The sequence below is a fragment of the Pseudomonas sp. A-R-19 genome (assembly GCF_019956575.1).
Taxonomy (GTDB): domain Bacteria; phylum Pseudomonadota; class Gammaproteobacteria; order Pseudomonadales; family Pseudomonadaceae; genus Aquipseudomonas.
Map to the genome: position 1 here is coordinate 1 of NZ_JAHBDR010000069.1, position 51,757 is coordinate 51,757.

At 52.5% G+C, this 51,757-nt stretch carries 46 protein-coding genes and 3 pseudogenes; 14 read left to right on the top strand and 35 right to left on the bottom strand.

All coding sequences use genetic code 11. The features are described from left to right. Positions 1-153: 153 nt before the first annotated feature. Positions 154-417, bottom strand: coding sequence for a DUF4404 family protein (locus tag KGA88_RS19585; RefSeq protein WP_110656704.1), 264 nt, complete (start codon positions 415-417; stop codon positions 154-156). A 112-nt stretch (positions 418-529) separates the two neighbouring features. Beyond that, positions 530-1,150, bottom strand: a complete 621-nt coding sequence (locus tag KGA88_RS19590; RefSeq protein ID WP_223593646.1) for an HAD family phosphatase — start codon at positions 1,148-1,150, stop codon at positions 530-532. A 201-nt stretch (positions 1,151-1,351) separates the two neighbouring features. On the opposite strand from KGA88_RS19590, the gene KGA88_RS19595 reads away from it, so the two are divergent. The 3 genes from KGA88_RS19595 (at position 1,352) to rssC (ending at position 4,145) form a co-directional block, all read left to right on the top strand. Then, complete coding sequence (locus KGA88_RS19595) at positions 1,352-2,041, top strand: VacJ family lipoprotein (RefSeq protein WP_110656708.1); 690 nt, start codon at positions 1,352-1,354, stop codon at positions 2,039-2,041. A gap of 440 nt (positions 2,042-2,481) precedes the next feature. After that, positions 2,482-3,663 (top strand): two-component system response regulator RssB, encoded by a 1,182-nt coding sequence (gene rssB / locus KGA88_RS19600; RefSeq protein WP_032829882.1) that lies wholly within the window; start codon positions 2,482-2,484, stop codon positions 3,661-3,663. Beyond that, entirely contained in the window at positions 3,663-4,145 is a 483-nt protein-coding gene (rssC, locus tag KGA88_RS19605; RefSeq protein WP_007978612.1) for an anti-sigma factor antagonist RssC, read from the top strand. The genes rssB and rssC overlap by 1 nt, the downstream gene beginning before the upstream one ends. A gap of 226 nt (positions 4,146-4,371) precedes the next feature. Here the strand turns inward: rssC and tal are convergent, their stop codons facing one another. Then, on the bottom strand, positions 4,372-5,298 hold the full coding sequence (gene tal / locus KGA88_RS19610) for a transaldolase (protein WP_223593648.1): 927 nt from the start codon (positions 5,296-5,298) through the stop codon (positions 4,372-4,374). A gap of 483 nt (positions 5,299-5,781) precedes the next feature. Here tal and KGA88_RS19615 point away from each other — a divergent pair, with 483 nt between their 5' ends. Further along, positions 5,782-6,144, top strand: a complete 363-nt coding sequence (locus KGA88_RS19615; RefSeq protein ID WP_223593725.1) for a hypothetical protein — start codon at positions 5,782-5,784, stop codon at positions 6,142-6,144. A gap of 70 nt (positions 6,145-6,214) precedes the next feature. Further along, a complete protein-coding gene (locus KGA88_RS19620) occupies positions 6,215-6,844 on the top strand; it encodes a hypothetical protein (RefSeq protein WP_411740857.1) in 630 nt (209 codons plus the stop codon). Positions 6,845-6,879: 35 nt separating this feature from the next. Here the strand turns inward: KGA88_RS19620 and KGA88_RS19625 are convergent, their stop codons facing one another. From KGA88_RS19625 to KGA88_RS19655, 7 genes are all read right to left on the bottom strand, one after another. After that, entirely contained in the window at positions 6,880-7,338 is a 459-nt protein-coding gene (locus tag KGA88_RS19625; protein WP_223593650.1) for a mannose-1-phosphate guanylyltransferase, read from the bottom strand. Positions 7,339-7,516: 178 nt separating this feature from the next. After that, entirely contained in the window at positions 7,517-7,906 is a 390-nt protein-coding gene (locus tag KGA88_RS19630) for a VanZ family protein (RefSeq protein WP_223593653.1), read from the bottom strand. After that, the gene (locus tag KGA88_RS19635) at positions 7,903-9,987 is read right to left on the bottom strand and encodes a YjbH domain-containing protein (RefSeq protein ID WP_223593655.1); all 2,085 of its coding nucleotides are present in this window, start codon (positions 9,985-9,987) and stop codon (positions 7,903-7,905) included. The genes KGA88_RS19630 and KGA88_RS19635 overlap by 4 nt, the downstream gene beginning before the upstream one ends. Beyond that, positions 9,984-10,751, bottom strand: coding sequence for a capsule biosynthesis GfcC family protein (locus tag KGA88_RS19640; protein ID WP_411740858.1), 768 nt, complete (start codon positions 10,749-10,751; stop codon positions 9,984-9,986). The genes KGA88_RS19635 and KGA88_RS19640 overlap by 4 nt, the downstream gene beginning before the upstream one ends. Continuing rightward, positions 10,748-11,407, bottom strand: coding sequence for a YjbF family lipoprotein (locus KGA88_RS19645; RefSeq protein ID WP_317851674.1), 660 nt, complete (start codon positions 11,405-11,407; stop codon positions 10,748-10,750). Before KGA88_RS19645 ends, KGA88_RS19640 begins: the two co-directional genes overlap by 4 nt. 13 nt (positions 11,408-11,420) lie before the next feature. Next, complete coding sequence (locus KGA88_RS19650; RefSeq protein ID WP_223593657.1) at positions 11,421-12,533, bottom strand: polysaccharide biosynthesis/export family protein; 1,113 nt, start codon at positions 12,531-12,533, stop codon at positions 11,421-11,423. A gap of 88 nt (positions 12,534-12,621) precedes the next feature. Further along, on the bottom strand, positions 12,622-12,891 hold the full coding sequence (locus KGA88_RS19655; RefSeq protein ID WP_223593659.1) for a hypothetical protein: 270 nt from the start codon (positions 12,889-12,891) through the stop codon (positions 12,622-12,624). Positions 12,892-13,685: 794 nt separating this feature from the next. Between KGA88_RS19655 and KGA88_RS19660 the strand changes: the two genes are divergently transcribed. Beyond that, positions 13,686-15,332 carry a hypothetical protein gene (locus KGA88_RS19660; protein ID WP_223593661.1) on the top strand — a complete coding sequence of 549 codons (1,647 nt, stop codon included), beginning with the start codon at positions 13,686-13,688 and terminating at the stop codon, positions 15,330-15,332. 1,035 nt (positions 15,333-16,367) lie between these two features. Here KGA88_RS19660 and KGA88_RS19665 read toward each other — a convergent pair. The 12 genes and pseudogenes from KGA88_RS19665 to KGA88_RS19715 all read right to left on the bottom strand — a co-directional run bounded on the left by KGA88_RS19665 (position 16,368) and on the right by KGA88_RS19715 (position 28,855). Continuing rightward, the gene (locus KGA88_RS19665) at positions 16,368-17,069 is read right to left on the bottom strand and encodes a WecB/TagA/CpsF family glycosyltransferase (RefSeq protein ID WP_317851675.1); all 702 of its coding nucleotides are present in this window, start codon (positions 17,067-17,069) and stop codon (positions 16,368-16,370) included. 53 nt (positions 17,070-17,122) lie between these two features. Next, on the bottom strand, positions 17,123-18,343 hold the full coding sequence (locus tag KGA88_RS19670; RefSeq protein ID WP_223593665.1) for a hypothetical protein: 1,221 nt from the start codon (positions 18,341-18,343) through the stop codon (positions 17,123-17,125). Positions 18,344-18,350: 7 nt separating this feature from the next. Next, positions 18,351-18,506, bottom strand: a pseudogene (locus tag KGA88_RS31810) (DapH/DapD/GlmU-related protein); the annotation flags it as partial. 102 nt (positions 18,507-18,608) lie between these two features. Further along, a pseudogene (locus tag KGA88_RS31815) lies at positions 18,609-18,839 on the bottom strand (hypothetical protein); the annotation flags it as partial. Continuing rightward, on the bottom strand, positions 18,839-19,957 hold the full coding sequence (locus tag KGA88_RS19680) for an O-antigen ligase family protein (protein ID WP_223593669.1): 1,119 nt from the start codon (positions 19,955-19,957) through the stop codon (positions 18,839-18,841). The pseudogene KGA88_RS31815 and the gene KGA88_RS19680, both read right to left, overlap by 1 nt. Further along, positions 19,948-20,826: a glycosyltransferase family A protein gene (locus KGA88_RS19685; protein ID WP_223593671.1), complete on the bottom strand. Its 879-nt coding sequence runs from the start codon at positions 20,824-20,826 to the stop codon at positions 19,948-19,950. Before KGA88_RS19685 ends, KGA88_RS19680 begins: the two co-directional genes overlap by 10 nt. A gap of 62 nt (positions 20,827-20,888) precedes the next feature. After that, positions 20,889-21,923 (bottom strand): SDR family oxidoreductase, encoded by a 1,035-nt coding sequence (locus KGA88_RS19690; protein WP_223593673.1) that lies wholly within the window; start codon positions 21,921-21,923, stop codon positions 20,889-20,891. 84 nt (positions 21,924-22,007) lie between these two features. Next, a complete protein-coding gene (tviB, locus tag KGA88_RS19695) occupies positions 22,008-23,285 on the bottom strand; it encodes a Vi polysaccharide biosynthesis UDP-N-acetylglucosamine C-6 dehydrogenase TviB (RefSeq protein ID WP_223593675.1) in 1,278 nt (425 codons plus the stop codon). A 53-nt stretch (positions 23,286-23,338) separates the two neighbouring features. After that, positions 23,339-24,607, bottom strand: coding sequence for a UDP-N-acetyl-D-mannosamine dehydrogenase (wecC, locus tag KGA88_RS19700; protein ID WP_223593678.1), 1,269 nt, complete (start codon positions 24,605-24,607; stop codon positions 23,339-23,341). An 87-nt stretch (positions 24,608-24,694) separates the two neighbouring features. Next, positions 24,695-25,813 (bottom strand): non-hydrolyzing UDP-N-acetylglucosamine 2-epimerase, encoded by a 1,119-nt coding sequence (gene wecB, locus KGA88_RS19705; RefSeq protein WP_223593736.1) that lies wholly within the window; start codon positions 25,811-25,813, stop codon positions 24,695-24,697. A 338-nt stretch (positions 25,814-26,151) separates the two neighbouring features. Beyond that, positions 26,152-28,377, bottom strand: coding sequence for a polysaccharide biosynthesis tyrosine autokinase (locus tag KGA88_RS19710; RefSeq protein WP_223593680.1), 2,226 nt, complete (start codon positions 28,375-28,377; stop codon positions 26,152-26,154). A gap of 37 nt (positions 28,378-28,414) precedes the next feature. Beyond that, on the bottom strand, positions 28,415-28,855 hold the full coding sequence (locus tag KGA88_RS19715) for a low molecular weight protein-tyrosine-phosphatase (protein ID WP_223593683.1): 441 nt from the start codon (positions 28,853-28,855) through the stop codon (positions 28,415-28,417). 635 nt (positions 28,856-29,490) lie between these two features. Between KGA88_RS19715 and rfaH the strand changes: the two genes are divergently transcribed. Next, positions 29,491-30,033, top strand: a complete 543-nt coding sequence (rfaH, locus tag KGA88_RS19720) for a transcription/translation regulatory transformer protein RfaH (protein ID WP_411740859.1) — start codon at positions 29,491-29,493, stop codon at positions 30,031-30,033. Between the two features lie 483 nt (positions 30,034-30,516). Here rfaH and KGA88_RS19725 read toward each other — a convergent pair whose 3' ends face one another. The 4 genes from KGA88_RS19725 to KGA88_RS19740 all read right to left on the bottom strand — a co-directional run bounded on the left by KGA88_RS19725 (position 30,517) and on the right by KGA88_RS19740 (position 34,504). Continuing rightward, positions 30,517-31,911 carry an undecaprenyl-phosphate glucose phosphotransferase gene (locus tag KGA88_RS19725; protein WP_223593686.1) on the bottom strand — a complete coding sequence of 465 codons (1,395 nt, stop codon included), beginning with the start codon at positions 31,909-31,911 and terminating at the stop codon, positions 30,517-30,519. Between the two features lie 364 nt (positions 31,912-32,275). After that, a complete protein-coding gene (locus KGA88_RS19730; protein ID WP_223593689.1) occupies positions 32,276-32,956 on the bottom strand; it encodes a transcriptional regulator in 681 nt (226 codons plus the stop codon). Between the two features lie 34 nt (positions 32,957-32,990). Beyond that, positions 32,991-33,734 (bottom strand): EAL domain-containing protein, encoded by a 744-nt coding sequence (locus KGA88_RS19735; RefSeq protein ID WP_223593691.1) that lies wholly within the window; start codon positions 33,732-33,734, stop codon positions 32,991-32,993. A 29-nt stretch (positions 33,735-33,763) separates the two neighbouring features. Continuing rightward, the gene (locus tag KGA88_RS19740; protein ID WP_223593694.1) at positions 33,764-34,504 is read right to left on the bottom strand and encodes a winged helix-turn-helix domain-containing protein; all 741 of its coding nucleotides are present in this window, start codon (positions 34,502-34,504) and stop codon (positions 33,764-33,766) included. A 523-nt stretch (positions 34,505-35,027) separates the two neighbouring features. Here KGA88_RS19740 and KGA88_RS19745 point away from each other — a divergent pair. Continuing rightward, entirely contained in the window at positions 35,028-35,861 is an 834-nt protein-coding gene (locus KGA88_RS19745) for an undecaprenyl-diphosphate phosphatase (RefSeq protein ID WP_223593696.1), read from the top strand. Between the two features lie 16 nt (positions 35,862-35,877). Here KGA88_RS19745 and dusA read toward each other — a convergent pair whose 3' ends face one another. Beyond that, on the bottom strand, positions 35,878-36,873 hold the full coding sequence (dusA, locus tag KGA88_RS19750; RefSeq protein WP_223593699.1) for a tRNA dihydrouridine(20/20a) synthase DusA: 996 nt from the start codon (positions 36,871-36,873) through the stop codon (positions 35,878-35,880). Positions 36,874-37,304: 431 nt separating this feature from the next. On the opposite strand from dusA, the gene KGA88_RS19755 reads away from it, so the two are divergent. Next, positions 37,305-37,655, top strand: a complete 351-nt coding sequence (locus KGA88_RS19755; protein WP_223593701.1) for a DUF6124 family protein — start codon at positions 37,305-37,307, stop codon at positions 37,653-37,655. Continuing rightward, a pseudogene (locus KGA88_RS19760) lies at positions 37,652-38,508 on the top strand (phage portal protein). Before KGA88_RS19755 ends, KGA88_RS19760 begins: the two are co-directional and overlap by 4 nt. 14 nt (positions 38,509-38,522) lie before the next feature. Here the strand turns inward: KGA88_RS19760 and KGA88_RS19765 are convergent. The 6 genes from KGA88_RS19765 to KGA88_RS19790 form a co-directional block, all read right to left on the bottom strand. Further along, the gene (locus KGA88_RS19765; RefSeq protein ID WP_223593703.1) at positions 38,523-39,338 is read right to left on the bottom strand and encodes a hypothetical protein; all 816 of its coding nucleotides are present in this window, start codon (positions 39,336-39,338) and stop codon (positions 38,523-38,525) included. Between the two features lie 95 nt (positions 39,339-39,433). Then, complete coding sequence (locus tag KGA88_RS19770; protein WP_223593705.1) at positions 39,434-40,336, bottom strand: DUF6236 family protein; 903 nt, start codon at positions 40,334-40,336, stop codon at positions 39,434-39,436. Positions 40,337-40,515: 179 nt separating this feature from the next. Next, positions 40,516-40,677 (bottom strand): hypothetical protein, encoded by a 162-nt coding sequence (locus KGA88_RS19775; RefSeq protein WP_223593707.1) that lies wholly within the window; start codon positions 40,675-40,677, stop codon positions 40,516-40,518. A 40-nt stretch (positions 40,678-40,717) separates the two neighbouring features. Then, entirely contained in the window at positions 40,718-40,945 is a 228-nt protein-coding gene (locus KGA88_RS19780) for a hypothetical protein (protein WP_223593710.1), read from the bottom strand. 69 nt (positions 40,946-41,014) lie between these two features. Next, complete coding sequence (locus tag KGA88_RS19785; protein WP_223593712.1) at positions 41,015-41,233, bottom strand: hypothetical protein; 219 nt, start codon at positions 41,231-41,233, stop codon at positions 41,015-41,017. A 911-nt stretch (positions 41,234-42,144) separates the two neighbouring features. After that, a complete protein-coding gene (locus tag KGA88_RS19790) occupies positions 42,145-43,842 on the bottom strand; it encodes a hypothetical protein (protein ID WP_223593714.1) in 1,698 nt (565 codons plus the stop codon). 532 nt (positions 43,843-44,374) lie between these two features. Between KGA88_RS19790 and KGA88_RS19795 the strand changes: the two genes are divergently transcribed. Both KGA88_RS19795 and KGA88_RS19800 read left to right on the top strand, forming a co-directional pair. Beyond that, positions 44,375-47,992: a beta strand repeat-containing protein gene (locus KGA88_RS19795; RefSeq protein WP_223593716.1), complete on the top strand. Its 3,618-nt coding sequence runs from the start codon at positions 44,375-44,377 to the stop codon at positions 47,990-47,992. 154 nt (positions 47,993-48,146) lie between these two features. Beyond that, positions 48,147-48,368: a hypothetical protein gene (locus tag KGA88_RS19800; RefSeq protein WP_110660628.1), complete on the top strand. Its 222-nt coding sequence runs from the start codon at positions 48,147-48,149 to the stop codon at positions 48,366-48,368. 54 nt (positions 48,369-48,422) lie between these two features. Here KGA88_RS19800 and KGA88_RS19805 read toward each other — a convergent pair whose 3' ends face one another. Beyond that, entirely contained in the window at positions 48,423-48,851 is a 429-nt protein-coding gene (locus KGA88_RS19805) for a DUF2628 domain-containing protein (protein WP_223593718.1), read from the bottom strand. A gap of 233 nt (positions 48,852-49,084) precedes the next feature. After that, positions 49,085-49,870: a transporter substrate-binding domain-containing protein gene (locus KGA88_RS19810; RefSeq protein WP_411740860.1), complete on the bottom strand. Its 786-nt coding sequence runs from the start codon at positions 49,868-49,870 to the stop codon at positions 49,085-49,087. A 371-nt stretch (positions 49,871-50,241) separates the two neighbouring features. Here KGA88_RS19810 and KGA88_RS19815 point away from each other — a divergent pair, with 371 nt between their 5' ends. Both KGA88_RS19815 and KGA88_RS19820 read left to right on the top strand, forming a co-directional pair. Beyond that, positions 50,242-50,400 carry a hypothetical protein gene (locus tag KGA88_RS19815; protein ID WP_223593721.1) on the top strand — a complete coding sequence of 53 codons (159 nt, stop codon included), beginning with the start codon at positions 50,242-50,244 and terminating at the stop codon, positions 50,398-50,400. After that, a partial coding sequence (locus tag KGA88_RS19820; protein ID WP_223593723.1) for a PAAR domain-containing protein occupies positions 50,393-51,757 on the top strand: 1,365 nt, incomplete at its 3' end. The genes KGA88_RS19815 and KGA88_RS19820, both read left to right, overlap by 8 nt.

Here is a 51,757-nt window from a genome sequence, read left to right on the forward strand (position 1 = left end):
CGCGAAGGCAGTGTGTCAGTCGACCACTTCATTGACTGACCCACTGCCTTCGCGAGCAAGCCCGCTCCCACAGGGGGATTTGCATTGCCAGTCGTAGAAACGAAAAAGCCCTGCTATCGCCAGCAGGGCTTTTTTGCATTCAGGGCAGGGGCGTCAGACACCCATGCTGACCAAGGCGTTCACGATGTTGCGCAAGGTGCCAGCGATGGCGGGGTGATCGACTTCAAAGCGCTCAACGGCCAGGTTCACCCCGTCGGCAAGGCTGGAGTCCTGGGTTTTGGTTTCAAGCTCAAGTTTCAATTCAATCTGTTGCATGAGCTCGTGCAGTTCGGCGCGCTCTGCTTCAGACAGCGGAGGATTCTGTTCCAATTGCTCGCGCAGGGTATTGAGCTGTTCTTGCAGTTCGCGGGCAGGCATGGCGTTCTTCCTTCTTTAATCGATAGGCACTGGCATAGACCACGGCGACAGGCCAAAGGTCGATGCCTGACCTTTAGATTAATCCACTCGCGCGCAACGTGCATGATCTCGATCAGGGCTTTTCGCCCTTGAGCCGACGCAAGCTGATATCGGCCAGGCAGGTGTCGAGTTCACCGAGGTGATCGATCACCGAATGCACGCCCAGGCCGAACAATTGCATCGTGGCCCTCGCGCGTTTGATGTCGCGCTCCTGTTGGGTCAACGTTTGCCATTGCCGGGGCGTCAATCCGCACAGCGAGCCGCAGGATGCCAGGCCGATGGTCCACAACCCGGCATTGAGCCCCGCTTGCAGCAGGCGGGGCTCACCGCTCACCAGCACACAACCGTCGAGTCGTTCGACGTTCAGGGTCATCAAGGCTTGCCAGCAGGCATTTGGGGCGGGCCATGGATTGTTTGTTGCTGGATGTTGCGAGGGTTTGATCCATTCCGGCAGCGCAGCGGCCAGGGATTGGCTGAGGGCAGGGGGCAGTTCATCGAGCCAGGCGCAGGGTATTTGCTGGCGCTGCAAGCTGCGCAGGCTATCCAGTGCACCGGGCGTGGCCTCGGCGTGTTCGGCCGTGTGGCTGGCGTGCCGGTGCGTGTGTGCGCCGAAATCCACCAGGCAGCCACTGAGGCCGAACAGTACGGCAGTCAGGCTGGGTGCGGTTTGCGGCAAGGCTTCGACGAGCGGCATATGGACGTCCCTGAAATAGCCTGAAGGCTAGCGGGCGACGGTGACAGTTGAGTGACATGGATATGAATCGCTCACAATTGGCACGCTTCCTGTGGCGCGGGTTTCGTGCAAAGTGCGTTAAACGGCGTTTACGTCTTATACTTGCTTACTTAATTGCCCGGGCCAGGCGCCCGAGCCGGTACAAACCAAGGAGTTTTTTCTATGCGCTGGAGCAATCATCTAGCCAGGATTTGTGTATGCGCCAGTGTGATGCTGGTTCCGTTCGTTGCCCAGGCAGCCTCGGAAGATGATCCTTGGGAAAGCGTCAACCGCCCGATCTACAGGTTCAACGACGTGATCGACACCTACGCGCTGAAGCCCTTGGCCCAGGGCTACCAGTACATAGCGCCGCAGTTTGTCGAGGACGGCGTCCACAACTTTTTCCAGAACATCGGCGATGTGCGCAACCTGGCCAACGATATCCTGCAGGCCAAGCCTCGCGCCGCAGGCGTTGATACCGCACGCATCATTTTCAACACCACCTTCGGCTTGCTGGGCGTGATTGATGTCGGCACCAAAATGGGCCTGCAGCGCAATGACGAAGACTTCGGCCAGACGCTGGGTTACTGGGGTGTCGGCAGCGGTCCTTACGTGATGCTGCCACTGCTGGGTCCAAGCACCTTGCGTGATGCGCCTTCCAAGTACGTCGACAGCTATACCGGCGCTTATCGCTACGTAAACGACGTGCCTGTGCGTAACTCGTTCTACGCCCTGGACATCATCGATACCCGTGCCAACCTGCTGTCGAGCGAGAAGCTGATCACTGGCGACAAGTACACCTTCATCCGTAATGCGTACCTGCAGAACCGTGAATTCAAGGTGAAAGACGGCCAGGTTGAAGACGATTTTTAACGTCGACCGGTAAATTGAAAAAGGCGGCCCTCAAGGCCGCCTTTTTTGTCTGCCGCGGTCCTGTTCCTCCACTCAAGCCACTTCGGTGTCGGCCTCAAGGCCTTTCAGGGGCGCATGCGGATGAAATCACGCTTTTCGCTGTAGTCCCGACCGGTTTGGCTCATGGCTTAGATCCTTCCATTGGGTTTCGGTTTTGACTGTTCTTATAACTCTCGGTGATTTGACAAGTAAAGTCGTCAAGCGACCATCGGCGTGAGCTTGAAACGCCCCGCGGATGGGAGTACCGTCTGCGCCTTAGAAGGGCACCTCTGGTGAACACGTGTGTAGGGCAAATGCCCGAAAGCGGTGCGACAGAGAGGCTAGAAAGCGAATCCAGTAGTGAGTGCCGGGTCTAAATCCCCGCCTGCTACGCCAACCTAATTCTGGCGCCGTTTGCCCACATGCCAAAAACCAGTGCCACGCTGCTGATAATCGATGATGACGAAGTAGTGCGCGCGAGCCTCGCCGCCTATTTGGAAGACAGTGGTTTCAGCGTCTTGCAGGCCAGCAATGGCCAGCAGGGTCTTCAGGTATTCGAGCAAGACAAGCCCGACTTGGTCATCTGCGATCTGCGCATGCCGCAGATGGGCGGACTCGAACTCATCCGCCAGGTGACCGAGCTGTCGCCGCAAACGCCGGTGATCGTGGTGTCGGGTGCGGGCGTGATGAACGACGCGGTCGAAGCCCTGCGCCTGGGCGCGGCGGACTACCTGATCAAGCCTCTCGAAGATCTGGCTGTGCTCGAGCACTCCGTGCGCCGGGCCCTGGATCGTGCGCGCCTGCTGCTGGAGAACCAGCGCTACCGCGAGAAGCTGGAAAAGGCCAACCGCGAGCTCGAGGCCAGCCTGAACCTGCTCCAGGAAGACCAGAACGCCGGTCGCCAGGTGCAGATGAACATGCTGCCGGTCAGTCCCTGGACCATCGACGAGTTCAAATTTGCTCACCAGATCATCCCGTCGCTGTACCTGTCGGGTGATTTCGTCGACTACTTTCGCGTCGACGAGCGTCGGGTAGCGTTCTACCTGGCGGACGTTTCCGGTCATGGCGCCTCTTCAGCCTTCGTCACGGTACTGTTGAAGTTCATGACCACGCGCTTGCTGTTCGAATCCAAGCGCAGCGGCACTTTGCCGGAATTCAAGCCTTCAGAGGTTCTTGGTCATATCAACCGGGGCCTGATCAGTTGTAAGCTGGGTAAACACGTCACAATGGTCGGTGGAGTCATCGACGAGGAGACCGGTTTGTTGACCTATAGCATCGGCGGTCATTTGCCGTTGCCTGTGTTGTACACGCCAGACAGTGTTCGTTATCTGGAAGGGCGTGGTCTGCCTGTGGGCCTCTTCAACGAAGCCACCTACGAAGACCACGTGCTGGAACTGCCGCCGACGTTCAGCCTGACGCTGATGTCTGATGGCATTCTGGATCTTTTGCCAGAACCCACACTCAAAGAAAAAGAAGCGGCGTTGCCCCAACGGGTCAAGGCTGCGGGCGGCACCCTGGATGGGCTGCGGCAGGTTTTTGGATTGGCCACGCTAGGGGAGATGCCGGATGATATCGCCCTGTTGGTGTTGAGCAGGAATCTTTGATGAGTACCGGTAGAATCCAGTTCGCCGAGCAGGATGGCACGTTCGTCCTGAAGTTCGTCGGTGAAGTTCGCCTGACCCTGTGTTCGGCGTTGGATGCGACTATTGAGCGGATCTTCAGCGCGTTGAATTTCAACGCGATCGTGATCGATCTGACCGAAACCCGCAGCATCGACAGCACCACACTCGGCCTGCTGGCCAAGCTGTCGATCCTGTCGCGGCAGAAGGTCGGCCTGCTGCCGACTGTCGTCACCACCCACGAAGACATCACGCGGCTGCTGCAGTCCATGGGCTTCGAGCAGGTCTTCAACATCGTCGACAAGCCGGTGCCATGCCCGGAATGCCTGGACGACCTGCCAGACCAGGATCAGTCAGAAGAAGTGGTGCGGATCAAAGTGCTCGAAGCGCACAAGATCCTCATGGGCCTGAACGACACCAATCGTGAAGCCTTCCATGATCTGGTGAATGCGCTCGAACGGCATTGATTGAGATAAATCTGTGGCGAGGGAGCTTGCTCCCGCTGGGCTGCGAAGCGGCCCCAAGGCCATTCAATCCATAGTGTCAGAAGAATTTGGTCAGCAAGATTTGCGGCTGCTGCGCAGCCGAGCGGGAGCAAGCTCCCTCGCCACAGTTGAATCTTCGACCATAAGAGCTGCACAAAAAAGGGCGAACCCACCAGGGTTCGCCCTTTTTGCATTACACCCGCTCAGATCACAGCTTGGCCTGCAACAACGCCTCAAGCTTCTCCTGATCCCGGGCGAACTGGCGAATGCCTTCAGCCAGTTTTTCGGTCGCCATCGCATCTTCGTTGGACTGCCAGCGGAACTGCGATTCGTTGAGGCTCAGGCGCGCTTCACCGGCATGGCCCGGCGCCAGTTTGCGCTCCAGCTTGCCGGTATCCGCTGCCAGCTTGTCGATCAGGTCCGGGCTGATGGTCAGGCGGTCGCAGCCGGCCAGTTGCTCGATCTGGCCCAGATTGCGGAAGCTCGCCCCCATGACCACGGTCTTGTAGTCATTGGCCTTGTAGTAGTTGTAGATGCGCGTCACTGACTGCACGCCCGGATCATCCGCGCCGGTGTAGTCGTTGCCGTTGGCTTTCTTGTACCAGTCGTAGATACGGCCCACGAACGGCGAAATCAGGAACGCCCCGGCTTCGGCACAGGCTGCGGCCTGGGCGAAGGAGAACAGCAGGGTCAGGTTGGTCTGGATGCCTTCCTTTTCCAGGATCTCGGCAGCGCGGATGCCTTCCCAGGTGGACGCGATCTTGATCAGCACGCGCTCGCGGCCAATACCGGCCTTGTCGTACAGCTCGATCAGGCGATGCGCACGCTTCAACATGGCGTCGGTATCGAACGACAGGCGCGCATCCACTTCGGTGGAAATACGGCCCGGGATCACTTTGAGGATTTCTTGCCCCACGGCCACGCCAAAACGGTCGCTGGCCAGGCCCACATCGCCCTTGCAGTCGTTGACGCTGGCGTTCAGCAGCTCGGCATAAGCGGGAATGGCCGCGGCCTTGAGCAGCAGGGAAGGGTTGGTGGTGGCGTCCACCGGTTTAACGCGAGCGATTGCTTCGAAGTCGCCGGTGTCGGCAACCACGGTGGTCATCTGTTTGAGTTGTTCCAGCTTGGAAGTCATGGGCGTGCTCTGTCCTATGGGTCTGATGACATTACCCGAGCGCTGACAGCCACTCAAGGGCGCGTACGTGTATCGGCGGCCCCTGCGGCAACAACCTGAAAACGGCTGTTTGAAAGGCGGGGCATGGTATCGATGAATTTGATGCCAAGCGGGCTCACAGGTTCAACTGATCTGACGGTTAACGCCTTGCAACCAGATCTTCTGGCTCCTGAATCCTCTGATAACTCTCGCGGCACCTTATGTGTAACTACCGATAATGTTGAAGTTTATATAGTTCGATTGCGCGCTGAATAATTGTTATAAAAAGTCAATTAACACCTTGGAAAGTTAGTCTTGGTGCTAACAGGTGTGATGTTATCTGGCAGAGGTCTTGATCGTTAGAATACGTCCAGTACATATATAGAATAAGGTGTAGTGTGATAATCAAGAATGTGTGTTTGTAGCATAACGTTCACTGCGTGAAGAGGAATATGTTTTTTGGATGTGTTTGATGATTTGATGCTTGGCTACGCACTAAAAAAATTGACCGGCGTGTTTGAAGAAATCGTGGAGGTTTCGAAAAGCACCGCTTCGGACAAGGCGACCTGCGTACGGGGTATCAGACAATCTAAAAACGCAAAAAAAATCCCCGTCTGGTTGGGGCGTCTGAGAGTCAACACCCCTTATCAAGTCACGCATGTTCTGATCGATCAGATGCACGCCTCTCGAAAACTCAACCTCGACCTGCGCTTCGCGGCACAAGTTGCCTTGCTGGAAGCCCTGATAGAGGACGGACTGGCAATGCGCATCGCGAGCTATTCGGTGGTTGTCGTAGAGAATCGCCTGAAGTGTTTTTTGGACCGCTGAATATCTTATCTATTGAGCACACGCTCAATGTCCAGAACACTAGAAAGCTGCATGAGGCGTGAGAAGCCGATTGGAATCAAAACTGTACATCACTCAATACGCCGGCATTACCGTCATGTTACCAGCAGCCCTGGTCGTAGGCGGTTGGCTGTGGTGCACAGCATCAAGAAAACTTGCGCTCTTATGGCTAGGCGTACTGTCAGTAGCCTATTTTGTCGTTGGCTTGAGCAAAGTGCTGTTCAAGGGCTGGGGAATCGGCTTGGAAAGCCTGGATATCGCAGTCATCAGCGGCCACGCAATGAATGCCTGCCTGGTCTCAACCGTTGTACTGAGTTTGCTATTGCGCCAACTGGACCATCGGCTTCGATGGCTGGCACTGGGTGCAGGGCTGCTGTCGACCTGGTGGTTCAGCGTCCAGTATGTCGGTCAGACGATTCATCCTCTGCCGGAAGCGATTGCCGGGGCGGTCGTGGGGTCAGCCGCGGCGTGCGTATTTCTTTTCAGGCTGGAGCGAAAGGAAATCCGCAAAATTCCCGGGATGGCCCTCATGCTAGGGCTCGCGATTATCATGCTGAGTACGAGCATTCCAAAATATACAGCCGAGAGGCTCTTGAACTCTTTCGCAGTAACTCTTTCGGGGGCAGAAAAGGCATTCATGCAACCTCACTGGCGCACTCGCGGAGAGTCGTCAAGGTTGTAGAGTTTGCTTCGATTGTGAGTTCTAGCGAAGTGGCGTCACCAGAATTCACTACTATTTTTTTCTTCGATCCGATCCAGAAGCTCTGCAGTTTTTTTCTGCATCAGTGCAACATCGCCACGACTCTCAACCTTCAACAGGATCTCGCTCTTCGATAGGCAGATCTTGAAGCGCCATTCAGTGAACGTCAGGCTCAGGCCGTCACTGTCATCCACATCCAGTGCTTCACTGGCATACAGGGTCCGCAAGTGCTCGAGTACCGTAATGGGGTCACCGACCATGCGCCGAATATCACCCGAGGAAGGAAAGATCCCGATGCGCTCCACCAACAACTTTGGCTGTGGGGTGATAGTGGAGGGGGTTCTTTCGTATGTCCGCAACCAGGCAATCAATCCACTGTTGCCTTCGGTGAGCTTCTGTCCAAAAACCATATTACCTGGTGCAAAAGGGTCCGGCGATTTATAGACGGAGTCGATCGGTGATCTGGAAGCGTTCATAGTGGTCTGCCTTAAAAAAGGTTTATGGCCGCTCAAAAAACGCGGCACCCAAGAGCTAAAAAATACCGTTTACAGGCCTTTCTTATAGAAGTTCGCATAATAGAAATGGGTTGCGTGGATTCAGTGCTTTGATGTTTGCACGCGTGTTGTCGCTATGCTCACGGATCAAGCCATAGTCTTAAGTGTCCGGGAACTCAGCGGACTGTTTGACTGGCTGCATCCAACGCCACGCAATCAAGCCGATCAACACACCGACAGCATTGGCCAGGGCGTCGTAAGGTGATGCCGTGCGCAGCGGCATCATTCCTTGTGCATATTCGATCAGGATCCCCGTCAGCAGACAGCCCAAGGCGATCCAGCGCGCCTTGACCCGCAGGAAGGCCAGCCGGCAACTAAAAGACAGCACGAAAAAACCAACCAGGTGATGCAGCTTGTCTTCTTGGGCAAAGGCCTCGGGAATCGGTTGCGCACGCAAAGCGGCAGTCAGCAGGACCACACTAACGCCGATGAAAAAAAGCGTGCGTATGCTTTGGGAAAGTTGTGTGGCACCCAGGAGTAACGAACTCATTCGGTGATTTTCTCAAAGTTTTTATAGAACGCATCTTTGTCGCGGCCATTGGTCATTGTGTACAGCGAATACTGGCGGTTAAGACGCGCGCCACCATCGCGGGTCAATGGAGCCCAGACCAGATTGGCGCGACGCATCGTGGAAACGCTCATCAACTCGTCGAAGGGGACCGAGATATAGATACCCTTGTCGAAGCTACCCTCGCCGTACTCTTCTTTCGAGGCCGTGGTGCGGGTGACCCAGCCACCGAACTTCACGCCGTTACTGAACTCATGCGACAGGTCGATCGTGGCACCCCAATCGCGCGCCAGGTAACGCCCAACACTGACCGCCGCCTGCAAATCGAACGGCAGTTCGGTATAGGTGGTGATGTGACCGGTCGCGGTGTTGTAATCGCGCAGACCAAAACCCTGATCAAAGTCACGCTGGCGTACAAAGTTCAAATCAGCACCCAGGGCCCAGCGCTCGCCCATGGGGCGGTACAGCAACTCACCGCCGACCCCGGCGAACATTGACTCCAGATAACCGCCATACACCATGCCAAACAAGTCTTGATCCAGTTGCTTGGCATGGTTGAGTTGAAATGTCGGCATTGTTACATCAGAGGTGGTGACGTACTGGCGCAAATCAGTTCGCACTCGGGGCAGGTTGCTCGGTGCGTCGTACTTGAACTTATCAAAGTTGTTCAGCAGATTGGTGCTGATGATCCCGCTGGTCCACGTGCTGCGGGTAAAGCGGTATTCTGCGTCCACATCAGCGCTCAGCTGGTACAGCAAGCCGTCAGGACCGCCAATGTTTTGCTTGTAACCCAAGCCGATACCATAGGTAAAACGCTCGAGGGCCTGGGTGTACAGCGTGTTTTCAATGTGTGGCGTGGCCCGATTCAATTCGGTAGTGCGGTGCAGGTCTGTAAGGTCTTGTTGGTTGTTCACCACGGCCCGGAAGGTTTCGCGCGGCACACTGGTTTCTTCCACGGGCATGTCGTAACGCTTGTTCACCATCGTGAACCAGTCAATTTCGTCATTCGCGCTGTTGTCCAGAATCCGGCTAGCCCGGCCCACGCCTTTGGCGGAGTAGAAATAGCGCGACTGCTCGCCATACACAATCAGCTCGGAATCGCGCTGAGCAATACGCTCGACCTTGTAACCTGCGTTGTTTTCCAGCCGTTTGGAAACCCCCGCCCAGTCGACCTGATCGAGCGGCGTAGTTGGCGCGTGTGCCGGCAGCGCTTCGACAGCGGGGTCGTAGCGTTTGGCCGGCGCCTTGCGGCTGGCGAAATTGGTATGAAAAGTGATACCGAACAACGCGGTGTTGCCGCGCTCCCAACCTGCGGTCAAATCGACAGAGTCACTTAGCTTGAACACCGCCCCGATGTTTATGGGCGAGTCCTGCTTCAGGCTACTGTCGAACGGCTCGTGCTTGTAGTCGTTACCGTCGAACTCGAGTTTCAAGCTCAAGGGCGACCAGGGTGTCTGATAGGACACGCCGCCAAACAACGCGGGCGAGCCTCGAAAATACGAACCGGTATTGACATCGCCCGCGTCCGCGCCCGTGTTTACCGGGCGAGTATCAAAGCGCTCATCAAGGTACCCCAGCGGGTTTTCGAGATCCCCGCGGTTACCGATGTAGCCCCAAGCAACGCCCAGGCTGAAATCCAGATCGTAGTAACGTTTGTTCGCCACAAAGTATTCGCTGGAGAACAGGCCGGTGCCCCCGACATCCCGAAAGCCGAGCGCAATCTCGGGCAACCAGTGGCTTTCTTGCAAGAGGCGCGCTTTGACATCGACCGCTTTGTCTTTATAGCTCTGGTCGCCGCTTAATGCTTCGGCCCCGTATTTATGGTTGCCGATAGCGGTATAACGGAAACTGCCTTCCAGCCAATCAAGGGGCTGTATTGAAATGCTATAGCGCGAGTATGGGTCTGTCCGGTTGGCGTTCAGGCTGAATTCGCCGGCGGGTGCCATCCGTGCGGTGGGGGTTTGCAGCAAACCCACGCCACCGAAATCATTCTGGGTAAAACGCGGCTCACCATGAGCCAAGCTGTAGGGCAACAACACTACGGCGGCGAAACGTAACTTCAAGGGGCCACCTCGGGCAGCGGTTGGGTGGCGAGAAACTGGGCAAGCTGCTCGTTCAAGTCGGGTGTGGACAGATCCGGATCATCGTTGCGCACGGGCACCAGAATTGTGCTGCCGGCGGCGGCAAACACCCCATCTTCGTGGTTCCAGGCTGCGATGCCGACTCGTTTGACTTGGCCATCGGGCTGAATCAACCAAAGGTAATCGGCATCTGCATCGGCCACCAGCAGACAGCTGTTGAGATACTCATGGGCTGGCTGCTGGGCTCGATAAGGCAGCGCGCAGGGCTGTTCAACGGCACCCAGGACAGTGACCGTAGTCGGGCGTAGTGGGTAAATCAGCTGGTCGCCGTCACTGAGCGAGTCATTGCGGGCGAACGCGACTTCCAGCGCCACGGGGTCGAGCACCGCGACTTTTCGGCCGGTAACGGGTAGTCGGCTGACCTCTTCGAACAGGCGCGCAGCCAAGGCCGCAAGGCTGCTTTTTTCTTCAAGCAAGGCCCCACGTTGAAGCAATTTCAGATCGAACAGCACACCTGCTTTAAGGCGCACTTGCTGCTCCACCAGTGGCTGGTGCAGCCAGGCGGCGGCCAGCCAGTAACTTTCGGCGTTCGGGCGTCCCTGGCTGACGGCATCGAGCAAGCGTGCACCTGGCACGAACGTGAAGGATCCGGCGTTTTTTACATCACCCGTGACCGTGACAGCGGCCTGAGTCATCGCAGAACTTGCCAGCAACAGGCAAGCCGACAGCATTTTCGAATATCTCACCGAGCCGTCTCCCGGTCAGGGCGCAATTGCACAATCTTCAAGAAAAGTTCCGGCGTGAGATGTTGTTCGCTCTGCAGGATCAAGCCATCGTCAGGCCTGACCCAAAAACGGTTGGTGGCCTTGAATCCCAGCTCGGGAATGTCGATGCGCTCGTCTACGCGCAGCAGCGCATAGTCCTTGTCCAGAATGGTGACGGTTTCGATGGCCTGTCGACTGAAACGACTGTTGACCGCCAGTCCAACCCGCGGCCCCTGATAGACATCTATCCAGCGAATACTGCTGTAACCATCGGGCAAACGCTGCAAGCCAAGCTTGAACGGCGACTCGCCATCGAAGCGCGTGCCATCGAGATTGATGCCCAGGCCGACGCTGCGCACGACCAGACCATCGCGCATCAATAACACCTGTTTGCCAGAGGCGACCCAGAACTCCAGGTCGCCCTGCTGGCGTAGCTTCGCCAATACACCTTCGCTTACGTTCGTGGTGACCTTGATCTGTGCATAGGGCACGGCCTCCACTTGCGCCGCAGACAATTCCAGCGGCTGGACGCCCAGCGTGGAGGCTTTAAAGGTATCCAGGGACGCCTGCATCAAGGGATTACAGCCACACAGCAGTAAACCCACCGCCAGGCATGAGCTGTTACGCAAAGTTTTCAAAGCGGCTCAAACCTTATCGACTGCTGGCTTCACTGAGATTGTTTTGAGCCGCTGCTCCGGTACCCAGGATAAGAGCCGAGGGCAGCAACTGGCTGATCAAGCGGTTCCAGCGGGTCACGCCAGCAGGGCCGACGTAGACAATGTCCTGGGGTTGCAGATCGAAGCGGCTGGCGAGAGCAAACGCGGTAGGCGATTCGGCTTCCAGTTGAAAGACTTTTGCCGGCTCGGTTTCAAGGTTCTCGGCACCTCGAATGACATACAGCGCATTGCCGTTGGAGGTGGTCTGGTTCAGTCCACCGACCGTTCCGATCGCATCCGCGAGATTCATCCGATTGATTTTGAACGTGAGCGCCCGAGGCTGGCTGACCTCACCCATGACGTAGATTTTTTTCCGGTCGTTGTAGGGCAGGTACAACTGATCGCCGTCTTTCAAATAGACGTTGTGCAACAGCGAGCCTTTGCTGTTAAGCGAGTCCAGATCGAGCGGATACTCACGTCCGTCCCGGGTCAGTGTCAGCCCGGCAAGGTCGGCATTCAACGGGTCGACAGTCGCAGTACCCATGGCTTCGACGACACTGAGCGGCGAAGTGGTAATGGGTTGTTGACCAGCTTTTAAAATGGCACCGGAAATAACGACTTTTTGACTGGCAAACCGCAAAACACTCAAGTCAACCTGGGGGCTGTCGACGAATTGTGTCAGGCGCTCAGCAATAAAACCGCGAAGCTCCTCTATGGTTTTGCCTGCGGCATGAATATTGCCGATATAGGGGTAAAACATGGTGCCGTCCGGGCGTACCAGGCGACCGTTCGCATCAATTTGCTGTTGCGCACCCGATGGCGCAGTCAACTCAGGATGGTCCCACACCGTGATGTACAACACATCATTGGCGCCAATCCGGTAAGCCCCCGGCTTGAACGCCAGCAACTCGGCGGGCACCGAGGCTTGCACTTTTGTCGCCGCGTTCTGGGCAATCAGTTTGGGCGTTATCGGAATCAACTCGATCCGAGTGCTTTCCGGTGAGCCATCACGGCCGACCTGACTGGTATCCAGGTGTTGACCAGGTGAGAACATACAGCCCTGCAGGGCAACACCTGCAAGCACAGCGAGCGACAAACTACGAATCATGATTGAGGACACTTGTGGAGGGAACACATCAGAACGGAACCACCCGGATTGTTCCGGGTGGTAGAAGGCTATCGACCTGGCGGTGCGCTTAGCGTGTACCGGTGGTGCCAGTGGTGCCAGTGGTGCCGCCGTCATTGTTGCTTCCGCCACCACTGGATGACAGTGCAGCGACTCCGGCAACAACCACGGCGCCGAGGCCGATAACATTCCCTGTGGTCAGGTCGCCCACGAGAGGGGTGGACAGACTCAAAGGAGCATTTGCTGCGGGTTTTGCAGGTGTGCCTGGAGCAGAAGGCTCAGCGGCCAGAACGGAGGCACTTAAAGAAAGCATTAGAGCGGAAGCAAGTAGTTTGGTCATGGTAGATTCCTTTTTGATGCATCGTGGGTATTGGCGGTGAAACTAAGAAGCGAGCGTGCAAGGCCAAAAACTCAGAGCGTCCATTAACGTTAAGGATAGTATCGATTCGAACTCGATGAGAGTGGACCTCTAGGTCATTCCTCAGTGAGATTTATCTTGCGATCATTGCCTTAAGAATACCTGTGTAAGACGTCTAACAGGTCTGACGTTTTATAACGCGCTCGCTGTTTTTAACATTCACTATCGGGCATGTGGTGCAAATGTCGTGGTTGGTACCTGAACGTCACGCCATACAAGAGATAAGTAGTGCCACTGGCCAAAGCGTTGTTGGCGGGCGGCTTGCCAACGCCAAGTATTAGCCATTGTCTCCGGCAAGCCACGCTTGCCCTTCCAGTCCAACTCAGGGAGGTTGTTGTCCGGTAGGCCCAGCACTCGGCAACGTTCCCGGGAAGACGCTCAACCACTTGATAAGACGCTGCGAGGCTGCTGGCCGGCGCGAACACCCGAATTTTTCCGGCACGCCGAATGTAGAAATCATTAGGGGGCTTTGAATGGCACTAACCCATTGTTTACTGGCAACTATTCAAGCGGCCAGCTACCGACACGGAGTTGGTACCGACGTCGGCGGACTCCATCCTTATGTTAGGCATCCTCGACAGGGCCATGAATCAGGATTGGTCTCGGCACTTAGAAGGGTTATATGTCCCCTGTAGTGGCTTGTCCTGGCCATTACGTACCGGCGAAATTTTCACTGGTATACTGCGGGCCGTTCCTGTTTTTGAGATTTGGTCGTCATGGTAAATCGCCGGCAATTGTTAAAACTCAGCGCGCTCGGTACAGCCTCTTTAGCGGCACTTGGCACCACCTCTTTCGCAGCGTTGGGTAATGATGTGCACCGGCAACAGTTGGTTGATCAAAACCTGCCTCCAAATAGGCTTGTCTCCCAAATGGTGTCAGTTTGGGAGCATGCAGGCCTAATCACGGACCGGCCGAGCTTGGATCCATCAACTTGGGATTGGACGCCTGCCGTGCAGGCGCTATTGAATCGTGGCGGCTACATTCTTCTGCCGGAAAACTTCACCTACACGGTATCCTCCACCCTGCAGATGCGGAGCAATACCTGGCTGATTATTGATGGAACTCTAAAGTTTGCTGATCAAAGGAACACGCTCAGCACTGATCATTTACTCATGTGTGGTGATGCTAGAAATCCCCGCGTCGATGTCTCACTTTCTGGGTTTGGGACCATCGACGGGAACTATCAGAACCGCCAAAATTTTGCGCCAACTTCAGGGGCGTACCTCCTGCTTGCCAGAGAAACAACAAAACTCCGGATTGCTCCTGGACTTAAATTTATCAACGCGCCTTCCTCAGCAATCGTAGGGGTCTCTTGTATTGATGCAGTCGTAGCTGGTGCGGACTTGCGATATATACGGGAGCATGGAATCTACTTTTCAACGGATTCTAACGGCATTAAGATTTTGTCCAATATCTTGAATGATTTGGCAGTGGGCAATGCTTACTGTTCGGATGCCGTAAAACTGCGCAACAACTGTTCAAATTTTGTAATTCAGGGAAACACCCTAAACGAAGCGCCGCTGACCACTCCCAACGTCGTCCGTGGCATCGTACTTGATGATTCTGACAACGTATCTCCAATCAATCATGCGATCTGTCATGACGGCAAGATTCTGGATAACACAATGCTGGGGCTCAGCACTGGAATTTGGTTTAAAGGCTCTCTGGTGGATGCTGCTAGGGCGGATTCCCTGTTTGATATGCGGGTCGAAGTGTCGCGAAACACGTTTGAAGCGAAGGCTTCGTCGCCGTTGTTCGCAGGCATACTGGATCGAGTTCGGACGGTCGATCTGTACGACAATACTTGGCGGAACTTCAGCGCTGGTATTTACGGTGGTGGTGTCGGTGATATTGCGCTTCGTCGCAACAAGATCAAGCATGCTACCGGAGTATCTGGTGACGGAATTCGCATGCTTGATACGGTCTATAACGACACAGAAACCTCTTCGAGAGCGCGGGGTGACGTCACTCTAGTCGACAACGAAGTAACCGGATACAACGGCGTCGGTGCACTGCTAACAGTGGCAAATGCTCACGACGAATTAAAACGAAATAAGATTGTTTCTCAGGGGCGTGCTGTCTCATACCAAGATTATGGTTTAAGTACCGCCCCAACTAGCGGTCTCCAGGTGGTCGATTTATCCGATAATCCGCGACTCACTTCAACTGGCGCGGGGGTTGCCGCAGTTTTCCTTAATTCCCGAACGGCAGTCACAGTTCAGTACCTTGTTGCAGACAATATTGTCACATCGGCGTCAGTTGGTATTGCATGCTCCGTTGCCCAAAATAGTTTGGAAATCACTAACCAGATCGATGCGCCAATCCCAGTAAGTGTCGACACTAGGGCTACCGTATATCGATAGCGTGACTACGGCTCTAGCGGACCAATTGAGAAAATAATTAGCTCACCGAAAAATTAAGCAGCACTAGTCTGGCGACTCTATTGCAGCCATGAGCGCTATAGCTGTTCGCATATACACTCTATATCCTGCAACTACGGGTTTGAGCGTACCGTGTTGCGTGTCGCATCTTTCCAGCTCGAGGCCGTTCCATCTGGCTCAGAGGCTGTTCGGGTCGGTAGGGGCAGAAAATACATACAGCCTAACGTCGATGACGATTTTATAACGCTTCGCTACCTTGTCACGGAAGTTTGGGGGGAGTGGTGTCGGTGCACCACTTGTGGAGAGTAAATATTAGAAAGTTACCGGAGCCTATATTCATATGACAGTCTCTGCGCGGGTTTTCTTTTGCCTGGAGAAGTGAATCTTAAGTGATCGATAAACTCCATCGCCTAACAAGCGAGCTTTATGTTAGCCGTGGTATCGCTGGCAAGCAGTTCCACGGCAGTATGGCTTCGTCGTCATTTACCTACGACGCATAGGGCTCCTAGGCGTCGGCTTGGCGGTTTCAATGAGGTAGTAATGTTGAACGCTGGCTCTGGCAGCGTAGATTGTGTCTCCGAACAACCAGTTATTGAGACCGAAGAATCTGAGGCGGATAGCTACGCAAATAATCAAATCGTAGAGTAACCCATTGAATTCTTGAGTACTCAAGACAACTGGTTCGTCCGTGGGATCGGGGGAAGTTTTAAAGCGCTCGGGCTCGAGACGTTTGAGCCAAAGGCAAGATCCATTGCGCACTTCACCCAGTTGCGAGGCTTGTTGAGGCGCTCAAAAAAACACGGGGTGGAGCACTGCTACCGTGATACCCCCACCAGGGGCGGCCAGGTCGTCGATGGACTCTCGGAAGCCCACTGGCTGTAGGGGTAGTTTTTTTCGACTTTAGCGTTAGGACGCATCATCGGGGCGAACTCAAGAAAGAATTCGGGAGCTAAACATCAGATTCAAAGTTCGTGGAGTACTTAGGCTAGAACCGGTTGATCTTTGAAAAAATAGAAGCTACTTATTTTCGCGGAGCTGGGAAATTTTTGCTTTTATCAGCAGCCAGAGGAATTGACTATTCGTTGAAAGATAGCGCTTCCACATTCGGCCGGGCTCTTGAATTACGCGGTATAGCCATTCAAGCCCCCACATTTGCATCCACTTGGGAGCACGTTTGACTTTTCCGGCTACGACATCAAACGTGCCACCAACGCCCATTACAAAATTTACGCCAAGCTGATTTTTCCATTGGTTAATAAAGTTTTCTTTTTTGGGGGAAGTAATAGCGACAAAGAGTAATTGCGCACCTGATTGTTTAATTTTTTCGACCATGGTTTGTTCATCGTCCCAGAAGTAGCCATGGTGAAAGCCTGCGATTTTTAGGTTCGGATAAATTAATTTAACGTTGCTGGCGGTAGTGGCTACAATATTTTCTTGAGCGCCAAGGAGATAGATAGAAAATCCCTTTCGTTCGCTCATAGCCAGTAGTTCGTGGAATAAATCCACGCCCGCAACACGTTCTGGAACTTCATGGCCAAGGAAGCGCGCGCCCCAAACAACCCCCATGCCATCAATATTAATAATATCGCAAGATCTTACTGATTCGGACAGCGTTTGATCCGTCCGCATGTGTACAATTTTTGCTACGTTTACCACGACATGCTGTATAAAATCGCCATCATCAATTTTTTTTTGAATCGATGATACCGTCTCTGCCATGCTGGATATATCTAGAGGGCAATCAAGAATGTTAACTCTGCGCATTGTGTTAGTTACTCATTGATGGTGGTGGTTGCTGTTTCAGCACTATTAAAATTTAGTGAGAAGAATAGCCATGAAAAGAAAGCAAGTATAAGCGTCAGCGTGATTTTTGTTACGGTAATGTATATTGGGTTTGTAGTGTCTGAAAAGAAACAAAACCCCACCCCAGCGAACAGCAAGAACGCCGTGCCATTAAAAATCGCAGGGTATATTGGCTTTAATGTGATGAAGTATGGGATGGAAAGCAGTGCGACAAGGTAATAAGCACATTGCGCAGCTGTAAATGAAACCGCAAGGTATGGTGAAGTATTGGGCGAGTGATTGATGAAGCCGATGAGGATAGGCGATGCAATAAATGAAATTACGCAGCAGGCTAGCGCGCAGAGGGGGAATTTTTTCAAATATAATCTATAAGTGGCTTGCCAGTTGGTATTGTCTTTGTATGATTTTGAAATGCGTGGGTAAGCTACCATTAAAAAAGCACCCAATATTACGGAAGCTATCTGGTTGCCAATGTTTGAAGAAATTATGTAGTTTGCCGACAATGCGCTTTCCTTGATCCAGAATCGATCTATATACATCAAGCCAGATCCGCAAAAGTCAATAATTATTAGATACATTCCGAAATGGAATAGTCCCTTTGCATTTTTTATATCGCTGATGCTTGGGACTCTTATCGAGTATCCCTGCTTAAATAATGGTATATAGAGCGCGACAGCTAGCACAGCAGCTCCGATTGCGAGGGCTATGAATGTTGCATTGTTCGAGAGAAATAGAAAAGCGAAAAAAATCCCAAAAACCCACTTAAGGGTACCTAGCAGAGTGTCCGTGATCAAAAAAGTGTTGGTTTTTCCAAGAGATCTTAGAAGGGCGCCAAGGATATAGGTGAGTCCCGTTGTTATAATAAATAGCGTCGTTGATGGAGATACTCGAGGGTCTAAAAAATTAGCAATCGAAATGGCGAGAATAGCTATAATTGCAGAGACTGCAGCCGAACTGGCGTAAAGGGTAAGGTCTTTGTCGGAGTGATCAAAAAACCTGATGGTGGCATTCTTCTGCCATTGAAAAAGACTTGAGATCGCCCACATTGCAACTGTTATGCTGATCAGGTAGTTATTAAATTCCTCGATCGGAAGAATGCGACCAAGCCCCACTAGGGTGATGTATGTCGCTGCGGGCTGAATAGCACGATTGACAAGCGATAAAAGAAGCTCTGATTTCACCGATCCCATTTTAAGATCTCTGTTTAATGGTTTTTGCTGGAGACCCACCTACAACTGTATATTCAGGCACATCTTTATTCACGATGCTTCCGGCTGCGACTACGCTACCATTGCCTATTTTTACTCCAGGTAAAATAGTCACTCTGGCCCCGATCCAAACATCATTACCAATTGATATAGGGGCAGCGTTATACCCCTGTTCTCGAATAGGTGTCGTAGGGTGATTGAAAATGTGACCTCTCGTTAGAATTATTGTGTCTCTAGCTATTAAAGAATTTTCTCCAATTGAGATTGCGTCGTAGCCATATATCGCACAATTTTTGCCGATGTAAACATTTTTGCCGATGCAGACGTTATGGGGACAGATAATTTCAACTCCGCGCATTATGCGAGCGTTATCTCCGAAATGTTTTAAGACATGGCGCCAAAATAGCTTTGATATGGGCCAAAGAACTCTCTGAAGTGAAAGATTAAATGAAAGTGCGCCTAAAATTATTTTCAGCATTAGTTCCGCCGTTCGTCATGGGTTTTCAAGGATATTGCAATAACTATTCCTAATGCTGAAATAAATGCTGGGTTGACAAGTATATTGCCAAAAAACATTGGAAGTGTTGTTGCTGTTAATATTAACCAGCGTTCTTTTGTTTTTATATTGAATATTTTAAAAATAATGTAGCCGAGGGCGACTAACCCAATGCATCCATTTTCAGCTAGTACTTTCAAGTAGTCGTTGTGAGGGTCTGTGTACATGAAGTCGTATGCATAACTTCCGTAGGTCATCGAACCGTAACCGAGTCCGAAAAGAAATGTATACCAAGGTTCTAGGGCAAATGACTTCCATATTGAGCCCCAGTAAACGAAACGCCATGATAGTGAGCCAGAACCTCCAAAGTTTTGATCGCTGATTTTTGAGTTAATTGCTGTTGGATCAAAGCTAGTTGCTTGATCAAGAATTTTATCAAAAATGCCCGTTGTAAAGATGGCAGCAGCGCAGATTGAACCAATTAAAATGCCATATATTATGGCTTTAGTGCCTTTTAGGTAGTGCAGGGCTACTATGATCATTGCCGTGATAAACGCCCCACTGCTTTTTGCAAGGGCGAGCGATACTAATGTTACTAGTAGACCAAGGATTTTCATCCTGCGGTTTTCTTCGAGGGCAAGAAAATATATTAAAATTGGTAATAGGAAATAGGCAAAATGGTTGGGGTGTTCGAATATAAATTGGTATCGTTGAGTGCCGCCGATGCCTTCAATTAAACTCAGGTGGCCTTGAAGTGGTAAGGCAGCCATTAAGGATAGAGTTACAAATCTTATAGCTTGTACTAGTTGATGCTTTGGTGTTTTGAATATAACCATTGTCAACAGGATGTATAGTAGTGGTCTTGCAGCTCCCCGTAATGATAATAAAATTCCTTGAGTTGTACTTAGTGCTATTAGAGATACTAGTGATGTTATGATAATTATTGATGCAAGTGTTGCGGTGGATGGGGTTATTTTTAGAAGCTTAAGTTTGTTTTTTGATGTTGTCGCGGTGAACGAAAAGAAGGCAGGTATTATTAAATAGGCACTAGCAGGTATGGCCGATATTGCGAGTACTAGAAGAGCTAAAATCAATGGCATTGTGATTTTTTCCGCGTAACAAGCTCTTTCAGTTTTCTAAATCCATAGTTTTTATAGAAGTTTAAAATGTCTTCGTCTTGAACGCGTGGGGCACGAGAAAAAAAATCACCATAGTACCCAGTAAGATATTGAAGCGAAACTTTGTAAGATCGCTTCAGTAGATAAACGCCTCTTAACGTGGCATAGATTGGACTGATACCTCGGTAGTAAGTGGCTTTGCCATAATATTGGTAGTTTGTACGGGCGCCAACTTCCCTAGAGGTTACTTTTGCAGTGCTGCATACAACGGATTTCCAGCCATTTACGAATGCTTTGGCCGAACTAAGAGCATCTGCAGAGGGGCCGATTAGATAACCGGACTTCCTAAAGCACTCAAATGACCAAAGTCTGCACCCACCTCTAACCCAATTTGTAGAGGCGGAATCAACTTTTCCGCTTTCTTCGTAAATAATCCCGCTTGTTATGCCGATAGATTTGTCTGTGCTAAGAAAGTCTACTAGCTTTTTGTAGTAGTCGGACTTGGGGAAGCAATCCGCATCCAATATGCCTATGTGCGTGAACTCTTCATAGTTATCCTGTTTTTTTGCTTCTTCAAACCCACAGCTAACAACCTGGGAGTATTTGCTTCCCAATGCATATTCGTTGTTTTGAAATGACTTGTTGAGAACTATAAGTTTTTTTACGTTGGTGGGAGTAGGGGTGTTTATGAGCTTTTCGATACTGCCGTCGGTGCTGCCATTTTCAACTATTATCCAAGTGTCGATATTAATAGACTGGTTTTCTATGGAGTTGAATAGTGTTTCTATGTTGCTTATCTCGTCTCTGAGCGGGGTAATGAGCGCGATTTTTATTTCTGATTTTGTATTCATGAGATTCTGGTTTTAAATGATCATTAGAAGGCATGTTGCCGGTATGGTTTGACGAGGAGTATTTATGCGTCTGTTTTTTTTGCTAAGTTAATGTACCAGGGCATTGCTTTTTCGATACCTTGATTGATTGTGTACTTGGGTGCATACCCAAGCTTACTTACCGCTTTTTGTATGTCGGCCTGAGAGTGGCGTACATCTCCACTTCTAAAGTCGCTGTAAATTGGGCTTTTGATGTAGCTAATGCCGTGCGTGGCTAGGCAGTTTTTGATCATGCTGAATAATTGATTAAGACTTGTGCGATGGTTTAATGCTACGTTGTAAAGTTGATCGCGTGCCTCTTTTTTTGAGACTGCTGCTAATAAATTAGCTTGCACTGCATTTTCAATGAAACAGAAATCTCGACTTGTTTCGCCGTCACCATTTATAGAGACGTTATCACCTGCAATCATCGCTGCGGTCCACTTGGGGATTACAGCTGCGTAGGCACCTTCAGGGTCTTGTCGTTGACCAAAAATGTTAAAGTATCTTAGGCCGATGGTGCGGAAACCATAGGTTTTACCGAATACCTCTGCATATAATTCGTTAACATACTTCGTCACTGCGTACGGCGATAGAGGTTTGCCTATAGTATCCTCTACCTTTGGTAGCGCTGGGTGATCACCATAGGTCGAACTACTAGCGGCATAAGTGAAGCTATCCACCTTCGCATCGCGTGCGGCCACGAGTATATTCAGAAAGCCAGTAATATTTGTATCATTGCTGGTTATAGGATCGTTTATTGATCTAGGGACAGACCCGAGTGCCGCTTGGTGTAATACATAATTAACCCCTTTGCAGGCGATTTCACATATGTTCGAATCGCGAATATCGCCATTTATTAGACGGAAACGTGCCCATTGTGTTGTCGATACTAGGGACTTCACTTCGTCTAAGTTACGTTGGTGTCCAGTCGCGAAATTATCGAGTCCAATGACCACTTGATCGTGTTTGAGTAGCGTTTCGAGTAGATTCGAACCAATGAAACCTGCTGCACCGGTAACAAGCCAAGTCTTAGGGTGTTGCTGGAGTTCGAGAAGTAATTGTTCGTATGTCGTCATGAATTGGGTACTTTACCGTCTAAAGTGATAGGCGTTAAGTGGCGGTCTATTCTGACCGCCGCTTAATATAACTTTAAAAGTGATTCATAGACGTAAGTCAGAGTCTTCTTTGTTGAGCAAGTATTTTAAATCATAGAGGATGTGTTCTGACTTGCCAAATTTGCGGATGTTGTCAGCGCCCATTGAGCGAAACTCATCATGAGCAACAGCCAAGATGATCCCGTCATAGGTGCTGGTAGACGGTTCGTGCACAGGAGAAATCGAGTACTCTTTTTTTGCCTCCTCATGATTAATCCAAGGATCGAATACGTCAACTGTGATGTTGTATTCCTGTAGCTCTCTAACGATATCAACTATACGAGTGTTTCGTAAGTCTGGGCAGTTCTCTTTAAATGTAAGACCCATAACCAGTACTCGCGCACCATCAACATGTATGCGTTGTTTAAGCATGGACTTGATCAATTGCGATACAATGTAGGTGCCCATGCTATCATTCAGGCGTCTACCTGCTAATATTATCTCTGGGTGGTAACCTATAGCTTCTGCTTTGTGCGTAAGGTAATAAGGGTCCACGCCGATGCAGTGTCCTCCAACCAAACCAGGTCGGAACGGAAGAAAATTCCACTTTGTTCCGGCGGCTTTTAATACTTCTTCAGTGTCAATGCCCATTTTATTAAAGATTACAGCTAGCTCATTAATCAGCGCGATGTTCAAATCGCGTTGTGTGTTTTCGATAACTTTCGCAGCTTCAGCTACCTTGATACTACTGGCTTTATATGTGCCGGCTGTAATTATTTGGTTGTAAAGTTTGTCAATTAGGTCTGCTGCTTCTGGTGTGGAACCAGATGTAACCTTTTTAATGGTCGTAACTCGATGTTCTTTGTCGCCTGGGTTAATACGCTCAGGGCTGTATCCTGCGTAAAAATCTTCATTGAACTTTAATCCAGAGTATCTCTCCAGAATAGGTACGCACTCTTCTTCTGTAGCGCCTGGATAAACGGTTGACTCGTAGATTACTATGTCGCCTTTTTTTAGAACTCTGCCAATGGTCTCTGAGGCTTTTATAAGTGGCGTCAAATCAGGGTTTTTATGTTCGTCGATTGGAGTTGGTACAGTCACGATGAAGATATTGCACTCGGCCAAATTTTCTGGGTCTGTGCAGTATGTTAAGTAGGTTGCTTCTTTTAATTCGCTATCGCTGACTTCTAGTGTCGTATCGTGGCCAGATTTAAGCGCATTAATACGTGGCTTGTTTATATCGAACCCAAGAACTTTTCGATTTTTGCCAAAAGCAACAGCGAGTGGGAGGCCTACATATCCTAGGCCAATAACTGCTAGTTTTATCGAGTCGAATGAAAGCATAAAGTGTCCGCTAGAATTGCTGAGTTTAATAATATTTGTGAAGGGTGTGTGGCTTATCCTTTCCAAATTCCCCTTGTGTCAATTACATGGCGAGTTCTGACTCTGCTGCTTTCAAGTTCTTTGAATTCTTTATGGTCAACAAGTAATACTATTATGTCTGCCTCTGCGAGAGCGGATTCTATCATGCTCAGTGACATATTTTTTTCAAGCTTTGCTGGCAATAGATCAATGTTAGGTTCGACAGCTAACAAAATTCCTGGATGCATTTTTGAGATCTGCTCGCAGATAGCAGTCGCAGGACTTTCTCGTAGATCATCTATGTCCGGTTTGAAGGCCAGCCCGAAGCAGGCAATCGTAACTTCTCGGGCGCTCTTGTCTGGATGGGTTTGCAAAAAATCAGCGACAGCTAACTGTACTTTTTCCAATACCCATTTAGGTTTTCCATCATTTACTTCACGTGCAGTCCGAATCAACTTGGCGTGTTCGGGGGTCTTGCTGACAATAAACCAGGGATCAACAGCAATGCAGTGTCCACCTACCCCTGGACCAGGTTGCAGGATATTGACCCTTGGGTGGCGGTTGGCCAGGCGGATCAGTTCCCAGACGTTGATATCCAGTTTGTCGCAAATCATTGAGAGTTCGTTGGCGAAGGCAATGTTCACGTCGCGAAAGCTGTTCTCGGTGAGTTTGCACATTTCCGCAGTGCGGGCATTGGTAACGATGCATTCGCCCTGGACGAAGATCTTGTAAAGGCTGATGGCCAACTCCGAGCACTTCGGTGTCATGCCACCGATAACACGGTCGTTCTGCACCAGTTCGCGCAGCACATGGCCGGGCAGTACGCGTTCCGGGCAGTGGGCAATGCGGATGTCGGAGCTTTCACCGTGGGTTTGTGGAAAACTCAGGTCTGGACGGGCTTCGGCGAGCCAGGCGGCCATCTGCTCGGTGGCGCCGACCGGGGAGGTCGATTCAAGAATGACCAGATCGCCTTTCTTCAACACCGGGGCAATGTTTTTACTGGCTGATTCGATGTAGGTCAGGTCCGGCTCATGGTCGCCCTTGAACGGAGTTGGCACCGCAATCAAAAAAGCATCGGCGGGTTCCGGCCGGGTAGTGGCGCGCAGGTAGCCTTCAGTCACGGCCGCATGCACAACCATGTCCAGGTCTGGCTCAACGATATGAATCTGACCACGGTTGATGATATCGACCGCATTTTGATTAACGTCGACGCCGATCACTTGTTTTTTGCGCGAAGCGAAGACAGCCGCAGTGGGCAAGCCGATATACCCGAGACCAACGACGGAGATGGTTTTGAAAGGCATGGGACGTCCTTGAATGGTGTTGTGTAGATACGTTTTTCAAGCGAGTAACAGCCGGGCAAAGCCACGGCTGTTACGTAAGGGAGGGGGTTAGCGAGCGAGCAGCGCCTCGATGATGCGCTGGCAGGCTTTACCGTCGCCGTAAGGGTTATGGGCGTAACTCATGGTGCGGTAGGCGACCGTATCGGTCAGCAAGCGGTTCAACTCGCGGGCAATATCCGCGGTTTCGGTGCCGACCAGTTTCACCGTGCCTGCGGCAACAGCCTCTGGCCGTTCTGTGGTATCGCGCATCACCAGCACGGGTTTGCCCAGTGACGGCGCTTCCTCCTGGATGCCTCCGGAGTCGGTCAAGATGATGTGCGCACGGCTCATCATGTGGACGAAAGGCAGGTAGTCCAGGGGGGCGATCAGGTAGATGTTGTCAATGCCGGTCAGGAGTCGATTGACCGGCTCGCGCACATTGGGATTGAGGTGCACGGGATAGACGATATCAACCTCTGGATGTTGCTGGGCAACCTCCATCAACGCCTGACAAATGCGTTCGAAGCCGTCACCGAAACTTTCCCGGCGGTGGCCTGTAACGAGGATCAGTTTTCTAGCAGGGTTCAGAAAGGCCGCCGGTGCAGAGGCCTGGGCAAGGAGTGCCTGGTCCTGATCGAGACGATTGACGACATCCAGCAGGGCATCGATCACTGTGTTGCCCGTGACGACGATCGTGGCTGGATCGACGCCCTCGCGCAGCAGATTGGCTTGTGACGTTTCGGTTGGCGCGAAGTGCAGGTTGGCCAACGCGCCCGTGAGTTTGCGATTGCCTTCTTCCGGCCACGGCGAGTAGAGGTTACCCGTGCGCAAACCGGCTTCCACGTGCGCAACCGGAATCTGCTGGTAGTAAGCCGCGAGGCTGGCAGCAAAAGTGGTGGCGGTATCACCATGCACCAACACAATATCGGGTTTGAATTCTGCCAGGACTTTCTTCAGCCCTTGCAGGATCGCGCTGGTCACATCGGTCAGGTCCTGGCCGGGCTTCATGATATTCAGGTCGAAGTCCGGTTCAATGGCAAACAATCCAAGCACTTGATCGAGCATTTCACGGTGTTGGCCGGTGACGCAGACTTTCGCCTCAAAGCGTTCATCTGCCGCCAGTGCCAACGCAAGTGGAGCCATTTTAATGGCCTCGGGACGGGTACCAAAAATGCATAGGGTCTTCATAGGGCGATCCATTGCTATATTCGTAGCTGAAGGTAGAGGGATGTTTGGACGGACTAACAAATGTCGTTTCAGATCGAAGTTGCATAAAACAACTGTGACCCAACCTTTGTTGACCAAGAGAAATGCACCGAATTAACGGAAAACCATCGACGTGGGGCAGCACGAATTTGATTTTTGCCACGCTACCGCCCCAGGATTAATTGCCAGTCCCTGAGAGCGTCATTATTTATTAATGTGTCTGCATCTCTTTTCAGCTGCAGGTAGCAAGGTGGAGTTGATATGGCTACCGCCATGCGGTTCTGCTCGACGGTAGCGGGGTATCGACAGCGGTTAGTTAACTAAACGTTCTCTGATTTATATTCGTAGTTGTAATAACCATAGTCGGCATAGCCATATTTGGCCGAGGCACGTTTTTCAACGCCATTAAAAATGGCGCCTTTCAAGTCAATGCCATTTTGTGCAAAACGGCGCATGGTTAATTCAATTTCACGAACAGGGTTTAGTGCAAAGCGCGTCACAATCAAGCTGGTGCCCGACTGGCGGCCGACAATCGCCGCATCCGTCACCGCTAGCAACGGTGGGGTATCCAGAATCACCAGGTCGTACTGGGCGCTGACTTGGTCCAGAAAGGCACTGAAGTTTGCGTGCATTAGCAGTTCTGAAGGGTTGGGCGGTATTTGTCCGCGACCGATAACGTCAAGGTGCTCGAATTCAGTTTTATTGATAGCGGTTGCCAGGTCGCAGCGCTTGACGAGTAAATCTGACAGCCCGTTTTCAGCGGGTGTTCCGAACACTTTATGCAAATAGCCTTTGCGCATATCCACGTCGATCAGCAATACACGCTGGCCGGTCTGAGCGATGACTGCCGCGAGGTTTGCTGAAACGAATGTTTTACCGACCTTGGGGCTCGGGCCGGAGATCATCAGGCGGTTATTGCTGGCTTCGAGCATGGCGAAGTGCAGGCTGGTGCGCAGGCTGCGCAATCCTTCTATAGCCAGGTCGGTGGGGTGACTGCTGGCCAGTATGGGGGCGGCCTTGCTCGCTCGACCTCGGCCACTTCGGAGAGTTTTGTTTTCCTCACCTTTTTGCAGTGTGCTGAAAGGAATGGATGCGTACACCGGCAATCCCAGTTGTTCAATTTGATCCGGATTTTCCACGCCGCGATTAAGGGCTCTGCGAAAAAGCACCAATGCAGCAGCCAGAAAAGCCCCGAACAGGGTGGCAATGAGTACGATCAGGGCCTTCTTGGGTTTAACGGGCTTAAGCAGATCCACATCGGCGGTATCGATCAAGCGCACGTTGCCTACGGTGCCGGCACGCATTACGTCCAGTTCCTGTGATTTATTCAGGAGCTGGGTATAAATTTCGGTGCTGACTTTTACATCGCGGGTGAGGCTAAGCAGTTCTTGCTGTGTTGAAGGCAGGCCCTCGACTTTTTTGGCCAAGCCATTCTGCTTGGCTGTCAGCTCGCCTAATTGGCTGAGCAAGGCCCGATAGGCGGGATGCTGGCGGGTAAACTTGCGATCCATTTCCGCTTGCTGCAATTTCAATTCGGAGATACTGGTATCAAGCGCCACGATCTGGTCGAGAATGGCTTTGGCTTCCAGGCTGATATCGATGGATTTACTGCGAATTTGATACTTGTTCAGGGCGTTTTCGGCTTTTTCCAGGTCTTTACGGACCTGAGGCAGTTGATCGTTTAGAAACTCCAGGCTTTGAGCTGCCTCGGCCGATGTCCGCTCGACATTTTGTCGTACATAGAGTTTGGCGATTTCATTGAGGATCTGAATGGCTTCGGCAGGCTTCTCGCTCTCAAGAGCCAGTCCGATCATGCCAGATTCTTTACCACGCTCCGATACATCAAGTACTTTTTGGTACTTCAAAATACTGGTCAGGCGCTGATCACGTACAATGCTGAACGTTGTACCAGGATTCGCCTGCAACACTTCGACCTGCAGTTTAATGCCGTCTTTGTCATAGGCTTGACCTACTTGGCCTTCGACCAGGACATTGTCGTCTTCATCCAGCAAAGTGAAGTGGCCACTTTCGCCGCTGACCAACGTTAATTCCTGACCCAGAAGCTCTTGTGGGAGTTCGAGCTGAAATATTTTCAGGGTTTCGCCACCCCAGGCAAAACTGTTCATGCCAAACCAGGGCGTCGCAACCGTATTAACTGTGTCTGGCTTGAACCTACGAGCAATAAAGTCGCCGATTACAGGAAAACGGTTCGGCTCGACAGTGATATCGAGCGACAGATTGTCGACAACCTTGCCGATGATGGCGCGCGACTTGATTAATTCGATTTCAGTGGCTGAAGGCGACTCTTTACCCAACATGCTGTTGATATCGGAGAAACCGAGCATGTCATTTTTTTTTGCCTCCACCTGTATCAAGGCCGTTGCCTGGTAAACAGGATTGGCCAACACGGCATACGCCGTGCCAACGGCCATGGAGGCAACAGTGATCCCGGCAATCAACCATTTATGATCGACCAGTGTCCCGAGTAGGCCCATCAAGTCGATTTCATCATCGTCATGTGAGGTTAATGCTGGAGTTTGCTGCATAAGTGGGTTCTTTTTTAACAGGTATTCGAGGAGTGGTTTAGCGTGCGAGACGCCGTGCCCAGGCGGTTACTGCTTCTTCAATCAACGCGTATGCATGCACAAAGGCAGGTTTGCCTTGACGGTAGGGGTCGCTGATTTCGCGGTTGTCCTGCCACTTGCCCAGCAAGAAGACCTTTCCTCGCGCTTCAGGCGCGATCTTGAGAACACGGTCTATGTGGGACTGCTCCATCACCAGGATCAGATCCGATTCGCTGATGGTGGCGGGGGTCAGTTGATTGGCTTTGTGCTCATTTGGCTGATGGCCATGTTCTTCCAGTACGATCCGGGCGGTGGACTCGATAGGGTGGTCTTGTAGCGCGCCAAGACCCGCGGAGCTGACTTCGATGTCGGACCGGCCCAGTGCATCTCGCAACAAATGTTCTGCAGTAGGACTTCGGCAAATGTTGCCAATGCAAACGATGAGAATCTTGTTAAACAAGGCAACCTCCCTGGAAATTCCACACTTGCGGTGATGGTGCAATTGGAAAGACTGAAATTCTGTTTTTCTTCAATGGCACTTTTGTGACGGCTTGCAGCTATTGAGTGTGTGCCTCTTTCCGTGAGGAATTGCCGTACTGGATGAAACTTTTCACTGCGAAGACTCTGGTCTGCTGGAATCTCGACTTGGAGCGCGCTTGACAGTTGCTGTGCTAAAAATCATAACTGGCAACCCACGACAAACTCAACCATTAAATGCCACGTGGTTATTGAGTGCGTGCGGAAAAAAAATATCAACATATAAAGTCAGATATTAAATAACATCACTAACTCTTAAAATAACATTGCTGGATGTTATCGGACAAATACTAACATTTCCGGCTTTTTTGTGTTGTGCGGTATTGGGCTGTGTTAAATAGCGTGTGGCGCGGTTTGACGATTGGTGTAGGGGGTTGCTTTGGGTAAAGCGTTCTCCAGCATTCGTTTATCGCCAATAAGTTCGCATGTTTTTAAAGAGCGCAGTTTCCATGATCGGCCAATTCCGTTTCTCAGGTGCGTTTCCATCCTTGGGAGAAATCCGTCGCAAGGTCGAGGAGAAAACCACGGAGCTACTCGACCACATGGGCGGAGAAGGGGGTGATTGTGTCCATCCATAGTGCTTCGGCAGTTCAAACAACCTTGCCTGAGAGTCTCGCTGCTAGCGCCTGGTATTTGGTGCAATGCAAGGCGAACCAGGACGAGCGTGCAGAGATCAATCTGGATAACCAGGGGTATACCTGTTTTCGCCCAACGCACCAGCGCGAACGTGATTTACAGGGGCGCAGGAGGATTGTTCGCGAATCGCTGTTTCCGGGTTATCTGTTTATCCAGCTAGGCTCAGGTGAGAGCTGGGCGCCTTTGCGTTCTACCCGCGGTGTATTGCGAATTGTCGGTTTTGGAGGCAAACCGCTGCCTGTAGGTGATGACTTGATCGCGCGACTTCATGAGCACGATAGCAGAGCTCCTGTGGAGGCTCGGTTTGCCTGTGGCGAGAGGGTGCGTATCAATGAGGGGCCTTTTGCCGATGTGGAAGCGATCTTCCTGGCGATGGAGGGAGAGCAGCGTGTATTGCTCCTGATGACGTTGCTGCAACGTGAGCAAAGAATCAGCATCCCTCTGGTTGATATCAGTAAGCATTGACACGGCGCGTTGCTCCCGGCCAGCCAATCAATGAGCAGATACCATTCTGGCAACAAGGTTAGTTGCTCTCGTCTTCGCTCCCCCCCGTAGGCATTAAGCTTTTTTCGCAGCGCCGGGAAGGTAGCGGTCACAGTCATGACCGCATCTTTGCGGCGTCGCTGACGTTTCAGCTCGCGAACAGGTTTATGTCTTTACGCGATTGCCCGGTATCCACTTTTTTGCGGTCGACTGCTGCCGTTGCGCCTGCCTGAAGATAAGTTCGGGCATGCCGATATCGCCCTGAATCTGCTCATCAAGCTGTACGGTATCGAGCGGAGATTTAAAAGAAGTTGGCGATGAACATCGCCACGAAAGTTGGCAGCAGAACAACCTGTCGCTGTTGGTGCAGTTGCAGGCGTGGCTGGTGAAGATCCAGCCACGAGTGACGAGGCTAACGCACTGCGCAAATGGCTTGCGTCTCCTGGTTAACCTGCAGGTGCATCATCAATAAATGTCTTTTGACAGCAGGGTGAATGGCGTCTTCACCAGGATTTTCACATCCAGCCACAACGACCAGTTATTGATGTACTTAAGGTCGATCTCGACGCGCTTCTGCATCTTGTCGATGGTGTCGGTCTCGCCGCGGCAACCGTTGATTTGAGCCAGCCCGGTGATCCCCGGTTTGATTCGGTGGCGCGCCATGTAGGCGAGAATCTTGCCGGAGTAGTAGTTATTGTGCGCAACGGCATGAGGGCGTGGCCCGACCAGCGCCATATGGCCCTGCAAGACATTGAACAACTGCGGCAACTCATCGATGGACGTGCGACGGATAAAGCGCCCGATCGGGGTAATCCGCGAGTCGTTACGGCTGGCTTGCTTCACTTCGTGATCGTCGTGCACGCACATAGAGCGAAACTTCCAGACCTTGATGACCTTCCCGTTCCAGCCGTGGCGGTCCTGTTTGAAAAATACCGGGCCATGGGAAGTGAATTTGACGGCCAGGCCAATGATCAGCAGTAACGGGCTTAGAACGACAATGGCCATCAGCGCCACGCTTTTATCGAACAGGCTTTTACTCAATGCGGCAGTGGGTTGGCTGGTCAGCGGGCTTTCGTTCAAATGGATCGCCGGCAAGCCATCCACATCACTGACCGAGTGATTGAGCAGTGTCAGACTGTTCAAGTCCGGAACCCAGACCACATCGACGTTGGCATCCAGCAAGTCGACATACATCTCTTCGATTTTTGCCGCTTCACTCAGGGATAGTGTGATGTACAGACGTCTGATGTCATGGGTCTTGATCAGTTCCAGTAGTTCCTCCTGTGGGCCTACGACAGGTGGCGCACCTGTCTCCAGCAAAGGAGTGTTGTCGGAGCTTACCAGGCCGACCAACGGAAAGTGCTCGAGGGTACGAAGTTTGTTAGCCAATCCCAGCGCCAGCTCGCCAGTACCAACAATCAGTGTTCTACGCTCAATTTGAAGCGCCCGTTGGTAGTACTTCGAAAAACCATGCAGCGGGACGTACAACAGCGCCTGCCCGATGTAGCTGCAGACAGCCCATATCAGGATGATTTGACGAGAAAACAGTTCATTGGCCTTGCAGAGAAACGCGACAATAGCTAACGCTGCCAGTGTCATTGACCAACCCATCAGTAGTCTTATCAACCCTTCCAGGTAATTGTCTTTCTTTGCATAGACGCCGCACCATGTATAGGCCGGAACCGATGCAAGCACAGTAAGTGTTGCACATACTCGATAATAGAACTCTACCGTTCCAGTCTGGTAGTAAACCAATAAAAGTAACAGGGCGACGACAAAGCCCTGACCCATTGCCCACTGTCCCCAGAAGGTCAATCCTTTGAGGGTGGTATTTCGATTGATACGAAGATTGTTAACCATACGGTATCCCCAAAATACGTCCATTCGTGTTTCGGCAGACAAGAGCCAAAATTAATGCACTAAGAGTTATTGCTAATATTAGATGGCGATGCATTGACGATCGAAGCGCCAAAGGGGTGGCGCAGTCATCAATGGGTAGATTAATTTATTAGTGCGGACGCTGTCTGACGACTTTTAACGAGTGGTTGGTGTATCTGGTTGATATATATGGGCGAGAGGCGCGTTAGAAATAGTCTGGCTTCAACTTTATTAACATGGCTTTATAGCAGGCGTGGATGGGGCGGGGAGTATGGATAAGAGATGGGTTGGCGTGCTTTATTATTGTTATTCTGCACTTCCGAGGTGAACATCGGAATTGCTCAGGCTAGATTTTTACGCGTACGATTTTTTGTATCACGCAGTACCCACGATTCCTTACTGCACGAAAAAGGCGTTCGCCGTTGCTGGCGTTTTTAAACTTTTCCTGTAATCGGCTTAGGCACATTTCGAGACCCCGATAATGTTCAGGTTCTCTGCCGATGCTGCGGATAAGATCGTCCTTGCTGACCACGCGATCATCATGGTGCAGCATTTTTTTAAGCAGCGTGGCCTCCAGGCCAGTCAAGACAATCTCCACGTCATCTTTGATCAGCGCGCCAGTGCTATCACTCAGTCGCCAGGTTTCTGTCGCTGGAGTGTGCGGTTTGGCTGGCTGGGTGACAGATTCCCTGGTGTCATCCCTGGAGCTTTCTGCGGTTGATGTGAAGTGAGTAAACTTGGTTATGGATTGGGAGGCTTGCCATTCGGACTTGAACGTCGAAAGTATGCGCTGAGTATCATGCTTGATAACCGGAGGAGCCATTTTGGCTACATGCGGGAAAATAACTTCCATAAGCTTAGGTGCAGAGGTGGGTGGGGCAACGCCTTCAAAAAACACCTTCGCCTGCGACGTGCCGAAATTGTTGTATCGCTTGCTGGACAGTAATGCCTCAAGCTCTAGTTGTAGTGCGGGGTTGTGAGTAACCACGACAAAGTATTTTCTAGGGAGGGTTGTGCTGCTATCCATGGCTCTCTCCTGAGTTTCACGTCTTGGTATTGGTTTAAAGTTTGTCGGCAGGGGAGTAATGACTCCCTTGGAAGTAATCAAAGGGCAGTGCGCGTGCCAGTATATGACTAGCAGCATGCTCGACTCTGTCCGCTATAAAGGAGACTTTTGTGTTGTGCGTGAGCATGGTCATACGTTCGTGGAGGCGATTGAATAACTCTGGGTTGCCACTGAGCTTGAGGCTCAAGTCTAGAGAGGAAATAGAAATTTTTATATAGTCGAATAAATCCAGGGTTGTAAGGATTTCGATACTTTGATTGTCGATGTTGTAGTCGTCAAACGCGATTTCTACGCCATGGTCTTTCAATAGATATACGTTGCGAAGGATTTTCTTTTTTTCTACGAAGCTGACTGCGGAGAGGGGGAGTTCATTGAGCGCGATAACCAGTGTCTGGCCATATTCGCGCAGAGCATCGCCGGACTGTATCAGCTCTTCTGTGAGCGCAGAGTTGGCAAGATCTGACTGTCTTACGCAAACAAATCTACGGCTTAAGTATTTACTTCCGTTAGTGGTGTTGTGATCTTTCAGCGAAAATGCAATCAGCCTGGTTTGCATCAGTACTTCACTGTAGATCCCACTCATCTGATGCGCCTCTGGCGCGGAGGGCGCGGAAGCGGAGTCGTCAAAATGTATTCTGATCTCGCTGCCAAACGGGCAGTCATCCCGAGTGAGGATCAATTGTCGAGACAGGTAATGCTCTGCGTGACCGTAGAGTCGCACGCTCCCTGTTGCGTTCATAATACAGAAACTCCCTTCTACACTAAGAATCAGGTTGTCGAGATCAGACCCCTGATTAAACGATATCCATGCCCACGAATACTTTGAATGGCGTTGATGCCATATATGCCTTTTATTTTTCCGCGAAGGCGACTGATCGACTTTTCCAAGGCTCTTGGATCATAAAAATTTATATTCAGCCCCATGATCCTGGCGATTTCATCATGGCTCAAGATTTGGTTTTTTGTTTGAGAAAAAGCCTCAAGAATTTTCATTTCTGCAAACGATACATCCAGTTTTTTATAGTCGCCAATAAGGCACATGCGAGTGGGGTCCAAAAACATATTATGCTTTTTTTGCCATTCGGGACTGTCAAAAAACTCGGACAGTAGGTCAGTGTTTTCGTCTGCAAAAGTGTCGCAATTAATACAGTAGTCGGCCCCGGCAAAATAATATTTCATCTTGTTGTAAGTGCCTCTACCGGTGATGGCTACAAAAATTATTGACGCCAGATTTTCGGCGCGAACATTTTCTACCACGGTGAGGCTTTCAACAAACGCTTGAGGGCTGTCGATTACGATAAAAATTGCACGGTATGAACCAGGATCGTTGTTTCTTTTGAATGAGTTGCTATAGCACAGTGCATCGACGGCAATATCCTTGCCTACGTGGCTTGCGACTAATTCCCTAAAGCCCTCAGCTAGCGTATGGGTTCGCCCAATGGTGAGAATACCTGTCTCCTCCTTCGCGTCGCTGTGGCCTGTAGTCGTTATTTTCCCTGTAAGCATCATGCTTTGACTCGGATGGGTGCTGGCATTTGAATGTTAAAGCACTCATTCTTGTTTGTGACTGACAATTGGTAACATTTCACCGTTTTTTCAAGCGCTCGTTACGTTTTTTTAACATTGCCGGTCATTCTGACGTGATCGTTTGCTCGCTTGTGGTTCGAGATGTCTGGTGGTCTATGGCAATCTCGTGGGCTGGCAGGTCATGGCACTATGCCATCTATTGCCTCAGGGTCCCGCGTTTTCGCATCAATACGACCGTGCATATCGCTAAAGTTCCCGCTACTTGATTTTTTTGATTGGGTGTCATGAGGCTGTAGGGCTTTGTAGTTTTAAATGCGAGTTATTGCTTTTGTTTGGCTCAGCACTATCCAATATTAACTGTTGTATAACGTTCGTGTTGGTGGTATCGGTCATGGACATTTCATAACATTGGGTTTTATTAATCGGCCTAATGCGCTTTACTTTCGTGTTGGCGTTGAATTAGAGCGGGGTCGACGCATTGGTATTTGTTGGTGAGGGGGGATTGATGGATCTTTGGACAACCATATCAGTGTTGATTTTAGGGATGGTCGAAGGTCTGACGGAATTTTTGCCTATATCAAGTACGGGGCACCAGATAGTTGTCGCGGACTTGCTCAGCTTCGGCGGCGAGCGAGCCATGGCCTTTAACATCATCATTCAATTGGGCGCGATCCTGGCGGTTGTCTGGGAGTTCCGTCGCAAGATTCTCGATATCGTTACCGGCTTACCGACCCAACGCAATGCACAACGTTTCACCTTGAATCTATTAATCGGTTTTCTTCCGGCAGTGGTCTTGGGGGTATTGTTCGCCGATAAGATCCATGAGTATCTGTTTAATCCGATCACTGTGGCAGTGGCATTAGTGGTGGGCGGCATCATCATGTTGTGGGCCGAAAAACGGGAACATGTGGTGTATGTCGACCATGTTGACGATATGCGCTGGAGCGACGCCCTTAAGGTCGGTTTCGCGCAATGCCTGGCCATGATACCCGGCACTTCGCGCTCAGGATCGACCATTATCGGGGGGCTGTTGTTTGGGCTGTCGCGCAAGGCGGCAACCGAGTTTTCATTTTTTCTGGCCATGCCAACCATGGTCGGCGCCGCCGTTTATTCCGGGTATAAGTACCGGGATCTGTTCCAGGCCAGCGATCTGCCGGTGTTTGCCCTGGGCTTCGTGACCGCGTTCATCTTCGCCATGATCGCGGTACGTGGTTTGCTGAAATTCATCGCCAACCACAGTTACGCTGCGTTCGCCTGGTATCGAATTGCATTTGGTTTGCTGATCCTGGCCACATGGGGATTCGGTTGGATCAACTGGACTGAAGCGGCAGCGCTTTGAATGTTTGCTGCAGCGCTTAACGCCCTTCAAGCAACTGCGCTGCCTGATCCAGCAAGGCCAAAGGCTCCTTGGCCTTGTGGATATCCACCGACAACAACTGCCGAAACTTGCGCGCCCCCGGGAACCCGGTGCCCAACCCCAACACATGCCGCGTGATGTGGTGCATCGAACCACCGGCATCGATATGCGCGGCAATATAAGGCCGCAACTGCGCCAGCGCCTCGGCGCGGCTGATCACCGGAGCCGTGCTGCCAAACAGCTGTTGATCCACCTCGGCCATCACATAAGGATTGTGATACGCCTCGCGGCCCAACATCACGCCGTCGAACGTCTGCAAATGCTCGTGGCAGGCCTCCAGCGTCTTGATCCCGCCGTTGAGAATGATCTCCAGCTCGGGAAAATCCGCCTTCAACCGCGCCGCCGCGTCATAACGCAGGGGCGGAATGTCGCGGTTCTCCTTCGGCGACAACCCCTCCAGAATCGCAATCCGCGCATGCACGGTAAAACTGGTGCAGCCGGCATCCCGCACCGTGCCGACAAAATCACACAGCTCCTCGTAACTGTCCCGCCCATTGATCCCGATCCGATGCTTGACCGTCACCGGAATCGACACCGCATCACGCATCGCCTTCACACAATCGGCCACCAACTGCGGATGCCCCATCAGGCATGCGCCGATCATATTGTTCTGCACCCGATCACTCGGGCAGCCGACATTCAGGTTCACCTCGTCGTAACCATGCTCCTGCGCCATGCGCGCACACGCGGCCAGGTCCAGCGGCACACTGCCGCCAAGCTGCAACGCCAGCGGATGCTCGGCCTCGTTGTGGCGCAGGAAACGCTCGTGATCGCCGTTGAGCAGGGCACCGGTGGTGACCATTTCGGTGTAGAGCAGGGCGTTTTTCGACAGCAAGCGCAGGAAAAAGCGGCAGTGGCGGTCGGTCCAATCCATCATCGGCGCGACGGAGAAACGGCGGGAGAGCGGGGCGGGTGTAGCGTTGGCTGCGGACATTGGGAATCTGGAATCGGTGAGGCTGGGAGGAGGGGGAGTTTATCAGGATTGGGATGACGGGGCTCGGGAGTCAGAATGCCGGTAATCAGGACCGTTTAAATCAGCACAAAAATGTCGGAGATTTCCCGCAACTCACGTCCCCATCGCCCACATTGCACTCCCTCAAACACCCGGATAGCCTTTCTGCGTTGCTGCAAATTCAGCGACAAGGGTGTGGAAGCCCTTCACAAGATCTAGGCGCACAGGCGCCACCTGAATTTAGGCAGGCGCTTTTTCCATGTCTGCTGTTAAATTATGGCGGCTGTGCGCGGGGCACCTTCGGGTGCGCCGGGTTCCTAGATCCCCGGTCTTCCACACCTGCGCACAGCTGCCACCCCATCATGTGGAAGTGATGCTGGCAGTTCCTTCATTCAATTCTAGGAACGACAACCATGAAAAAAATCACGCCTGATCCTCCGGTTGCCTCAACCGCTTGCGATCCTCTTGATCTCGACCAGCTTTCCGAAGCTAGTCATCGCATCGTCAGTAAACGCCTGCGCAACCCCAATCACGCTGACCCCATCTGTCACGTCTTTACCATCCTTCCCGACGTCGACACCGAAACCTTGCTGTGCCACGCCTGCGAAACCCTCGCGTCGCTGAACGTCCTCACCACCGATCTGGCCTGCAAGCTCGAAGGCTCGCCACGCAGTCTGGCGCTGTCGATTCAGCAGTTGGCGGTGGTGGGGGAGTTGTTGGTGAATCGGGCGTTGGATAATGTTGATCCGTCGGGTGGTGTTTGACGAGCAATCGAATTGCAGCCCTTTATTGGCGGGAGCATGGAGCCTTCACCTTTGGTTATCCGACCTCGGTACTCGATGAGTGGGTATCCTCGATTACATAGAATGCTGGCTGAACGGGTGCTGTTACGAACCGCCTATGTCGCAGGATGGGATAGGTAGGTTATCTAGGGCGAGTGTGGTCCTGCAGTCAGGCATCAACTTCAGGTGCAACAATCTGTACCGCGCCCTGGACTTGGAGCCTGCACTGGGTAATTACATGCGCCGAGGGGCGGATCTGGAGACTTACTATCAGGGGCGCGGTTGGCGGGACGAGCGCCATCTGCGCGAGGCCGACATTAACCAGGAGATTTACGGTTTGCCGGAGTGGTTGCCAGCCTTGCGGAGCGCGCTGCTCAACGAATCCGCCACCCTGTTCCGCCGCAAGTATTACAACAACGGCAGCCATGTCGGTTTCATCATGTACATGACGGATACGGCGGAGAACGAAGCCGACGTTGCTGCGCTGCGTTCGGCGCTCAAGTCAGCGAAGGGAGGGCAACTTTCGCAACCTGTTCATGTATGCACCAAGTGGCAAGAAGGATGGCATCCAGTTGATACCGGTCGGTGAGGTGGTGGCGAAGTATGAGTTCGGCTCGATCAAAAACATCAGTCGTGACGACATGCTAGCCTCCTTGCGGATACCGCCGCAGTTGATGGGCATCGTGCCGCAAAACACCGGTGGCTTTGGCTCGATCAAGGAGCGGCACAGATCTGGGCGATGAACGAGCTGGAGCCGATTCAGGTGCGGCTCCAGCAGGTGAATGAATGGCTAGGAGAAGAGATTTTCAGGTTCAAACCAATTGAAGTGGAGTAGGCGTCATTGGCGATTCACCGAAAGAATTTATCGGTCCATAGCTGCGGTGTTTTTAAATCGCTGAATTTCAGTAGATAGTTTACTTCTTCAGCCCAAGACTCAATCAAGGCCAAATTTCTAGCCTTCATTTCGGCGTTAGCGCCTGGAGCAGTCGAAACATGATTTCGAAGATTGGCCAAAAGCTCCTCCGCTGGCCACTTTTCAGCTTCGTAACTTTTGTTACTGTGTCTCTCAATAGTTTCGCGATACTGGATTAACGCCTCGCGCTCCGGGTTAGCGGCCTCTGCCGTATAGGGCATGTCAGTAATTTGTGTCTCGATAGATAGTCCGACAGTGCGATAATCATTGACGAAATCGATCGCTAAACGCTGGCCTAGTTCACTGCAAAGACCTTGGACCCATGGTCGCAGCGCCCGCACTATTGAGCTCTCTTCAGATTTCAAGTCGGTTAGGTTTTTTTTTATTTCTTGGGCAATTTCATGGGCATCCTTCACCGAAAAGGAGATCCTTACCTTTGCTACGAGCGAATTCAATGTTCTACCGGATATCTCAGCCAGTTGGCGCAACTGGACGAGCGTCTCGGTTGCCTCGGTAATTGTTTCCTTTAATTCTCTGGTCTTTGCTTCAAGACCTAATCCTTTTAAGGATTCAAATCTATCGATGGTTGCGGCAAACAACAACAGTAAACCGGATCCGAGTCCCGTCGTGGCTAATTCGATTTTACCAGTAATCAGGTAAAAGACGCCGGTGCAAATGCACAAAATTCCTGAAAAACAAAGAATTAGATCAACTATCGATGGTACGTAAGTTTTTGCTTCATGCAGTTTCAAAGTTTCTTTTCCTTGTGTATGTCTAAAGTTAACTTTTGTCCGGCTTGATGATAGTCGATTGCCATAGTGGCGATGTTTTTTACATCCGGTCAGAACTAGAAAAGCTCTCGCTGTGCTAGATACAGGTATTTGTACGGCGATGTCGGCCGCCTAATGCTTTGTAGTTTAAAGTCCGGTTTAACAGAGCAAAGGCTTGATACGCCAGCTAGAGTTGCGCCCACAATCTTTGCTGTTTCACTCATTCCTATATCGTCTAGCTTTCCCCAGGCTTTTGTTCCCATATCTATAGATTTTGCAAAATCAGTGTTCATCGACACCTTAAGATCTGAAAGATAAAGAGGGAGTTGCCACTCTTTAGTGGTTTTGAATAGGTCCGCGCACGCCAGATCAAGTTCTTTCAGCTTTCGCGACAACGCGTCAACACTGTCAGCCGAACCATTGATCTCTTGGGTCATTTCTTCCAAGTAGGATCTGAAGGCAAGCAGTTCAGGACGCCTCTTGGCTTTGAAGTCCAGAATCTCCGCCAGCGGTACCGTGTCTTTAGGGAGTGGGATCGCATTGATCAATTCAATACGTGTACCTTGGCGCGGCACCATCCAGCGATCAGCAATGCTGAGCGAGTTGACGCCCTCCCCAATGCTCCAGATCCCTGGTTCTTTGGCTTCCGCATCTACCAATGCCTGATTTATGGCATTGACGGATGCGCTCGCCATATCCCCCCATACCACGATTCTCGGCCTAGACATTATTCCTGCGGATTCAAGGAATTGTGAGTCAGCGTCGCCCATATTGTTGAGGATGTTGTTTGTAGGCCACATAAGCCTATCCCAATAAAATAGAGATGCGCGCAGATCTGTTTTATCCAGTTGCCCGCTTCCATGAAATGTGTTGGCGCCAATGTGTGCAGTGCCTGGAGAGCTTAATATTAAGCCTCGCATTTTGGGTCGCGGTTTTCCGTATTCGGGATCGTGCTCTTTACGATGTTTTGCTTCACCCATAAATTACTCCCCAGTAAATACTCTCGATCAAACGTCAGGATGTTCGAGCCTGCAGGCATCAATAAGCTGCATCTTGAATTCCCTATTCAATATAGTGCGCGTTACTCGAAACGCGCGGGTCTCGCCTCGACGGCCTGCAATTCGGCCTTGCGCTGGTCGATCGCATCGTTTAGGCGGCCTTATTCGGCCCAGTCGATTAGTCCTTCGACGTACAACGCCTCCATGTACCCTCGCGCCCAGAGATTCCGTAGATCAACAGCGGTATACGACTCGGCGCCGGCGATCTTGGCAATCTGCTCCTGGGCACGGACCAGGGTGGCGGAACTGTTCGGCTCGTTCATGGCCGGGGTTCCTTTCTATTCAGTTCGTTATTCGTAACGCTCACTCGCCGGCCTTCGCCTTCGCCTGCTTGCGCTGACTCCACCATTCGCCAAACAGTACGATTGGAAATAAGCCAGCGAGCAGCACGAACGCAACCCAATCACCGCGCGACCACCCAACCCCGTACCAGCCGAAGACATCAAACCCTTGCTCGGATCCTACGTACAGGAAATACACAACTGCTGCGAAGCATGAATTGCGGCAGGCACTACCAAACGTTATACGCATTGCGACACAGCTCCTCGGCCCATCGAGGGGCGGGTTCCTTTCAGGTGGAAAAGTATTTCCGGTACTAGCTTAGTGCAACACCCGGTCCGAAGCGTCCTCCAGCTGCTGCGTCAAGGACTCGGCCTTGGCGCTCAGTGCTTCAATCTGCTGACGAGTCTTGGCTTCGACCTCAGCATGTCGGGGGTCGCCATGCGCGCGAATCCGCGCCAGTGCGGCTTCGGCTCCTGAAAGTTGGGCTCGGATGTGCGCCAGTTGCTGACGGACAAGATCAGCCAGGGTGTCGGTCATGCTTGGGGCTCCTTTGCTTGGTTAACATGATTGTTACAGGTCGCAGGCTCCTTTGCACTTTCGCCTGGTTGGAGCATGGGCCGTCTGTTTTCGTCTTGCACAACCACTCCGTTGTTCAGCCACGCCGTGATCAATCCGAGCTGTCCCGGCTCAGCCGCGGCCAGCCTGCGGGGAGCTCCTGGCGCGCGCCGTCGTCCCCCCCGCCACGCCTGCGGGCTAAATATGTCGTTTTTTCTGCAAGCCTGCACGCGGCCAAAACCCACCAAGGCTGGGGGCTGTGTCCGTGAATGGGGGGTGGAAAAAGCCTGCGGATCCCTGCACGAGTGGGGTAAATGCCAAGGCTTGTCATGGCGGGCTCAGGCGGCGATTTTCAGAAGTCGCTCGGGAAAGGGGTTAGTTTTTCAAGGTGGGGTGCGAGGTGTGCTGAGGGGGCCCGTATTTGCTGGGGCTGCTGGCTAACTTTGAGGGGTTGGTTATGGTTAACTTGAAGGTTTGTAAGTTGTTGATATATAAGGAATTTATTTGCTGTATTTTTAACATCTATAAAGGTTAGGAAACAACCCAGTGCTAACCAAAACCTAACCTGCGGAGGTCGCCGCAAAGCCGCACAGGACAAGGCTTTCAGGGCTGTCAGTCAAAAACTAACAGTCCTAACCGATTTCCGAGGGGGCAACATGAAAAGCCGAAAGCACCTAGGGGAGGGTGCTGGCCAGGTTCATCTGCTGTTTTGTGCGTACAAACACACTAACGGACCCCAATACAGCCCCAACTGATTGCAGTCACGTACGTGCACCGCTGGAGGCCTTGAAATTAGTGGAGCGGGTGAAGGGAGTCGAACCATCGTTATCCGCTTGGGAATCTGACAACGAGACGATGTGTTATCTCAGGAATGTATATGGGGAACACGACGCTCATTTCTTTAGTGGTTGGGGAGGGGCGAGCTGAAGACTGACATAACTCGTTTCGCTTCGAAGCCCGTTCGCTGGATAAGTTTTTACTATTTGCAACTTCTCAGCATCGTAAGTGATGCCGTCGACGAGACAGGCTTCAGCGACGCGGGGTTTATTAATTTGCAGTTCGACGTACTGTTTCTTCGTCCAGCCGAGAACCGCTTTGTGCAGGGGACGATTTTCCTTGTCGTAGTCACCCTTGGGTGGTTTCAGCCCCATGACGTTCAGACAGAACCCGAGAATTTTTGCCCCTTTAAAGTTCGGAAAGTGGTTCATTTCGGTGATCTCGTTATATAAAAGCCGACGCAACTTAAACTTGATCACTTGGCCACTAGGCCCATTGAGTTCACGGGTGATAGGGCTCCAAATTGAGTTGTGCTGGATAGACCAGCATTCCCACTGCGGCGAAATAACAGACGATGCGTGAGAGATGATCGCGAAAATCATGCTGGCAATGTCATCGTAGAGCGACTCACGTGGATGGCCATACTCCACTCTCACGCGAAGGCGAACGTGCTCGGGTTTTCCCTTTTTATCGAGAATTTCGACAGCACTTCTGATGAAGTCCATTACTACTCGCAGGCACTGGGCGGCATCGCTTTCCCAAGTATTGGCTACCGCGTTCAGCTTGTACAACCCGGAAACGGCGTTCTCGATGTAGTCCTTGGCGCGGTAAAAGGCGGTAGAGTGATTCCAGTACGGTTTATTCACATAATCGCGGAGAGTTATCAAAACCAGTCTGCAGTAGGCCTCCCACTGTACAGCGCTCCATTTCAACCTACCCACTCCGTCAGGATCAAGCAGTGTCCTAATGGTCTCGACCATCTTATGGTTTCCAAACATCGCTTGGCTTAGCGGTTTGTGGTAACCAATTAATCCTGATTCATATCCCATTGCTTCATGATAGAGAAACGAGTTTGTGTTCAGCAGGGCTTCTCTGACGATATTTTTGGCGAAAATCTCGACCTGGATGTCATATTTTTTCGACTCGCCCATCTCATCGAAGATGGCCAATGCGGTACCCGATGAGGATTCAACGATTACACGGCAGAGGCGCTTATCGGCAATAAGAAGCAGGATGTCGTTCGCATAGGCTTCCACTTTCGGTAAGTCCGGCAACAGCTCGTCTTCGTCCTGTTTTCGATGACGAGTTCGTAGCACTCCTCGGTCGGTCGCATAGTGCACTAGCGCATTTGCCGAGTAGGTGAGTTCGTCAGCGACCACAGCCAATTCTGTTGGATCGCCTTTCAGAATGTGTCGATACAAAGTCTGCGCGTAGCGTTCGGCATTCCGCTTCCCAAATGTTGGTCGTCTAATAAAGGCGAACCATGCCCAGGTTAGGAACGTAAGGAGGAAAATTCCTCCGAGGAAAGCCTGCCATAGGGGTGGCGTAAGCAAATTACCTTGGGGCACTAGCCATCCTTGAGCCCGCCATAGGTCGGTCAATAAAGTGAGTACACCCACAATAGCAACGATAGAGAAGGTTGCGCGTTGGAGGGGGATCGGGGCGGTTTGCACGCGAAAATGGTAGCGCACGTCGCCGATTGTCCAAGCGAGAACCATGAGAGCAAGTCCGGCCAGAAACTCCGAGAAGCCGAAAAACTTAGACCCGTTTAGATCAAGCGGAAAGAAGCACACACCCGCAAAACACTTCTCCATTTCATTGCTCTCCCTTATTGAGATTTCTATCTCATTTGATGTTCTTTGGGGCTCTCCAGCGAAAAAAATAACCCTGTGGGCCGCTTTTTAAGGTCGAGAGTGTGTGAAGCAACTGTCTCACGAATCGAAGTGGGACAAAACTGATACAGAATGAGTCTAAGGCCGCCAGGAGGGGAAATTAGGTGCTCTCAGTTTTCAAAAGCTCCAATCCATCATCGGCGTGACGGAAAAACGGCGGGAGAGTGGGGAATGTGTAGCGTTGTCTGCGGACATTGGGAATCTGGAATCGGTGAAACTGGGAGGTGGGGGGAATCAGAATTAGCCAAACCAGGGCGCAATCGGGAATGGCGTTGCATTGCTAACTAGCACGATCGCCTTGCCGAAATACACCGCTGCAAAATCCTTCTTGCTCGGATCCCTTACAAAGCAGCCACCTAGCCGACAGACGAGCTAGCATTCTGATGGCACCCATCTAATCTCATCTGACAAATTCTCCCCGTCCCACCTCGTCCCTTCGCAGCAGGAGTATGCCATGCCCAATTTTGGTGAAACTCTAATCAACACCACCACTGCAGGCGATCAGGAAGATCCGAATATCTATGGATTGATCGACGGTGGTTTTGTCATCGCCTGGCATGGCAATGGTCTTGGCGATGCCACTGGAATATTTACCCAGCGCTATAATGCCAGCGGTGCCAAGGTCGGTGGCGAGACGTTGGTCAACAGCACGCTTGCGGGCGAGCAGAGTCAGCCTTCGGTGGTCGGGTTGTTGAACGGCGGTTACGTTGTGACCTGGTCCGGTCTCAATACCGGGGGGCTGCAGTGCATCTTTACCCAGCAGTACAACACCAGCGGCGCCAAGGTCGGTGGTGAAACTGTTGTCAATACAACCACGGCAGGCTCTCGCGATTCCCCTGAAATTACCGCCCTGGCCGACGGTGGTTATGTGGTGACATGGGGGGCAGAGGAAACCGCTGGCGACTTTGGGTCTTTTCTGCAGCGCTTCAATGCCAGCGGGGTGAAGGTCGGTGGGGAAGTTCACATCAACACCACCACGGTGGGGCCTCAGGATTTTCCTCAGATTTTTGGTGTTCCCGACGGTGGTTACCTGGCGGTATGGGAGGGGAGTGGCCCGGGAGATGACTACGGCATCTTCACCCAGCGCTTTAACGCGGCTGGCGCCAAGGTCGGTGTGGAAACCCTGGTCAACACACCCTCTGCGGAAATCCAATCCGAGCATATGGTCGCTGTGCAGGCCAACGGCAATTACCTGCTCGTCTGGGAGTCTTACCCTAATACTGTTACCGGAGTGGAACAAAGAGACGTATTTTCCCAGCTCTATAACTCCGCAGGTGGCAAGATCGGTACCCAGACCCGGGTCAATACCACAACCACTGGTTCTCAGGGAGAGGCTCACGTCTCGGCAATGTTCGATGGTGGCTACGTGGTCACTTGGGTGGGTAACGGCCCAGGTGACGCCTCCGGCGTTTTCACTCAGCGTTTCAATGCCAGTGGCGTTGCGGTCGGTGCGGAGACCCGGGTCAATACGACGGTGGCGGGCGACCAGGTCATCTCGCGGATGACCACGCTGGCTGATGGTGGTTATGTAGTTGTCTGGGAGTCGATTGGCCAGGACGGGGCAAGTTTCGGCACGTACCTCCAGCGATTCGATGCAAACGGCAACAAACTGACCGGCCTGTCGGGCGATGCCGCGGCCAACGTGCTGACCTGGGCGGGTGTCGGAAGCGTGGTCATCGATGCCGGTGCGGGTGACGACACTCTTATCGGCGGCAGTGCAAACGACCATCTCAACGGCGACGCTGGCAACGACACCCTCAACGGCGGGGGCGGCGCAGACCGGATGACCGGCGGCGACGGCTCCGACACCTACTTCGTCGATAACCTGTTCGATGTCGTCAGCGAAACCAATGCCGTTGCGGCTACCGGTGGCATCGATACGGTCAACAGTCTCCTGGCGACCAACATCCTCGGCGCCAACGTGGAAAACCTGCGGCTGTTGGCAACCACGGCCGCCAACGGTACCGGCAATGCTTTGAACAACACGATCTTTGCCGGGGCCGGTAACAATATCCTCAATGGCGGCGATGGCGTCGATACTGCGTCCTACGCCTTTGCCACCAGTGCGGTGACTGTCAGCCTGGCTGTCACCACCGCCCAGGCCACGGGTGGTTCCGGCAGCGATACGTTGCTGGCCTTCGAAAACCTGACCGGCAGTAACTTCAACGACGTCCTGACCGGCAATGCGGGCGCCAACACCCTCAACGGGGGCGCGGGCAATGACATCCTCAATGGCGGTGCCGGCGCAGACACGCTGATCGGTGGTGATGGTTCGGATTCCTACGTTGTCGATAATGTCGGTGATGTGGTCAGTGAAACCAATGCGGTCGCTGCCACTGGTGGCACGGATACCGTCAGCAGCTCCCTGGCCGCCTATACTCTGGGCGCCAACGTGGAAAACCTGCGCCTGCTGGCAACCACGGCCGCCAACGGTACCGGCAATGCCTTGAACAACACGATCTTTGCCGGGGCCGGCAACAACATCCTCAATGGCGGCGACGGTATCGACACCGCGTCCTATGCCTTTGCCGCGAGTGCGGTGGTGGTCAGCCTGGCTGTGACTACTGCCCAGGCCACCGGCGGCTCAGGCAGCGATACGCTGCTGGCCTTCGAAAACCTGGCCGGTAGTAATCTCAATGACACCCTGACCGGCAATGCCGCCGCCAACACCCTCAGTGGCGGCGCGGGCAACGATGTCCTCAATGGCGCTGCCGGCAATGACACCCTTGATGGCGCCGCCGGTGTAGACACACTGGTCGGTGGTGACGGTTCGGACATCTACATTGTCGATAACGTCGCTGATGTGGTCAGTGAAACCAATGCGGTTGCCGCTACCGGTGGTACGGATTCTGTCTATACCACGCTGGCGGGCTATATCCTCGGCGCCAACGTTGAAAACCTGCGCCTGATGGCCACAACCGCTGCCAACGGCACTGGCAATACCTTGAACAACACGCTGTTTGCCGGGGCCGGCAACAACATCCTCAATGGTGGCGACGGTATCGACACTGCGTCCTATGCCTTTGCCGCGAGTGCGGTGGTAGCCAGTCTGGCTATCAGCACCGCCCAGGCCACTGGCGGCTCGGGCAGCGATACGCTGCTGGCTTTCGAAAACCTGACCGGCAGTAACTTCAACGACACCCTGACCGGCAATGCGGCTGCAAATACGCTCAGTGGGGGCGCGGGCAATGATGTCCTCAATGGCGGTGCCGGCAATGACACCCTCGATGGCGGTGCCGGTGTAGACACACTGGCGGGTGGCGACGGCTCGGACATTTATGTTGTCGATAACCTCGCCGATGTGGTCAGTGAAACCAATGCGGTCGCGGCCACCGGCGGCACGGATTCTGTCTACAGTTCCCTGGCTGGCTATACCCTGGGCGCCAACGTGGAAAACCTGCGCCTGCTGGCAACAACGGCCGCCAACGGTACCGGCAATACGTTGAACAACACGCTGTTTGCCGGGGCCGGCAACAACATCCTCAATGGCGGCGATGGTGTCGACACCGCGTCTTATGCCTTTGCCGCGAGTGCGGTAGTAGCCAGTCTGGCTGTAACGACTGCCCAGGCCACCGGTGGCTCAGGCAGCGATACGCTGCTGGCCTTCGAAAACCTGACCGGCAGCAATTTCAACGACACCCTGACCGGCAATACAACCGCCAACACCCTCATCGGAGGCGCGGGCAATGATGTGCTCAATGGGGGGGCCGGTAACGACCTGCTGATCGGCGGGGCGGGGGTTGACCAGCTCACTGGCGGTATCGGAGCCGACCGTTTCGACTTCGACACCTTGAGCGAAATGGGCCTGGGCACATTGCGCGATGTGATCGGGGATTTCAAAACCACCGAGGGCGACAAAATCGACCTGTCGACCCTGGACGCCAACGTGGCCACCGCCGTCAATGATGCCTTCAGTTTTATCGGGGCGAACGCCTTCAGCGCTAATGCGACCGGGCAGGTGCGCTTCGCTGGCGGCATCCTGTTCGGCAGCACCGATGCCGACACGGCGGCGGAGTTCGAGATTTCCCTGGTGGGTGTTGCGACGCTCGTTAACACGGACATTATTGCCTGATCGTGCGTCGCCGGGGCTCTATGGAGCCCCGGCGCACAGGGTTCCTGAACCGATGCTGTCGCCGCGCAACATTTCATGATGCCCGGCACGGACGAGGCATAGGATGACAGCCAAAGGTCATGTCCCCGCGCCTCACTCCCTCAGGAATAAAAAGATGATCGTAAACCTCGTCAAAGTCTCGCTGATTGCCGGTGCTTTGTTGTTGAGCGCCTGTTCGGGTGTAAGCACTCAGCGCGATTATTCGGCCGACTCGGTACAACCCGCCGGCTTTGGCCCGGGGCCCACCAACAGCAACGCCGGCAAGATGAATTTCCACGGCAGTGCGCTAGGCAACAGTTTTGGCGAGTATGGTTCGGGGTTGTTGCACGACGATTGATCGGTGACGCAAGACGGTGGAGTGATTTCCACCGTTTTGCTATCTGGGCGAGACTCAGACGAGCCTCAAACCTTCAAAAGGATTCCAGCCTTGCGAGCCTTTTACCTGTTTCAGGTAGTAGGCGTAGTTGGCGCTCAATCCGTACATGAGTGCAAAGACAACGTTCATGCCGCTGTTGAAGGCCTTGGGTGCTTCTTCATAACCCAGCAGGGTGAAAATCAATGCCAAGGCAAAGGATAGGGCAACGATGATCGCGATGATCGCCAGGTTCTTTTTCCACAGTCCAAGTACGAAAAAATAGATCGGCCCGAAAAAAAACGCGATGAAGTTCAGGTTGATCAAGAGGCGCTTGCGCGCTGGCAACTGTTTGAAAGCCAGTTTGAAATCGGGGCTTTTGGGGCCGCCGTGCTGATCAAAAAAAGCGAAGCGTTCTTGCCATTTCGGGCTGACGTTGTAGGTTTGCAATTCATCCGTGCTGCTCATTATCTGTCCTTTTTTGAGGGTTCTGCTCGGTCGAGGCATCGACCGAATGATCGTTCGGTGCGCCTGTCAACGCGTCTTGCAAATGACCGGCCTGCTACCGGTGCGACAGTAGTTTCAAACATGTAACGAGAATTAACAAGGTATGGCCAAGGGCCTTGGCATGCGGTTCTCGCGTCAGGTCTTGTGGGAAAACGACCTGACGGCGGTCACCTATTCCAGTGGCAGGCACGTCGTTATCTGCCCTCAGGCACCGCCAGCCACTGCCGCAGAATCTTCTGGTAATTGCCGGTCACTTTGGCAAGGTGCAGCCACTGATCGACGTACAGCTTCCAGGTGATGTCGTCGCGGGGAAGCAGGTAGGCTTTTTCGCCGTATTGCATGTAGTGCGTCGGGTTGACGGCACACAGGCCCGGTTTGAGTTTCTGCTGATACAACGCCTCCGACGCATCGGTGATCATCACATCAGCTTTTTTATCCAGCAGTTCCTGGAAGATGCTCAGGTTATCGCGCAGCTGCAATTGCGCCTGGGGCAGGTACGCGTGGACGAACGCTTCGTTGGTGCCGCCGGCGGGTTCGACCAGGCGAACCGAGGGCTGGTTGATCTGTTCGAGGGTCTGGTACAGCGCCTGGTCTTCGCAGCGCACCAAGGGGACTTTGCCATCGACGTCCAGGGTGGTGCTGAAGAAGGCTTTTTTCTGCCGTTCCAGGGTGACCGAGATGCCGCCCATGGCGATGTCGCACTTGCCGGCGAGCATGTCGGGCATCAGGGTTTTCCAGGTGGTGGGCACCCACTCGACCTTGACGCCAAGGCTGTCGGCCAGGGCGCGGGCCATGGCGATGTCGATGCCGGAATGCTCGCCGTCCTCAGCTTTGAAGGTGTAGGGCTTGTAGTCGCCGGTGGTGCAAACGCGCAGTTGTCCCTGTTGCATGACGCTGTCCAGATGCGAAGGTTCTGCCTGGGCGCCAAGGGAGAGTGCGAGCAAGCCGCCGAGCATCATTGCTCTTATGATTTTCTTCATTGGTATCGGGCTTTTGTGCTGGAGTGGTTTTGAAGGGGGCAGTGTAGTGAAGTTTTCATGGGTGTGAAAAATCCAGTCGGGGGAAGATGTCGTTTTTTAGTTAACCCATCGGACTACGTTCGAACGTGAAATAACTACATACAGCGGGCCTCCACTGCGCAAAAAAATACTTCTGGTAATTGCCGTTGTAGGAAACGGATTGTTTGTTATTGCGATAATTCCTATTCGTTCATTTTGGCTATGCCGTTGGATTGCGTTCAGCAAGCGTCCCACCGTCTTATTCGTCGTCGCCAAATACTCTCTCTGCTCAGCGCTTCTGCCGAAATGAGAAGGGATGGCAACTCAAATCGATGACGATAAGGAAGTTATAAATGAATGCACCTCCCCTGGCGCTGGTCGGTAGCCGTCTTTGCAATGGCGACGAAATCATCAACACGTTGCAAGGCAGTTACCTGCTCGTTGCACGTGAAGGTGTATCGATGGCAGAGGATTTTCTGCCCTCTATCGAGGGAGCAGAAACCAATGAGTAAGGGATATTTCATTGGACTGGACGACAAGACCACCTGTGGCGGCAAAGTCCTGGATGGCGATACCCGAATCATGATGTATGGCATCGCCCATGCCCGCGATGGTGATCGAGTCACCTGTGGCAAGGACGGCGAGACTTACAAAATTGTCGGCGGCATTTCGCACATGATCAGTCATGGCAAGGCCATGGCCGGCACGTTGGATAGCCATAGTGGTTGCCCCTGTAAAGCTCAACTGATTCCCTCGGTAACTACGGCCAGCTACCGCAACGAAAGTTCGGCATCGCCTGTTGTCAGGCGAGCCGCTCCACCGGTAGAGCCGGCGGTAAGCAGTCGCTCGGTGGCGCCTGCTCAATCCGGTTTCGTTTCGGCTAGCCATCCAGCACCTCCCGCTTTCAGCAGCGCCCTGGCTGAGGAACCCGGCTTCTATATCGTGCCCAAAAGCATCACCCGGGAGGCGTTGGAAGCTACTCTTTTTGGCTCGCGTGATCAGGCCGTGATGGGGAAGTTTCAAGCGCTGAATCCAGGTCTCGGTGACGTCAAAGCGGGCTCGATGATCGTGCTGGGCGATCCGAACAACACCTCCTGCACCTATCAGGAAGCGCAACTGATGCAGGCCGCGCAGCAGGTCAAGTTGGCACTCGATCCCCTGACGCCGGAAGAAGCCGAATTCATGTTCCGCCACGCGGCTGAAATCGGCAGTTTTACCGGCGAGACTTCGACCTGGCTCGGTGTCAGCGCGGTGGTGATGGAAAAACACCTGGCCCGACTGCGCGACACCCTGCAAGCCATGGAGCGCCTGCATCAGGAAAGCTATCGTCAGCATGGCCACCTGCGATCGCCGCAGTTCTTTGCCGAGCGCCAGCGGCTGCTCGCCCAACTGGATGCCCACCTGCTGAACTCCACTCGCCTGCGTGGCCAGACCACCCTGGGCGATCACCCCAAACTGAAGACGGCTCTCGGAATTTCCAGCCGCAGCCTGGTGCACCACTGGGATAAGGCTGGGGCGCCTGGGCAGATACCGGGGTATTCAACCCATGTGAATGCAATCAGTCGGGCAGCCAAGTACATGAGCACCGGTGGTTACATCGGAATTGGCATTGGCGGGGTTTCGTCATTGCTGGCTATTCAGGAGGTTTGTGTGGGTGACTCTGGAGCTGCGTGCGAGAAGGTCAGGTTTACAGAGGGAGGAAAGTTTGTTGGGTCCACCTTTGGTGGAGTTGCGGGTGCAGAGATAGGTAAATATGTCAGTGGACCTACCTGTCTGGCACTTGGAGTCTCTACAGGAATTGGGGGCGTTGTCTGCGTCGCGACCTTGATAGGTGTTGGAGCATGGGTGGGTACGACTTACATGGGGGAT

What these genes read in the sequence shown, in the direction of transcription:
- KGA88_RS19585 (WP_110656704.1), bottom strand. Translation starts at nt 417, where the DNA reads ATGCCTGCCCGCGAACTGCAAGAACAGCTCAATACCCTGCGCGAGCAA.
- KGA88_RS19590 (WP_223593646.1), bottom strand. Translation starts at nt 1,150, where the DNA reads ATGCCGCTCGTCGAAGCCTTGCCGCAAACCGCACCCAGCCTGACTGCC.
- KGA88_RS19595 (WP_110656708.1), top strand. Translation starts at nt 1,352, where the DNA reads ATGCGCTGGAGCAATCATCTAGCCAGGATTTGTGTATGCGCCAGTGTG.
- rssB (WP_032829882.1), top strand. Translation starts at nt 2,482, where the DNA reads ATGCCAAAAACCAGTGCCACGCTGCTGATAATCGATGATGACGAAGTA.
- rssC (WP_007978612.1), top strand. Translation starts at nt 3,663, where the DNA reads ATGAGTACCGGTAGAATCCAGTTCGCCGAGCAGGATGGCACGTTCGTC.
- tal (WP_223593648.1), bottom strand. Translation starts at nt 5,298, where the DNA reads ATGACTTCCAAGCTGGAACAACTCAAACAGATGACCACCGTGGTTGCC.
- KGA88_RS19625 (WP_223593650.1), bottom strand. Translation starts at nt 7,338, where the DNA reads ATGAACGCTTCCAGATCACCGATCGACTCCGTCTATAAATCGCCGGAC.
- KGA88_RS19630 (WP_223593653.1), bottom strand. Translation starts at nt 7,906, where the DNA reads ATGAGTTCGTTACTCCTGGGTGCCACACAACTTTCCCAAAGCATACGC.
- KGA88_RS19650 (WP_223593657.1), bottom strand. Translation starts at nt 12,533, where the DNA reads ATGATTCGTAGTTTGTCGCTCGCTGTGCTTGCAGGTGTTGCCCTGCAG.
- KGA88_RS19655 (WP_223593659.1), bottom strand. Translation starts at nt 12,891, where the DNA reads ATGACCAAACTACTTGCTTCCGCTCTAATGCTTTCTTTAAGTGCCTCC.
- KGA88_RS19660 (WP_223593661.1), top strand. Translation starts at nt 13,686, where the DNA reads ATGGTAAATCGCCGGCAATTGTTAAAACTCAGCGCGCTCGGTACAGCC.
- KGA88_RS19665 (WP_317851675.1), bottom strand. Translation starts at nt 17,069, where the DNA reads ATGGCAGAGACGGTATCATCGATTCAAAAAAAAATTGATGATGGCGAT.
- KGA88_RS19670 (WP_223593665.1), bottom strand. Translation starts at nt 18,343, where the DNA reads ATGGGATCGGTGAAATCAGAGCTTCTTTTATCGCTTGTCAATCGTGCT.
- KGA88_RS19680 (WP_223593669.1), bottom strand. Translation starts at nt 19,957, where the DNA reads ATGCCATTGATTTTAGCTCTTCTAGTACTCGCAATATCGGCCATACCT.
- KGA88_RS19685 (WP_223593671.1), bottom strand. Translation starts at nt 20,826, where the DNA reads ATGAATACAAAATCAGAAATAAAAATCGCGCTCATTACCCCGCTCAGA.
- KGA88_RS19690 (WP_223593673.1), bottom strand. Translation starts at nt 21,923, where the DNA reads ATGACGACATACGAACAATTACTTCTCGAACTCCAGCAACACCCTAAG.
- tviB (WP_223593675.1), bottom strand. Translation starts at nt 23,285, where the DNA reads ATGCTTTCATTCGACTCGATAAAACTAGCAGTTATTGGCCTAGGATAT.
- wecC (WP_223593678.1), bottom strand. Translation starts at nt 24,607, where the DNA reads ATGCCTTTCAAAACCATCTCCGTCGTTGGTCTCGGGTATATCGGCTTG.
- wecB (WP_223593736.1), bottom strand. Translation starts at nt 25,813, where the DNA reads ATGAAGACCCTATGCATTTTTGGTACCCGTCCCGAGGCCATTAAAATG.
- KGA88_RS19710 (WP_223593680.1), bottom strand. Translation starts at nt 28,377, where the DNA reads ATGCAGCAAACTCCAGCATTAACCTCACATGACGATGATGAAATCGAC.
- KGA88_RS19725 (WP_223593686.1), bottom strand. Translation starts at nt 31,911, where the DNA reads ATGGTTAACAATCTTCGTATCAATCGAAATACCACCCTCAAAGGATTG.
- KGA88_RS19730 (WP_223593689.1), bottom strand. Translation starts at nt 32,956, where the DNA reads ATGGATAGCAGCACAACCCTCCCTAGAAAATACTTTGTCGTGGTTACT.
- KGA88_RS19735 (WP_223593691.1), bottom strand. Translation starts at nt 33,734, where the DNA reads ATGAACGCAACAGGGAGCGTGCGACTCTACGGTCACGCAGAGCATTAC.
- KGA88_RS19740 (WP_223593694.1), bottom strand. Translation starts at nt 34,504, where the DNA reads ATGATGCTTACAGGGAAAATAACGACTACAGGCCACAGCGACGCGAAG.
- KGA88_RS19745 (WP_223593696.1), top strand. Translation starts at nt 35,028, where the DNA reads ATGGATCTTTGGACAACCATATCAGTGTTGATTTTAGGGATGGTCGAA.
- dusA (WP_223593699.1), bottom strand. Translation starts at nt 36,873, where the DNA reads ATGTCCGCAGCCAACGCTACACCCGCCCCGCTCTCCCGCCGTTTCTCC.
- KGA88_RS19755 (WP_223593701.1), top strand. Translation starts at nt 37,305, where the DNA reads ATGAAAAAAATCACGCCTGATCCTCCGGTTGCCTCAACCGCTTGCGAT.
- KGA88_RS19770 (WP_223593705.1), bottom strand. Translation starts at nt 40,336, where the DNA reads ATGGGTGAAGCAAAACATCGTAAAGAGCACGATCCCGAATACGGAAAA.
- KGA88_RS19775 (WP_223593707.1), bottom strand. Translation starts at nt 40,677, where the DNA reads ATGAACGAGCCGAACAGTTCCGCCACCCTGGTCCGTGCCCAGGAGCAG.
- KGA88_RS19780 (WP_223593710.1), bottom strand. Translation starts at nt 40,945, where the DNA reads ATGCGTATAACGTTTGGTAGTGCCTGCCGCAATTCATGCTTCGCAGCA.
- KGA88_RS19785 (WP_223593712.1), bottom strand. Translation starts at nt 41,233, where the DNA reads ATGACCGACACCCTGGCTGATCTTGTCCGTCAGCAACTGGCGCACATC.
- KGA88_RS19790 (WP_223593714.1), bottom strand. Translation starts at nt 43,842, where the DNA reads ATGGAGAAGTGTTTTGCGGGTGTGTGCTTCTTTCCGCTTGATCTAAAC.
- KGA88_RS19795 (WP_223593716.1), top strand. Translation starts at nt 44,375, where the DNA reads ATGCCCAATTTTGGTGAAACTCTAATCAACACCACCACTGCAGGCGAT.
- KGA88_RS19800 (WP_110660628.1), top strand. Translation starts at nt 48,147, where the DNA reads ATGATCGTAAACCTCGTCAAAGTCTCGCTGATTGCCGGTGCTTTGTTG.
- KGA88_RS19805 (WP_223593718.1), bottom strand. Translation starts at nt 48,851, where the DNA reads ATGAGCAGCACGGATGAATTGCAAACCTACAACGTCAGCCCGAAATGG.
- KGA88_RS19810 (WP_411740860.1), bottom strand. Translation starts at nt 49,870, where the DNA reads ATGAAGAAAATCATAAGAGCAATGATGCTCGGCGGCTTGCTCGCACTC.
- KGA88_RS19815 (WP_223593721.1), top strand. Translation starts at nt 50,242, where the DNA reads ATGAATGCACCTCCCCTGGCGCTGGTCGGTAGCCGTCTTTGCAATGGC.